Here is a 57,671-nt window from a genome sequence, read left to right as displayed (position 1 = left end):
CTGTTCACGGCGGCGCTGACGAGGGTCATTGCTTGCACGAGACGGTTTTTGCTGCGCATGCTGTGGTTTATGCGCTGCTTCTTTTGTTTCAGTCGCAGGTTTTTCCACTTTTTCTGCTTCAACGACAGCGGCTTTTTGGACTACTGGGGTTTCTACAGTTTTTTCAACTGCTGGGGCAGTATTTAGCGCTACGATTTCGCTTTGAGCTTGATCAACATTTACTACAAGTGCTGTTGGCATCACGTCTTGACGTGGTGCATTAACAACTTCAACTTTAGGTTGACGTTGATTGCGGTTTTCAGGTTGTTGCTCAGTTGCAACTTCCTGAGCAATCGCTTGCTCGTTCAATACGCTTTGATCGCGGTGGCGATTTGGGCGATTTGGACGTTGTTGGTTGTTGCGGTCACGACGTGGAACAGACTGCGGTTGTTCATTGTTTTGAACATCGTGCTGTACTTGTTCATTGTTATGTTGACGGCGTGAGTTACGACGGTTTTCACGTTGGTCTTGACGGTTGTCTTGGCGCGGTTCTTGACGTTCAGAACGTTGCTCTTGGCGTTCGTTTTGACGTGCTTCGTTATTGCGCTGCTCTTGACGATCTTGACGTGAAGGTTGTAACACTTCTTCATGAACTTGATGCGGTTGAGCTTCTTGTTCACGTGGTTCTTTATGCTTAGTACGCTTTTTGTTGTGACGTTTTTCTTCACGGTCAGCTTTTTCTGAATGGCTGTCACGTTCTTGTTTGTGCACAACAGAAGAAGGCGCAAGGTAAGCATTATTGTCTACGACAACAACAGGCGCTGCCGATGCAGGGGTAATTTGACCAAACTGGCCACGGCTTGCAGCACCGCTATTTACCATTTGTTCAATTGCAGCAGCGGCATTGTTTGCAGTACGCGACTGGTCAACGGTTGCAGCTTGTTTTTGCACAAATAAGTTTTCTAACCATGCACATGGACTAGATGATGCTGCAGGAGCGGCAACTTGTGCAGGTGCTTGTTGAGCAGCAACGGGTTGTTGCTTATTCTTTTTGTGGCCTTTTTCTTGTTGTTGTACAGGTGCTTGTTGCTGAGCAGCAGCGGCCTGTTCTTCACCTAAATGCCATTCAGATGCTTCGTAACCCAATTCTTTTTCGCTAGAACGTGTCGCTTCAGTGCGTTCATAGCTTGTAGGTGCAAAACCTTCAGGGTTATACGAAATTTCGTAATGTGGTGTTTCTAGGTGAGGGTGTGGAAGTACAGTCACACGAACATTTGAAGTTTGTTCAAGATATACAAGGCTGTGACGCTTTTCATTCAATAAGAATGCAGCAATTTCAACAGGCACTTCAACTTGAACTTCACCATGACGTTCGCGTAGCGCAATTTCTTCCACTTTACGCATAATTGAAAGTGATAAAGAACGTAGGTCACGTACCATACCTGTGCCATGACAGCGTGGGCACACATAACCAGTGGCTTCTTCAAGCGATGGACGTAAGCGTTGACGGCTCATTTCCATCAAACCAAAGCGTGACAGTTGACCGAATTGGATACGTGCACGGTCACTTTGTGTTGCTTCACGAAGTTTAGCTTCAACCATACGTTGGTTACGGTCTTTGGTCATGTCGATGAAGTCGATCACAACCAAACCACCGATATCACGTAAACGTAATTGGCGAGCGATTTCTTCAGCAGCTTCAAGGTTGGTATTGAGCGCTGTATCTTCTACGTCGCTACCACGTGTTGATTTTGCAGAGTTAATATCAATTGAAACCAATGCTTCAGTTTGGTCAATCACAATTGAACCACCAGAAGGAAGTTTCACTTCACGTTCATAGGCAGTTTGGATTTGACTTTCGATACCAAAATGAGCGAATAACGGTTCATTTAACGTATAGGTTTTTAATTTGTCGATTTGACGTGGCATCACCGCTTTAACAAAGTTATACGCTTCATTATACGCTTGCTCAGAGTCAATCAGAATTTCAGCAACATCATCACGTAAATAGTCACGAATTGCACGTGTAACCACACCGGCTTCTTGGTGAACCAACATTGGTGATGGACCTGAACTTGATGTGCTTTGGATTTGTGCCCAAAGGTCAAGCAAGTGTTGCAGGTCAAGTTGGAGTTCTTCTTGAGAGCGGCCGATCCCTGCAGTACGTACAATCACGCTCATGCCACGAGGGACATTTAAAGACGCCAACATTTCTTTCAATTCTTCACGAACTGAACCTGAAATTTGACGGCTAATACCGCCACCTTTCGGGTTGTTTGGCATTAAGACCAAATAACGGCCAGCAAGTGAGATAAATGTAGAAAGGGCAGCACCTTTATTACCACGTTCTTCTTTTTCCACTTGAACTAAAAGCTCAGTGCCTTCAGTGATCAATTCGCGGATGTTTGAAGTTTGGCGAGGATCTGCTTTGTAATAAGAGTTAGCAATTTCGCGCATCGACAAGAAGCCTTGACGACCTGCACCGTATTCAACAAATACAGCTTCTAAAGACGGCTCTACGCGAGTCACATGACCTTTATAGATATTCGATTTTTTTTGTTCACGGGTACGATTCTCTAAGTCAAAATCGTAAAGACGCTGACCAGTGACAAGTGCAACGCGAATTTCTTCGGCATGTGTTGCATTAATCAACATACGTTTCATGGGTGTAACACCTAATAGTGATACACAGAAGAACATCGCCTGACTCGTAGCGAGCATCAGATAGCATGGATCAAGTTGCACAGATCGAAAAACATCATCTGTGCATGTGTACCGACCTTCTTTGGGTGGGCAACGGTTTTTGATTCACGTATTGATGATGGCAATACGGCTTCAATCTTTTAAACGATTAAAGTCACCTGAACGCGTTTCACTGGCGGACAAACGGTGCATTGGATGTGAGTAACTTTCACTGTCACATTGCTCGAAGAGCATCCATTCATATCTGATAGAGCGTCTTGATACGGAATTATCATCGTACCTTTACAAACTGTGCAGATCCAATGCATCAAACGTTGTGGCCTGAACACGATTTCCAGGGAGCGACTGGTCTGATGTGTATCAGTTTACGTTTAAAAACCAACCTTAGTTGGCACATATTTTTTTGGGGCAAACTGTTTTATGTACCTACGGCACAATTAAACGCAACAGTTTGCAGTTTTGCCGATATAATAAGCCTTCGGCGTCGGCATAATTCTTTTGGGACCTTTCCGAGCTAAATGAGTAATTGCTTGAAAGTTCAATGACAGTAAATACTGAAATGAATCAACTTTTACTCAGTTACGGTGGTTTCCGTGCGCTGACTATATCAAACCTTGCATCATCTGCCTATGGGCTAAGCTTATGTTTCTTGCGAAAAGTATAGCTTAAATGATCATTTTTTAATCAATTTTAGTATTTTTTTAGGTCACAGTAACTGTATGAATTCTACGCAAGAATGGCAAAGCGTCACCTGGTTTGAAGTGGACGAGCATCAGGCGGGTCAACGTATTGATAATTTCCTGTTTAGTCGTCTGAAAGGTGTGCCTAAAAGTCGCATTTATCGTCTGATTCGTGAAAGCCAAGTCCGCGTCAATAAAAAACGCGTCAAAGCGGAAACCAAACTCAATATTGGTGACCAAGTTCGAGTTGCTCCAATTCGTTATGAGCAAAAAGATGAGTCTGCGGTTCCCGTATCGGACAAAGTGGCACAAAGTTTACTGAGCCGTGTGGTGTACGAAGATGAAGGCTTAATGGTGGTAAACAAACCTTCTGGTATTGCTGTTCACGGCGGTAGTGGTGTGGCGTATGGCTTGATCGAAGGCTTACGTGCCGCAACAGGGAAGAAATACCTTGAGCTGATTCACCGAATTGACCGCGACACTTCTGGTTTGGTGATGATTTCGAAAAAACGTAGTGTGTTAAAAAGCCTGCAAGACATGTTACGTGAGCACAAAATCCAAAAAACTTATGCTGCTGTGGTGAAAGGCGTGGTGAGTTTGGATAAGCAGCTCATTGATCAGCCTTTGCATCGTTACGAACTGGCAAATGGCGAGCGTCGTGTTCGTGTATCACCTAAAGAAGGTAAAGAGTCGAAGACGCTGTGGAACGTGAAAGAACGTTTTATGCATGCCACATTGGTGTATGCGTCTCCACTTTCGGGCCGTACCCATCAGATCCGTGTACATGGTTTAAGTATTGGTCATCCATTGGTGGGCGATGAAAAATATGGTCATGAAACTGAATACCGTGGTCCAAAGCCACGTCGTTTATGTCTGCATGCTATGCGTTTAGAAATTCCGGGTTACCAAACCATTGAAGCGCCATTGCCAGAAGATATGCAAAGCCTTGTGGCGCAGCTACGCGCGCAAAAAGCTGACAAAGTGGTGAAGTCTTCGGAAGATGACGAGTAAGTTTTAAATATTAGACTTCTCCCCCTGAGCAGGACTGCTTCGTAAGTTTTCTTTCGCCCTCTCCTTTAAGGAGAGGGTCGGGGTGAGGTAAATAAATTGATGCACTCCAGAATCTGAATTACCAAACACTGAATCAAATCTAGGAAAACGTATGAACTCAGCTGTAAAACTAGTCATTTTCGATTGGGATGGCACTTTATTTGATTCTGTGGGTCAAATTGTAGCGAGTTTAAAATTTGCAGCAGATCAATATTCACAGCCGCTGACCGATGCTGATGCGAAAAGTATTATTGGTTTAGGTCTGCCGGAAGTCGCACAGCGGTTATTTCCGACGGTTCCTGAATTGCACAGCGACATTTTGCAAAGTTATGCCGATCACTATGTGGCCCATTCCAAAGGGGATATGTGGTTTGATGGTGTCGCGGATATGTTGCAGGAATTACGCGATGTCGGTCTACAATTGGCTGTTGCAACAGGAAAAAGTCGTAAAGGTCTAGACCGTGTCTTGGCTCAAACGCAAAGTCATGAGTTGTTTCGTGCGACACGTGCAGCCAGTGAAACCAAATCTAAGCCAGATCCGTTGATGTTGGCAGAAATTTTGGCGGAAACAGGACTACGTGCCGATCAAGCCATTATGGTTGGTGATACGTCGTATGACTTGGAAATGGCACTGAATATTCAGATGCCACGTGTAGGCGTGAGCTATGGAGTGCATACTGTAGAAACACTCCAGTGTTTTCAACCCTTACATATTGCACATAGCGTAGGTGATTTGACTGAATTTCTACTAGAACACGTGAAATTACGTCTAGCTGTATAGTTTTAGATACAAACGAGTAAAAAGGGTGAAATTTGTTTTCACCTTTTTTGTTACCAAATGAATAGTAATTCAAGCTCTACTTGTTGAAATGAGTAAATTCAATTATTTAAAAAAGTAATAACACTAGATTTTTCTACAATAACAAGCAGTCTTCTAGCAAATTTACCTTAAAAAGTTGAGCGCAACTATTTGGCCTTTTACCACAAGCTGGAATAGATTTTTTGTTTGAATTTTTGGTTTTATCTTATTGTTATTTATTGATTTATTTTTAAATTTTCAATTTATTAAACTAAATCAGATGAAATTGAACACCTATGCGTAAAAGTTGGCATGACGCTAAAATAATCTTTTAATCTTATCTTTTAGTCGTATAAGCCAAGTTTTTTAGTAGAGATTCAGATTTAAGGGCGAAAAAAATAGTGAATTTTATTTAATTATTTTGACTTAAGTTTTTGAATATTAATAATAAATAATGATTAATTTATAGCTAATAGCTATAGTCATAAATAAAATAAGTATTGGTATTCACTTTCTAAAATCTCGATGCTAAATGCATCTAAACATAACGTGTAGTATGTCAAGTGAAATGCTTTAGGCGAATCCTGACATGACTTTCATCACTTTGATTTTGATGGTGATCGGGATGAAACACGTTGTGCATCCAATTTTTGCAGTTTAAGGAAACATTGATGTCGAATTCTGCTGTTGTTGAATCAGTTGCGCAAGCATTACGCGATGCGGAAGTAAATCAGGCTGCGATTGCACCGATCCGTCCACAACTTGGTGGTGAAAGTGCTGATGTAGATATTGCTTATGCCGTTCAAGAAGTGAATACCAAACGTGCGGTGGCAGAAGGTCGTCGCCTTGTAGGTCGTAAAATTGGCTTAACTTCAAAAGTTGTACAAGCGCAGTTAGGCGTTGATCAACCTGACTTCGGTATGTTGTTTGCTGACATGGCGTATGGCGATGGTGAAGAAATCCCTGCTGGTTTATTGATTCAGCCAAAAGTTGAAGCAGAAATTGCTTTGGTGATTAACCAAGATTTGACCAAAGAAAAACACACCTATGCAGACATTATTAGTGCAACAGAATATGCACTGCCTGCAATTGAAGTGGTCGATAGCCGTATTGAAAACTGGAAAATCTCGTTGATTGATACTGTGGCAGATAACGCATCTTCAGCAGGTTTTGTGCTGGGTTCTAAGCCTGTAAAACTTGCAGATCTTGACCTTGTAAATTGCAAAATGGTCATGACTCGTGGTGAAGAAGTGGTTTCACAAGGTGTGGGTAAAGCGTGTCTTTCTAACCCATTAAATGCAGCAGTGTGGTTGGCTGACGAAATGGTTCGTCGTGGTCGTCCATTGCTTGCAGGTGACATCGTATTGACCGGTGCCTTAGGCCCAATGGTTGTGGCAAATCCTGGTGATGAATTCAAAGTTGAAATTGAAGGCTTTGGTTCTGTGACTGCAGCATTTGCAGCGAAATAAGCTTGGGTTTTACGGAATTTTTAAGAGTACACATTCATGAAAAAGATTAAATGTGCATTGATCGGTCCAGGGAACATTGGTACTGACTTGCTTTACAAACTTCAACGCAGCGAATTTTTAGAACCAGTATGGATGGTTGGTATTGACCCGACGTCTGAAGGTTTGGCTCGCGCTGCTAAAATGGGTTTAAAAACCACTGCTGAAGGCGTAGATGGTTTACTTGCACACGTAATTGAAGACGACATTAAAATCGCATTTGATGCAACTTCTGCCTATGTTCATGCTGAAAACAGCCGCAAATTAAATGAACTTGGCGTGTTAATGATTGACTTAACACCTGCTGCAATCGGTCCATTCTGCGTACCACCAGTAAACTTAGAAGCGTTATTGGACGCAGGTGAAGTTCCGAACGTCAACATGGTGACATGTGGTGGTCAGGCAACGATTCCTATGGTTGCTGCGATTTCACGAGTTCAGCCTGTTGAATACGGCGAAATCATTGCAACAGTTTCAACAAAATCTGTGGGTCCAGGTACACGTAAAAACATTGATGAATTTACTCGTACGACTGCTGGCGCTATTGAAAAAGTGGGCGGTGCGAAACAAGGTAAAGCGATCATCATCATTAACCCTGCTGAGCCACCACTGATGATGCGTGATACTGTTCACTGTCTTGTTGAAGGTGAACCAGATCAAGCAGCAATCACTGAATCTGTACATGCGATGATTCTTGAAGTTCAAAAATATGTACCAGGTTACAAACTTGTAAATGGTCCTGTATTTGACGGTAACCGTGTTTCAATCTTCTTAGAAGTTGAAGGTTTAGGTGATTATCTTCCTAAATATGCAGGTAACCTCGACATTATGACTGCGGCAGCTGCACGTACTGCAGAAATGTTTGCAGAACGCGTATTAAACACTGCTGAAGCTTAAGGAATACCAAAATGTCTAAGATTATTATTAATGATATGACTTTACGTGATGGTATGCATCCTATGCGCCATCAAACTACACCTGAACAAATGGTTGCCATTGCAACTGCTTTGGATGATGCAGGTGTACCTTTAATCGAAGTTACGCATGGTGACGGCTTAGGCGGTAACTCTGTGAACTATGGTTTTGCAGCAGCAACCGATGAAGAATACCTAAAAGCGGTGATTCCAAACCTGAAACAGGCGAAAGTATCTGCACTTTTACTTCCTGGTATTGGTACGGTTGACCATTTGAAAATGGCACATGATGTTGGTGTAGCAACCATTCGTGTTGCAACGCACTCAACTGAAGCTGACGTTTCTGAACAGCACATTACGGCTGCACGTAAACTTGGCATGGACACTGTGGGCTTCTTGATGATGGCGCACATGGCAACTCCTGAAAAACTTTTGGAAGAAGCCAGCAAAATGGTGTCATACGGTGCAAACTGTATTTATGTGACTGACTCTGCTGGTTATATGTTGCCTCAAGACGTGACTGACCGCGTGGGTATTTTACGTGCCAACCTGGCTTCAGAGATCGAAATCGGTTTCCACGGTCACCATAACTTAGGTATGGGTGTTGCGAACTCTGTTTCAGCGGTTCAAGCTGGTGCAACGCGTGTCGATTTAGCTTCTGCAGGTTTAGGTGCAGGTGCAGGTAATACTCCACTTGAATTGTTTGTTGCGGTTGCCAACCGTATGCAAATGGAGACAGGTGTGGACTTGTTTAAAGTTCAAGATGTTGCGGAAGATTTAATCATTCCAATGATGACACATCAGATCCGTGCTGACCGTGATGCAGCAACTTTAGGTTATGCCGGTGTTTACTCATCATTCTTGTTATTCGCGAAACGTGCTGAAGCGAAATATGGCGTTTCTGCGCGTGAAATTCTTCTTGAGCTTGGTCGTCGTGGTACTGTTGGTGGTCAAGAAGATATGATCGAAGATTTGGCATTGACCATGTCTAAAGCAAAAGAAGCCAATGCTTAATTTGCTTTAAATCAAAAAGCGCCCGAAATGGGCGCTTTTTTTATGTCTGAAGTGGCTGTGTTGGTTTGAGATGGGCTTGAGATTACGTTGAGATTGATTTGAGGCATGAAAAGTGGATTGAAATAAGAAATGTCTTACGAACCAATGGCTGATTTCGAGCAGCCATAGTAGTAAAATTTAACTTTAAGTTATTGATGATTATATAAATTAAATATCATGTCATAGCTAAATTTTATAACTCAAATAAGGATAAATCTCAGTAAAAAACTTTGTTTAAACTTAAAAGCAATTAATACAGCGCATGTAATTGCAAAAAATAAAAAACTTTAAATTTTATATTAATAAAACATGGGGTTAATTTAATCAGTTGTTCTAAATGATAAAAAAGAGTTATTGTTTTAATCTCTAAGGAAAATAACCAGAAATAGCTTCCAAAGTTCAAGTCGTACAAAAGCCTGATAAACCTTAATACTGTAGTCGGATTTTTTTCCAAGGTATTGTTGAGCATGATGATGTCATAGCTTAATTTGATCACTGGGAATAAGCCATGCGTCGTCAAAATTTATGGATAGCAATTCTTGCTGCGACAGCAACATTAGGAACATCTGCAACTTATGCGGACTTTGTTGACGACAGCCAAGTACAATTGAAATTTAAAAACTTCTACTTAGACCGTCAAATTAAAGAAAATCCGGCGGGTAACTGGGGTTCATGGTCACAGGGTGTGACTTTGGATGCCAAGTCAGGGTATCAAGATATTGGTGCAGGTATTCAAGTGGGTGCGGACCTGCTGGTACAGCATGCCTTTAAACTCAATGGCCGTGATACCAATGCAGACTTTATTTTGCCGCACGATGGTAAAGAATCAAAAGATAACTTTGGTAAAGTGGGTGTGACCCTTAAAGCCAAAGTGTCAAAAACTGAATTGAAAGTGGGCGAGCTATTGCCGGTATCTCCAGTGCTAGTATTTGATCCATCACGTCAGTTGCTGACTACTTACAGCGGTGCATGGCTGGAGTCGAAAGACCTGAAAGATACCAAGTTGACCGTGGCTTATATTGACGGTATTAATAATCGTTATGATAACCAGTTCCGTGATTTAACTTTATTTTCACCAGGTAAAGAGCTGCCGAATGGAAAAATAGGTCATTTTGACAACGGTCCAGCATCTGACGGGATGTATATTGCGGGGATTGATCACCAATTTACGCCTGAAATTGGTGGTAGCTATTGGTATGCCGATGTTCAAGACATTTACACACAGCAATATGTCGGCGCGAACTATAAAACTAAGTTAGGTGACAAAGCCAAACTGGATAGCCATATCCGTTATTTTGACAACTCAGATTCGGGTGACAAACTGTATGGCGAAATTGATAACCAAGCGTTATCGGTTGGTGCGAAAGTGAATTACGGTTCGCATACCTTTGGTTTGGGTTATCAACAAATGTTTGGTGATAATGCATTCCCAACACTGGGTGGATGGGTGCCGCAGCCGTACTTAGTCAACTGGGGTATAGCAACATTTACTGCAAAAAATGAAAAATCATGGGGCTTTACTTATGGTTATGATTTCTCAGAAATGGGTGTGAAAGGCTTAAATACAACTGCTGTGTATTTCACAGGTTCAGATGCAGAAATTGCTGGTCTTAAAGATCAGAAGTCAGATGAATTGAACTTAATTGTGAACTACACCGTGCCTGAAGGTAAGTTGAAGGGCTTAGGCTTCCAGGCAATGTATATCGATGCCGATTTCGATTACAAATCTGACTTGCAAGAGTACCGTGTCGCGACAACTTATACTTATAAGTTCTAATTTCTCAGGATAAAAAAGAGGGAAGTGGATTCATTGCTTCCCTTTTTATTTGCTGGGTTATTTAAAAAAGAAATACCTCAAAGATTTTATGGATATATTTTTGAGTTATATATTTAAAAAACAATAACTTAAATTATAGTCTATTTGTTGTTTATGATCGTAAATATGTATCAGTTAGCAGTGGCTGAACAGGTAATATGAGACTGTAAAAACCACAAAATCCAAAAGAGTCCCCCTTGTGTTTAAATCCGCTATGGATTGAAACATAAGCTCTACGCAATACGAGGAGCATGTATGAGCACTGTTCAGATTCCTGACTATACAACTGATTCATTCTTTGGTTTAGAAGATAAATGGATTGAAACTGCTGAAGGCGAATTAACGCATTACCACGAAGTGGGTGAAGGCACACCAATTCTATTTTTACACGGTTCAGGTACAGGTGTATCTGCTGCTGCAAACTGGTGGTTAAACCTTCCACAAATTGGTGAACAAGCACGTTGTATCGCTATCGATACGATTGGTTATGGTCAAACTGTTGTTGCACCGAATACTGCTTATGGTATCCGTGCTTGGGTTGATCACGCTGTACGTACGTTAGATGCCCTAGGTATTGAAAAAACTTGGTTAGTGGGTAACTCACTCGGTGGCTGGTTAGCATTCCAAATGGCTTTGGACTATCCAGAACGTGTATTGGGTATCGTTTCTATGGGTACAGGCGGTGCTAAACAAACTGCAGCACTTAAAGCACATGCAAACCCTGTATTAACCGAAGAAGGCATCAAGAAAACCTTGTCTATGTTTGTTGTAAACAAAGACTTGATCACAGACGAATTGGTAAAAGTACGTTTTGCATCTGCTGCAAATGACTATGCATCAAATCGTTTGATGGATGTTGTTGGCGCACGTGACCGTGACCGTTTCGAATTCCCATTAGATTTTGAAAAAATGAAAGACATTACTGTGCCAGTATTGTTGATTCACGGTGTACAAGACGTGGTGATTCCTGTATCTCGTACGTGGGATATTTTGAATACCGTTCCTCATGCTGATGCGCATATTTTCAGCCAATGTGGCCACTGGTCTCAAGTTGAAAAAGCAGAAGAATTCAACACCGTGATTAAAGATTATTTAAAAGCGCGTGGTGTGTAATTTCTTGTCACTGACATGAAATTCAAAAAAAGGATGGTTTTGCCATCCTTTTTTTTTATAAATCTTTTGAAAGAAATACTTTAAATGAGTATTATTCTCATTATCAGGTCGACAGTGTACGGTCTAAATCAGTAAAAAGGCATAAAATAAGCTCATCTAAATGGTTGGGGAAGGGGAATTATTTATTAGACTTAAGTTGTAAATCGGCTATTCTTAGCAATTTTTATCAATGTCTAAACTAAAATTTATAAGTTATTTTCCATCAAGTCGATATGCATGATAGATAAAATGCGTCGATTAAAACATTTAAACGATTAAAAAAGCGACTTTTTAGCCATAAAAAAAGCACCATTATTTATTTCAAAAATAATGGTGCTATATCTATAAATTATGACTTGGCGAAAATTAACGCTGTTCGCGATTGATATCGAGATAAAAAACTTTGGTTAGCAGTTCAAGGAATTTATCTACAGCCACAGAACTCGCCGTTTTTCGGTAACTTACGTACAGGTCTAGATACGGTAATTCGACATCTAAAGGACGAATGACAGTATTGTTCATGGTCAATGGCGCGATGTATCCCGGTAGGATCGTGCAGCCTAAACCCATGCCGATGGAGTTAATGTTAAACAGGATATTGTCGGCTTTTTGCACGATATTAAATTGAACGCCATGGTTAGAAGCAAAGTCTAAAATGGCTTCATGCAATGTGCCTGATTGTTCGCGTGCAGGAATGATAAAATCAATACCATTCAATGCTTTAACTGGAATACGTTCGTACTTCGCTAAAGGGTGATCTTTGGGTAAAATAAAGATCAATGGTTCACGTAGTACAAACTGACTTTCAATTTCGTCGCTATGAAAGTTATTGCGAGTAAAAGTGATATCTAATTCACCTTTTTGTAGCAATTTCATCTGATCGCGATTATTTAAACTAAGTAATTCAATTTTGAGTTCTGGGTTTTGAACACGCAGATTTGGCAAGACGTATGGGAAGATTTTCATCTCTGCGACAGGCACAAAACCAATCCGTAGCATCTGTTGTTTGGCTTGTGAAACCTGACGTGCCATCGCTACGGCCTTGTCTGCTTGAGCTAGTGTCAAACGTGCTTGTTCTAGAAATACGGCACCTTCTTCTGTGAGCTCAACTTTGCGTTTAGTCCGGTGCAACAATTTTACGCCGACATCTTCTTCAAGATCTTTAATTTGTTGGCTTAAAGAAGGTTGAGCAGTATAAAGTTTTAACGCAGCTTTACTGAAATTGAGTTCTTCAGCAACAGTAATGAAGTAGCGTAAGTGTCGTAATTCCATATAATCAACCCGTGGAGTAATCCAAAAAATGTCTTACTTAGAAGTTCGTTCAGTATAATCTATAAACAACTATTGCGTGAGGATTATTTTGCCATTCACGAAATAAATGGTGTTCTCGGTAATTTAAAAAAAATACTATAAAAAAAATCTACCGTAATAATCCATAAAATCTCTTAATTAAAACAAAATAAATATTTCCCGAATATCGCTCTAAAATCCATCATCGTTGAAAAGTTGAGTCTATTACTTTGTGCCTTATGGTCACAGGAGAGCTTTTCATGAGTGGAAAAATTGATGTGCGCGAAATCGATGCTTTAGTCGATGCACAAAATGGACGTATCACGCCATCTATCTATACAGATCCAGACATCTACGAACTTGAATTAGAACGTGTGTTCGGTCGTACATGGTTATTCCTATGCCATGAGAGCCAAATTCCTAAAGCTGGCGATTTCTTCAATACCTATATGGGTGAAGATCCAATCATCGTGGCACGTCAAAAAGATGGCTCAATCAAAGCATTCTTAAACCAATGTCGTCACCGCTCTATGCGTGTGAGCTTCGCGGACTGTGGTAATACACGTGCGTTCACTTGCCCATACCACGGCTGGTCATACGGTATTGACGGTTCTCTAAAAGATATCCCGCTTGAAGATCGTGCTTACCCACATGGTGCATGTAAAGAGCAATGGGGTCTGGTAGAAGTTAACCGCGTTAAATCATACAAAGGCTTAGTATTCGGCTGCTGGGATGAAACAACTCCAGATCTAGAAGAATACATGGGCGATATCGCTTGGTACCTGGACGGCGTTGTAGACCGTCGTGAAGGTGGTACTGTGATCGTTGGTGGTGTACACAAATGGGAAATCGACTGTAACTGGAAATTTGCAGCTGAACAGTTCGCTTCTGACCAATACCACGCGTTGTTCTCTCATGCATCTGCGATTCAGGTGCTTGGTGCTAAACCAGATGATGAATCTTCTAAGAAATTAGGTGCTGCACAAACTGCCCGTCCAGTTTGGGAAACTGCGAAAGACGCGATCCAATACGGTTCACGTGGTCACGGTTCAGGCTTCTTCTTCACTGAGAAACCAGACGCAAACGTATGGGTGGATGGTGAAGTAGCAAACTACTTCCGTGAAACGTATGAAGAAGTGAAAGAACGCCTAGGGGAAACTCGTGCACTGCGTCTTGCTGGTCACAACACCATGTTCCCAACACTATCTTGGTTGAACGGTACTGCAACGCTTCGTGTATGGCACCCACGTGGTCCAAACAAGACTGAAGTATGGGCATTCTGTATCTGTGATGCGGACGCGCCAGAAGATGTACAAGCAGCATTTGAACGTTCTGCAACACGTGCCTTCGGTCCTGCTGGTTTCCTAGAGCAAGATGACTCTGAAAACTGGATCGAAATCCAAAAAGTATTACGTGGTTATAAAGCACGTCAAAACAAACTCATTATGGAAATGGGTAAAGGCAACGAGAAAGTACGTGAAGATGGTATCCCGGGTATCACTAACTATATTTTCTCTGAGACTGCAGCACGTGGTATGTACCGCCGTTGGGCAGATTTATTGATTCATGAAAAATGGGAAGACGTTGAAGCTGCGGCTGACGAATATGAGAAGGAGCTTATGAAATGAGTCAAATCAGTTTAGAACTTCATCACCAAATTAGTCAGTTCCTCTATCGTGAAGCAAAATTGCTTGACGACTGGAAATTCCGCGAATGGTTAGACGTATTGGCAGAAGATATTTCTTATACCTTGCGTACTACACCGAACGCTCAAACTCGTGACCGTCGCCGTTCGATCGAGCCACCTACAACTTGGGTATTTAACGATACCAAAGATTTGTTGGAACGCCGTGTTGCCCGTCTTGAGACAGGTATGGCATGGGCCGAAGAACCTCCTTCACGTACAACACACATGGTTTCAAATGTGATTGTTGAAGCGACTGAAGTTGAAGGCGAATACGACGTTTACGTAACGTACTTGTTGTACCGTACCCAGAAAGAGAAAGATGTAACAATCTACTGTGGTAAGCGTCACGACAAGATCCGCAAAGTCGACACTGAGCAAGGGTTCGAAATCTTCAACCGTAAGATTACCCTTGATCAGGTGACTTACAACTCACATAACCTGAGCGTGTTCTTCTAATGAATAAGATTTTTGTTTGCCAAGTTGACGAATTAGACGAAGGCGAAGCATTGAAAGTAGATTGCGGCGTTAACGGTATCGATGCGCTTGCAGTATTCAACAACAATGGCGAATTTTTCGCGATGAACGACCGTTGTTCACATGGTAATGCTTCAATGTCTGAAGGTTACCTTGAAGATGATGGCACTGTTGAATGTCCACTTCATTCGGCTCGATTCTGTTTGAAAACTGGTCAAGCATTATGCTTACCAGCAACAGATCCTATCAAAACATTCCCTGTGATTGTTGAAGATGGTGCTTTATACGTAGAGATGGCAGGAGAGTAATCATGGGTTGGCTACAAGGCGAAGTTGCACTTATTACCGGTGGTGGTTCAGGCTTAGGCTGGGCATTGGTTGAACGTTTCTTAGAAGAAGGTGCACAAGTTGCTGTTCTTCAACGTTCTCAATCGAAAGTTGATGCATTGAAAGAACATTTTGGTGACCGCGTGCTTGCGATCGCAGGAGATGTAGCCAGCTATGAGGATAATGTTCGTGCAGTACAAGCAACTGTAGAACATTATGGCAAACTTGACTGTTTCGTCGGAAACGCAGGTATCTGGGATCATTACGCAGATATCGTCAATACATCGGGTGAACAGCTGGAAAAAGCTTTTGATGAGATTATGGGTATTAACACCAAATCTCTCATCTTAGGTGCCAAAGCTGCACTTGATGCATTGATAGCTTCGGAAGGTTCTATCATATTTACTTTGTCTAACTCAGCACTGTATTCGGCAGGCGGAGGCCCTGTATACACAGCGTCTAAGCATGCTGGCGTTGGGATCATGAAAGAATTAGCCTACGAGCTTGCGCCTAAAGTACGAGTGAACGCTGTTGCTCCGTCGGGTATGAATGTAAACATCAAAGGTGCTGCTTCTTTAGGCCAAGAAAACCTCGGTCTACTCGATGCACGCGATCCTGAGAAGATTGCACGCGGCATGCCGCTCAATTTCTTACCCGAACCTGAAGATATGACTGGTTCATACGTGTTATTGGCTTCTCGTCAAAACAACCGCCCATTAACTGGTGTTTTAATTAATGCTGAATGTGGTCTGGGTATCCGTGGTTTACGACAACCACGTGCTGGCTTCTTTGACGAGATTTAATTCGCCAAATACGTAAAGGACTTACTCGGCAGCCGTCTTGGCTGCCTTCCGTTTAGGAGTCACCCATGGCCGTTAAACTTATTTGTGCATCGCACAGTCCCCTAATGGAATTCGCTTCTCCGCAAGAGAAATACAAAGAGGAAAAAGTTCGCGAAACTTTTGCCAAACTCGCTAAAGAAGTTGAAGACTATAATCCAACATTGATCATTACTTTTGGTCCAGACCATTTCAATGGTTTCTTCTATGACCTCATGCCATCTTTCTGCGTCGGTATTCGTGCCAAAGCAGCAGGTGATTGGGATTATGGTAAAGACAATGACCACATTAATGTGCCTGAAGAAACAGCAATCAGTCTGGTTCGTCGCGTATTGGATGAAGGTGTCGATGTTGCATACTCTTATCGTATGCAGGCAGACCACGGTGTGACTCAACCATTACATTTCCTTTGTGGTGGCAAGCTTGATCGTTATCCAACGATTCCAATTTTTATCAATGGTGCAGCTGCACCGATGCCAACAACCAAGCGTACAGTCGCTTTGGGTCGTGCAGTCGGTCAGTTCATTAAATCATTGAACTTAGAGAATGAACGTGTACTTGTTTTGGGTACAGGTGGTTTGTCTCATGATCCACCAACGCCGCAAATGGGTTCAGTTCCACCAGAAGTGGAAGAGTTCCTGATTGCAGGTCGTAATCCAACTGAAGAGGCACGTAATACACGTCAAGGCAAAATCATTGCTGTCGGTCAAAAACTCGCAGCGGGTGATACTTCTGTCGCAGTGCCTTTAAACCCAGAATGGGATCGTGCATTGCTTGATACTTTCGCCAAAGCTGACTTTGCTGCCATTGAAGCGATGACTGAAGCTGAAATTCGTGTTGAAGGCGGTCGTGGCGGTCAAGAAGTTCGTTCTTGGATGGCTGCTTTTGCTGCACTACATGAAGTGGGCGAATACGACATGACAACACATTGCTACGAAGATATTAGTGAGTGGATTGCGGGCTTCGGCATCGTATCTGCAGAATTGAAATAAGGAACAAACCCATGAGCCAAAATGGTATCGAAACCATCGTTATTGTTGGAGCTGGTCAAGCTGGTGCTAGCGCCATTTTAGAACTCCGTGCGAACAAGTATGAAGGCAAAATCATTTTGGTGGGTGATGAAACACATCTTCCTTATGAACGTCCGCCTTTGTCTAAAGACGTAATTCTAAAACCTGAAGAGACCAAAATCGAAATTCTGTCAGAAGAAAAATTGGCAGAACTCGGTGTTGAACATATTCGTGGCAATGGCGTTGTGAAAATCCATAGCGATGCGAAAACAGTTGAACTGAAAAATGGCGAAATTGTTGCATTTGACAAGTTGCTTCTAGCAACCGGTGGTGCAGCACGCCGTTTACCGAATTTCGATGCTTTGGGTAAACACGTTTATACCTTACGTAACCTTGAAGATTCACAAGCATTGGTGCCTGTATTACAAGCGGGTCGCCGTATTGTATTGATCGGCGGTGGTGTGATTGGTCTTGAGCTTGCTTCTTCAGCACGTTCTAAAGACTGTATCGTGACCGTGATTGAAATGGGTCCAATGGTCATGGGTCGTTCATCTCCACGTGTTTTAAGTGAATTCTTATTGGCACAGCAACGTCTTGCAGGTGTAGATGTTCGTCTTTCGACTTCTATTGCTAACTGTAAGCTTGATGGCGAAGAAGTGGTGATCACGCTTGAAGGCGGTGAAGAACTTCGTGCCGATGCAGTGATCTATGGTATTGGCATTGTGCCAAATGCTCAACTTGCGGTTGATGCAGGTTTAGACGTTGATTTTGCCATTAAAGTGAATGATAACTGCCAAACTTCGCATCCAGATATTTATGCAGCGGGTGACGTTGCGACTCAGCTTCGTGACTGTGGTAACCACCGCCGTGTGGAAACGTGGGAAAATGCGAACTTGCAAGCAGGTATCTTTGCTCGTCATGTAATGGGTGTTGAACATCCAACCCCAAATCCAGCGTGGTTCTGGACAGATCAGTTAAATATCAACTATCAATTTGTAGGTGATATGGCTGCAAGCGAATGGATTGCACGTGGCGAAGTTAATCCTGAATTAGCTGCAGAATCATCATTTGTTTTATTTGGTGTTACTGACGGTGTAATCGTGGGTGGTATCACTGTAAATGCTGCGAAAGAGATGCGTCATTTGAAAAAATTGATTAGCAAGAATGCGGCGTTTGAAGCGGATAAATATTTAGATTTAAGCCAAGATTTACGTAAACTTGTAAAGTAAGCTGAATGTCTAAGAGGAGCAGACTTACGGTAACGTAGGTCTGTTTTTTTATGTCTTTAGTTTTAGCATTGCACTTATAAAGCTATTTTGTAGTCCATGTATATAGTTTTAGCTTATATAGATCTATTCAACGGTTTTAATCCTCCAAGCCCACCTTTTTCAAAGGAGGGAGTAGTCTTTGTGAAGAATGGATTTCGTTTGGATGATTCCCCCTCTTTTTTTAAAGAGGGGTTAGGGGAGATTATTGATCGTTTGAAGAGAAGTCCTTATACCCCAAACGATCGGGTGGCATTCATACCGCCTCCAATTTAGTTGATAAAGGGGAGAACAATAATTGGTCTTAAACTTTATTAGTTAATGGTCTTACGAGTAGTTCCAGATCTGAATAGTGGGTTTCAGGTTAAGTCGTTAGAACAATCAAATTTGAGAATGAAATGAAATCTTCACTGCCGCTGACGGCAAGTATATATGCTCTTTTGGTACTGATTTGGGCGACGACGCCGCTCGCGATTGTGTGGAGTGTGCAGGAAATACATCCGATGTGGGTGTTGATTATCCGTTACTTCGGCGCATCTATTATTGCGCTGTTTCTGTTGAAATTGATGCGTGATCCTTTGCCGTTTGATGAAACCTCATTAAAAAGTTATGTGGCAGGGAGTTTGAATTTGATTGGCGCACAGTTGTTTATTTATCTCGCAGCCAATTATCTCACCTCTGGTTTAATGGCACTGATTTTTGGTTTTTCACCCTTAATTGCCGGTTTGATTGGGCATGTAATTTTAAAAACACATAAATTGGTCGCTTTGCAGTGGTTGGGCATGGCGGTTGCAGTGGGAGGTCTAACTTTTGTCTTTGCAGATTCTGCTGATAGCAAAGTCAATCCAATTGGCGTTGTACTGATGCTAATCAGCATGGTGTCGTATATTAGTTCGATTTTTTGGGTGAAACAGATTAACGCACCGTTAAAGCCGATGTCACAGGCAACCGGTTCCCTGATTGTTTCAGCTTTAGGATCGATGCTCATTATTCCTTTTATCTGGCAGCATTTTCCAACCGAATTGCCAAGCGGCCGTGCAATGATTGGATTTGTCTTTACCATGATCATGTCATCCATTGTAGCAATGCTGTGTTACTTCTGGCTGATCAAACGTTTGGCGGCATCAACGGTGTCACTCAGTAATGTGATGACACCTGTCATAGCATTGGTTTTGGGAGCGACGTTGAACAGTGAACATATTAGCTCCAATGCCTTTGTTGGAATCGTGGTCGTGATGTTTGGTATTGTGATGTACTTTTGGAAAGAGTGGCGCGAGAAATATTTTAATAAAGTACGTTGAACCGTGTACATCTACGGAATTATAAGGAAGCTGCGGCTTCCTTTTTTTTTCTATACCTTTGCGCTAAAGAGCGTGTTTCACATGGAACATGATGGCATTGTCGAAACAATCGACAGTTGGTGTAAAAACAACAAAATAACAAACAACAGCTACAGTCAGTTTGAGTACTATGGAATGAGCTATAAAATCAAATAGATCTGTTTGATAAAAATAAATTTAGGACAATTTTAAATGTCTGAATCTAACAAAATCGTGGTATATGCAGCGCTCTTCGGCAATTTAGCGATTGCACTGGTGAAGTTTGTCGCTGCCTATATCACGAATAGTTCGGCCATGTTGAGTGAAGCTATTCACTCTGTGGTTGATACTTTAAATGAAATCTTACTGCTCTACGGTATGAAAAAATCGCAGCAGCCAGCAAATGCACGCCATCCGTTTGGCTATGGGCGAGAGCTGTATTTTTGGGCTTTTATTGTGGCGTTGATGGTCTTTGCTTTGGGTGCGATCGTGTCGATTTATCAAGGGGTTAGTCATATTTATCATCCCGAAGAAATGCAAAATCCGATGATTAACTATATCGTATTAGGTATTGCGATTTTGTGTGAAGGGACGTCTTGGTTTGTGGCATTGAAAGCATTTCGTAAAATCAAAGGGAAACAGGGCTATTTTGAAGCATTTCGACGCAGTAAAGATCCGACGACATTTACCGTGTTATTTGAAGATTCAGCAGCGCTGATTGGTCTGTTTATTGCCCTGATCGGTATCTATTTATCACACGCGCTGAATATGCCAATGCTTGATGGTCTGGCATCAATTCTAATTGGGGTTGTACTCGCTATTTCAGCAATTTTACTTGCACGTGAGACTAAAGGATTGCTCATGGGAGAAACTGCTGATCCACAATTGAGGCATAATGTCTTGATGGTTGCAGAGCAAGATCCAGCAGTGCATTCTGCCAATGGGGTGTTAACAGAGCAGATGGGTGCACATCAAGTTTTGGCATCTTTGAGTCTTGAATTTAAAGATAATTTAACGTCAGATGATATAGAAGCTTGTGTCAACAGAATTGAAGCACAAATTAAACAGCTTCATCCTGAAATTGTGGCACTCTTTGTCAAGCCTCAATCTCGGAAGGTTTGGCTTGAGCGCATGAAAGGTCGTCTTGATCAATAGGTCTGCGAGGTTAAATACTTTGCAAGGTTTGTCAGCATAGTGAATGAATTTTAAATACACATGAATCAAAAAACTCAATCAGCACAGTTTCAAATCAGTACTAAAAGCTGTATGAAACATACGTGGACGAAGCCTGTATTTGATTATCTGGCAACTGACCATTTTAATGGGGAAAAATTCTTTAATACCCTTCGAAATCCCGATGCGTTTACGCGTAAAGATATGCTGAAATGGATCATGACGCGTAAAAGCGATACATGGAAAGTAGATCGTGAGCAAGAATACCAACAGTTTTTTGCTTCTTCGCGTAGCATTCCGCACAATCGGCCATTGGCTAAAATGGATGATTGGTTGGTTTGGTTTGTCGGACATGCGACGGTTTTGATTCAAATTGGGCCATATAATTTTTTGACCGATCCTGTATGGGCGGAGTATGCAGGCCCACGTCAAGGGACTGGACCACGACGTGCTTGTCCTGCAGGAATTGCCTTAGAAGAATTACCTACAATTCATGGGGTTTTACTGAGCCATAATCATTATGATCATATGGATTTAGCAACCTTGAATTGGTTACATGAACAATTTGCTATGCCGATTTATACTGGTTTAGGCAATGCTTATTATTTACCCACACATTTCAATGTCATTGAACTTGATTGGTGGCAATCGGAAATGTTTGAAGATTTGCGTATCGTTTATACGCCTGCACAGCATGGTTCAGGTCGTGGTTGGCGAGATCAAAATCATGCCTTATGGGGAGGTTTTTCCATCGTGCATAGTACAGGACATTTCTTCTTTGCTGGAGATACGGGCTATGCCGCACATTTCAAACAAATCCATACACGCTTAGGTGCACCCCGAGTAGCGTTATTACCGATTGGAGCTTATGAGCCACGTCGTTTAATGAAATATTTGCACATGAATCCCGAAGAAGCTTTTCAGGCGCATAAAGATTTACAGTCAAAATGTTCATTGGCAATGCATTATCGGACTTTTCAGTTGACTGATGAAGCTAGAGACCAACCTGAACATGACTTACATCATGCAATGCGAAAAACATCAAAGTTAATGAATCCATTTTTAACCATGCATGAAGGCAAAAAATTGATTGTTTAAGGATTAATAGACGGTAGTTGGAATATTTAATGCCAAGAAAAAACCACCTTAAAAGGTGGTTTTTTTATTCAAAGATAAAACTTAAAGCAAGCCTGGATTACCTTGAGCTGGATCAGTTGCACGAGCAGCTTGCGCATCCGCTACAGTTAAGCCTAATGCTTTTGCAACACCTTCACCATAAGCTGGATCACATGCGTAACAGTTACGGATATGACGATATTTGATGAAGTCGAGTGCATCGCCCATTGCGCCAGCAGTGTTATTAAACAATGCTTGTTTTTGTTCATCATTCATTAAGTTGAATAATGCACGTGGTTGACTGAAATAGTCGCTGTCATCTTCACGATAATCCCACAAGTCAGCATCACCAGTAATTTTCAATGGTGGTTCTTTGTATTGTGGTTGCTCTTGCCATTGGCTGAAGCTGTTTGGTTCATAATGCGGTGTTGCACCATAGTTACCATCCATACGGCCTTGACCATCACGACGGTTGGAATGAACAGGGCAACGTGGTGCATTTACAGGAATTTGGTAATGGTTTACACCCACGCGATAACGTGCAGCATCAGCATAGTTGAATAAACGCGCTTGCAGCATACGGTCAGGTGAGAAGCTAATGCCCGGCACCAAGTTACTTGGTGCAAAAGCGGCTTGTTCAACATCTTGGAAATAGTTTTCAGGATTACGGTTGAGTTCGAATTCACCCACTTCAATCAACGGATAGTCGCCTTTAGGCCATACTTTGGTTAAATCAAATGGGTGATAAGGTACTTTTTCTGCATCAAGTTCAGGCATAATTTGAACGTACATTTTCCATTTTGGAAAATCGCCGCGTTCAATTGCATTGAACAGATCGGTTTGTGAGCTTTCACGGTCTTTGGCAATAATCGCTTCAGCTTCAGCATCGGTTAAGTTTTTAATGCCTTGTTGAGTGCGCATGTGGAATTTAACCCAGAAGCGTTCATTATTGGCATTAATAAAACTGAAAGTATGGCTACCAAAACCATGCATATGACGGTAACCATCTGGAATACCGCGGTCAGACATCACAATCGTAACTTGGTGTAGAGCTTCAGGTAGTAAAGTCCAAAAATCCCAGTTATTAGTTGCACTACGCTTATTGGTTTTTGGATCACGTTTCACTGCTTTATTTAAGTCAGGGAATTTACGTGCATCACGTAGGAAGAAGACAGGGGTGTTATTACCAACTAAATCCCAGTTACCTTCTTCAGTATAGAATTTAAGGGCAAAACCACGAATATCGCGTTCTGCATCTGCAGCACCACGCTCACCCGCTACGGTAGAGAAACGAGCAAAAAGTTCAGTTTTTTTACCAACTTCTGAGAAAATTTTAGCGCGGGTATATTGGGTAATATCGTTAGTCACGGTAAACGTACCGAAAGCACCAGAACCTTTGGCATGCATACGACGCTCTGGAATTACTTCACGAACGAAATTACCGAGTTTTTCATTAAGCCATAGGTCTTGGGCAAGCAAAGGACCACGTGCACCTGCCGTCATACTGTTCTGATTATCTACAACAGGAGCACCAGCATCAGTTGTTAGGTGGGTGACAGGACATTTTTTAACGTCGTCGCTCATTGAGTATCTCCATTATTATAATCATGTATTAAAGTTGGGAGTTATAACCTTTCAATTGATAACACGCTCAACAGCACATGACATTAACCGTTTTGTTAATTCATTTTAAAGTGACAATGTGACAACAGTTTTTCTCTCATTCTAAAATTTTTCAAGCAGCAATCAATCGAAGAGAAGTCATAAAACTGTAGCCGTTAAAAGCTTAAAAATCTTTATATACTTATTGACTCTAAAGCTTTCTGTGGCTTTTGACAAATGGAAAAATAGTTTTGAATAAATGGTTAATTCGATGAATCAAGTTATTGAATTTATATTATTTATTTATATATTTTGTTTTAATATTTTATCGATGAATTAAACTCAAATATATAGCTATGACAGGTAGAACAGGACGAACTAATTAAATCCATATTTTTATTATGGATTTTGGCCTTAATATAGGTTTTTTAGCTGATTCTAGTTAATGAAAGACATTTTTATGTTGTTAATATTGCAGAGCTTTTCAACATTAAAGACATTATTTAATACTTAAAATAAGCTAAAAATACAGCTGAAGAAATATTGGCAAGTGGTCTAAGTTGTTTTAGAAAATTGTAAATAAATTTTTATGGGGTGATGCCAGTTGGTACAGCTATCTTTATTGTTGTCAGGTCAGGTGTTGTCACTCCAGCTTGAATCGATTCCTACATCATATCAACATACTAGGCAACCTTACGTGATCGCATATCGTAGTTGAGGGGGTTAATGGCGAACCCATTTTGACCTCGGGATATATTTTACGCCCAAAAGGATAAGCACTTAAACAAGACTGGACCGTATTGGCATGAGCACATGGCACGACTGTGTGGCTGATACAAGTGCTCCTTCAAGTGATTATACAATGGGCCTGTATATAGTTTGCAACTAGTCATAGATGGTGCAATCGACAGTTGTTTGAGGCATGGCTATGTAGTGGTTGCAACAGATTATAAGGACTGGGTAAGCCAAAACTGCACCCTCATATGAATGTAGTCAGTTAAGTTTATAATTTGGTGCATTCTGTGCGTGCATTGCATTCTTGGAAGCCGAGGCAATTTAGTAAAGACTGGATGCTGATGGGGCGTAGTCAAGGTGGTGCAGCTGTGATTGCGGTTGCAGCTCAGGAGCAAAAAGATGCGCTTGAATTAAATTTTAAAGCTGCAATACCCTTGGCACCGGGTGGTTATCAATATGAATGTATTGCTGAATACATAGAACCAATCCAAATCCAGATACCAACGTAGCGGCATTTTTCCCCAGCGTGTTGTAGGGAGCAGCCGCAGCAGATCGATCAATGTAGATCAACAGGTTAGTCCAGATATACAGTCTTTACTAAATCAGGCCCGTAAACGTTGTTTATCAGAACTAAAAAAATAGTTAAAACAAGCACCTCAGCCAATCTTTTAAAAAATTCAGACTTAAGGCCATCCCTAAGCTATTTAAAACGGTAGTCGATTGAATATATGACCCTAACCGTAACACTGATGTTTGTTTAAGGCGCCGCAGACCATTTGTAGATCACCTTGGTACTCAAAGTTATTACCAGAAAGTGCGCAAATAAAAATTGCCAGCAGTCTATCAGGCGATCCCAAATGGCTATCCTCGGAGTGCATTAGGCCATAGTCCAAAATATAAGGCTGAATTTTTAAAGAGCTTACAACTGGCCAGCATTGCAAAGGCGTATAAATGAGATAAGTAAGCTGGCAATAAAAGCTTAACTTCTAAAGCACTTTTATTGAAGGATGAACCAAGTGATGAATGATTTTCTTCTACCGTAAAAATGAATTTCCTAAATATCTAAAATAACTGGTTTAAGAGCCGTTTTTTTTGTAAATAACATGACTTTATTTTATTCACCAATGCATTTGAAACGTCATTAGACTTGTCCGCGAAGTCTAATCGCGCAACATATGAATTATATCTCGTTTTAATTCATCCCATTCAGTAAAGTTTGGTACGATCAACAAGCTTTGCGACACAAAGCCATAACACACTCTTTGTATATTTAAAGCCATTGGCTTGAGCTTTTCCTCGTTATTTATAAAAGGCTTAAGCATGTGTTGCCACATTTGCACCATCATGACATAACTTTTACGGTAACTTTCAATATCTGAAATCCGCCGTTCCAATAAAAACACCTGTGACCATAAAAACTGCTGCACTTGAATTTGCTCAATTTGAAAGTGGATGATTTGCTGTAAATACTCTTGAAAATCCAAATCTGTGGATAACTTCATCAGCGATTGTGCATAAGTTTTCATCTGTTCGGCATTGTGTTTCACATGCAAATGAATGGTTAGCGCAATCAAATCTTCCTTCTTGGAAAAATATTCATAAAATGTCCCTAAGCCAACGCCTGCAAGGTCGGTAATTTCACGAATGGTAATTTTGTCGGCAGGGCGCTCATGCAAAAGCCGAACAAAACTTTCCTGTAAGGCTTCTTGGGTGAGCTTTGCACGTGATTGACGCGGCTTACGCCGTATTTGAATGGCTGAATTCTTCATATTGTTAAGCGCTGAAAACCGAACGTCTATGCTTTAAATTTTCTCTATACTGAAATGAAAAGCAAACAAGAACAAGTGGAAAATATAGACGATGAATACATTAGAACAGCCATGGATGACGCATCAAATCAGTAACCAATTTGATGAACTAGAAAACTACAATCTATTTTCAAGCGATACGGTTTTACATGAAATCTTAAAACGCTGCAGCAGCCATGATCAGCCGACTTTATGCGAAATGGGCAAAGTGGCAGGTTCGAGTGAATATTTTCAGCATGGGGCTTTAGCCAACAAGCACACACCAATTTTACATGCCTTCGATGCGCGAGGTCGTCGTACTGACTTTATCGAGTTTCATCCTTCATGGCATAAATGGATGGGGCTCAATCGTCAGTTTGATACCCATGCACATCCATTTAATCAGCCTAACTCCAAGACTAAATGGGTGGAATGGGCAGCACGTTTTTATTTAGCAGGTCAGGTCGAGTGCGGCAATTTATGTCCAAATTCAATGACGCTCGGCAGTATTCCACTCATTCAGCGCGAACCTGAACTGTGGGCCAAAATTGGCGAGAAACTACTATCGACTGAATATGATGAACGCGATGTACCGATTGCGCAGAAAAAGTCGATTTGGCTCGGTATGGGCATGACCGAAAAGCAGGGCGGTTCAGATGTACGTGCTAATGAAACTATAGCTGTGCCTGTGGCAGAAACAGGACGAGGTAAAGCTTATTTACTCACGGGGCATAAATGGTTTTTCTCTGCACCGATGTGTGATGCGCATTTGGTGGTGGCAAAAACCGAACAAGATGGCTTGGCTTGTTTCTTTGTGCCACGTTGGTTGGAAGATGGCACGAAGAATAATATTCAGGTGCAACGCCTAAAAGAAAAAGTCGGTAACCGCAGTAATTCAAGCTCGGAAGTCGAATTCAAAAATGCGTGGGGCATTATGATTGGTGAGGCAGGGCGTGGCATTCCAACCATTATTGAAATGGCGAACTATACTCGTCTGACCTGTTCGGTCGGTTCAAGTGCCATGTTGCGTCAAGCTTTGGTGCAATGTATTGCTTATACCCGTCAGCGTCAGGCTTTTGGTAAACATCTGATTGATCAACCCCTAATGCGAGCAGTCTTGGCAGATTTAGCTTTGGAAAGTGAAGCAGCGACGCAGCTCAGTTTCCATTTGGCGCAGTGCTATGAATCGGATGATACTTTGTCTGTGGCATGGAAACGCATCATGACCCCAGCAGCCAAGTTTTGGATTTGTAAGCGTGCGGTGGAACTGACAGGTGAGATGATGGAAGTCTTTGGTGGTAATGGCTATGTCGATAACGGCATCATGGCGCGCATCTTTAAAGAAGCACCTGTGAATACTATTTGGGAAGGTTCAGGCAATGTCATGTGCTTGGATGTGCTGCGTGCGATTGGACGTGATCCTGAGTCCATCGAAGTATTATTTAAAGATCTCGCTTCAACTGCAAGCACAGATGAAACCCTACAAGCTGAATTACAAGACCTGTTTAGAATGTTCCATCAATCGCCTGAAGATTTACAATTTATGGGGCGCAATTTGGTCAGTCGTTTAACGGTGCTTGCACAAGCGGTGTTACTGAAACGCTATGCGCCTGATTATGTAGCAAATGGCTTTATTCAAAGCCGTTATAGTGCTAAACACGGGCAAGTGGTGGGGATGTTGGATGCCAAAATGGTCGATGTAGAGCGTTTGCTGGAAAGGGCTTTCGCAAGTTAAATGCAACGTATTTTCCTCTCCCTTTGGGAGAGGGGGAAAAATGTGGCAAAGCAAAGTTTTTATGGATTTGGGACTAACTACGCTGTATCAAAAAGCCATAGGAAAGTGCTTGAAAAAATCTAAAAATAGACCAATATATGCACTACAGCACGAAGGTGCTGTATAGGCGAAAAGGTGAATGCAAATGGCAAAGAAAAAAGTCCTGCCTGAAGTTGAAGTTCGCAACTTTGTGGCAAAACACATGAATGATTTTAACAAAAGCCAAACTTTTGTAGATCGAAAGAAAAATGCGAAACGTGGCTATGACAAGCACAAAAAGGGGAGATACTCAAATGACTATCTCCCTTTTTATTGGTCTGTATTTTTACAATTTAACTGACTATTCGCGTCGCTGATTTCACCATATCACCTAGACCATGAGTCTTAAAGTAATACTCCATTAAGCTTTTCACCATCAGTGGATTATTCATGCTTAAGGCACGATCTAAGAGCTCTTTTGCATCTGGCATCGGCACATGGCAGATGGCTTTACGAACTTTCAGGATATTACTCGAACTCATCGATAGGGTATTAAAGCCCATTGCCATCAATAAAATAGCGGTGAGTGGATCACCAGCCATTTCCCCACAAATACTAATCGGCTTGTCGTATTTATGACATTCTTGCACCAAGCGAGTCAACGCACGAAGTACGGCTGGGTGTGAGTGTGAATAGACATTGGCAACACGTGGGTTATTACGGTCAACCGCAAGTAAATATTGGGTTAAATCGTTTGATCCCACTGAGAAGAAGTCCACCAATTCAGCAAATTCATCAATCTGTAACAGCACACTCGGCACTTCGACCATGATGCCGATTTTGGGCTTGGTAATCTTCACCTGTTCTTCTTCTTGCACCGCTTGCCAGTCACGATCGAGTAAATACAATGCTTCTTCGACTTCGCTGACACTGGTCACCATCGGCAGCAAAATATGCAAGTTGTTCAAGCCAATACTGGCTTTGAGCATGGCACGAATTTGGGCTGAAAAAATCTCAGGATGATCGAGGGTAAAGCGAATCCCACGCCAACCCAGTGCAGAGTTTTCTTCTTCAATTGAGAAATAAGGAAGATCTTTATCTGCACCAATATCGAGGGTACGCATCACTACGGGTTTATTGGCAAAATGACTGAGCTGTTGACGATAAATCGCGCGCTGTTCTTCTTCACCTGGGAAGCGATCACGCAGCATAAATGGGATTTCAGAACGGTATAGACCGACACCTTTGGCGCCACGTTGTACACCGCGAACTACATCGATCATCAAGCCTGTATTTACAAACAATCGAACCGCGACGCCATCAGGGGTGATGGCATCTTTGGTTTCGTATTGCTTCAGATCTTTAGCAATTTGCTCTTCTTCTTTTTGAATCTCTTTATAACGTGTGCGTAAGCGACGAGGTGGATTGATGAATACACGACCTTGATGTGCATCGACAATCATTTCGACATCATCAAGGGTGTTAATCGGAAGTTCAGTCACACCAACCACAGTTGGAATGCCGAGAGCACGCGCCACAATCACCATGTGTGAGTTCATGGCACCTTCAGTGGTCACAATCGCTGCGATTTTATCGACTGGGAGTTCAACCAAGGCAGCTGTAGAAATTTCCTCACCAATTAAAATGCTTTCATCGGTGATTTCACGGTGACTGGCATCTGCTTCTTGCAAAAAGGCCAAGATACGACGCCCCAGATCTTTTAAGTCTGAAACACGCTCACGGAGATAGTCATCTTCCATCTGTGCAAAGAGCGCAATGTGTTTATCAATGACAATGCGAACAGCACCTTGTGCCCAGTTACCGTCGCGAATTTCACTTTTGATTTCCGCGGGGAGGGCATTGGCATCGAGCATCCGTAAGAACACGCTAAATAACGCCCGTTCTTCAGCCATGAGGGCATCTTGCATTTTTTCATCAAGCGACTGAATTTCTTGGCGAACTGCGTCTATGGCATTGTCGAGTAATTCGAGCTCCTCACTAATGTCATCGGCTTCACGATCAGGGACTGAAGCCAAGTCAGCAGGTGGATATAAGATGACTGCACGACCTAGAGCAATGCCGCCTGAACCTGAAATGCCTTGGAAGGTTTTATAGGCTGGGAGGTTGTTCGGTTTACGAAAGACTTCGATATTCCCGACGGCATGTGCATGGGCAATCACCCCTGAAAGTTGAGCGCATAGGGTTACGAGGAAGGATTCGGCAGCTTCGCTAAAGTCTTGAGGTTCCTTGTTTTGAACCACCAAGACACCCATAACTTTACGGCGATACATTACCGGAACCCCGAGGAAGGAATTGTAAATTTCTTCTCCCGTTTCTGGCAGATACATAAAGCGTTCATGCTTCGGTGCGTTATCAAGGTTGACGATTTCTTCACGTTGTCCAACTAAGCCAACCAAACCTTCACTGGTATGCAAAGAGACATGCCCAACGGCTTCAGGGTTTAAACCCTTAGAAGCCATCAGTAAATAACGATGGTTTCGTTCATCAAGCAAGTAGATTGAGCAGACATCCACATGCATGGCTTCTGCCACTTGATTGACCATTATGTCTAAAGATTCATGCAAACTGGCTGACGCATTAATCTCTTGGACTATGCGTCTTAATGTATCCAGCTGCATGTTCGACATCGTGTCTGCTCCAAAATTTATTCTGCTTTATTTATAACAACACTCATCCTAAAAATCTGCATCCATTCAGCAAATTTTTACGGCTTTTGTGGAAGCTGACTGCAAAGTTCCACCATGGCTTTACGATATACATCGCGTTTAAAATTCACCACTTGTCCTAGTGGGTACCAATAGCTGACCCATTGCCATTGATCAAACTCAGGTGGATCTGACAAATCAAGCTGAATATGCTGTGCTGAAGCTGTCAGTTTCAATAAAAACCACTTTTGCTTTTGACCAATACAAACGGGGGCTGAATCGGTACGTATATACCGATGTGGCAAACGATAGCGCAACCACCCTTGGGTTTGTGCTATCACCTGGACGTGTTCGGGCAGTAAGCCAACTTCTTCTCTCAGCTCACGGTAAAGTGCCTGTTCGGGGGTTTCTCCATGTTGGATACCTCCTTGTGGAAATTGCCAGGCATTGTGACCAATGCGCTTTGCCCATAAAACTTGTCCAATGTCGTTTGCCAAAATGATCCCGACGTTGGGTCGGAAACCTTCTGAATCGATCATTTGGCTACCTAAATATTGTGTAATTTATGACTTTGCTCACGGGGACGTTTATTTCTGTGTCCATCTCGAAAAAGCAAAGTGTAAAAATGTTAAAATTGTTATGATCTTAACGAATTTCTATCGACTAGCGGAGATAGATTTACAATTTTTTTCTTAAATTTCAGCTTTTACGAGTATTTTCATGAAATTGGCACTGTTTGACCTTGATCACACCTTATTAAATACCGACTCAGACCATTCTTGGGGGGAGTTTTTGGTCAATGAAGGCTTGGTTGATCCAATTCGTCATCGTGCCATGAATGACAAATTTTATGATGATTATAAAAAAGGCCAGCTTGACCCGATTGCCTATAACGAATTTGTATTTGAGTTTTTAACCCAACATGACAATGCCTACTTAACTGAGTTACATCAGTTGTTTATGAAAAAAGTTATTCGTGCGCAAATGCGTCCAGAGGGCTATGCTGCCATTCAGCGCCATCAAGATGCAGGGCATCAATTGGTCGGGATCACCGCAACGTCTGATTTTATTACCGCACCGATTTTTCGTGAATTCGGCATTACTGAAATCATTGCGACCAATGCCGAAGTTGTGAATGGGAAATATACAGGTAAAGTAATTAATACTCCGTGCTATCAAAAGGGCAAATTAGTCCGTTTGAATCAATGGTTAGAAGGTCGTGATGTGACAGAGTCCTGGGCCTATTCAGATTCAATCAATGATCGATTCTTATTGGAATATGCGGATCATGCAATTGCAGTCAATCCAGATGATCGTTTAGAGGTCCTAGCAAAAGAACAAGGTTGGGACATTCAAGACTGGTCAATTCAAGCCTAAAGATGAACAGGAAAAAAGCATCTTGAGATGCTTTTTTATTTGATGTTCTTTTGATTAACCCTCGACTCACTTATTTGAACTATCGCTCCGTATGCAGACAGAAGCTTCTTTTAAACATTTAATTCAAATCTTTATTGGGCCACGTGCTCAATCTTATTTAAAGTTCATTGAACAACAAGTTGGACAGAACAATGGTCTGAGTTGGGCAGGGCTAATTTTTGGACCCTATTGGTTACTCTATCGAAAGATGTACCGCTATTTCTTCTTATTCTTTGCGGTTGGTTTTTTGATTAGCATGTTGGCACTCATCATCGGTGTGCCTGAACAAGTCTTGATGGGGCTGTCATTGATTCCTAACCTCATACTCGCTGGGATCGGAAAGCGGCTTTATAGCGATTTTGCTGTGCAAAAGACCAAAGCCTATATGCAGCAGCCGAAATATAGTGAACAGGTGTTTGCTGAAGAAGGGGGAGTGAACTGGGGGCTACCTTTATTGTTGGTATTTATTCAATCTGTCGTGATGATTATGCTCAGTTTGCCTTTTATTCAATTTTCACCGCTATAGAATTCTGTAATTGAGTGCGTGTTCATTCCATGTTATATCCTTAAAACAGAATAATTTTGTATCCATAAACAATAAGTTTTAACAGGGAGAATGACAATGAGTGTACGTCCACGCATGACTCATCTATTTGAACAACTGGGTTTAGATTCGAGTGAAGACGCGATTGCTTTATTTATCGTGACGCATCAACTCAGTGCCCAAACTAAAATTACCGAAGCAGATTATTGGACAGATGCTCAGCGCCAGTTCTTGGCCGAAAAAATTAAGTCAGATGGTGAGTGGGCGATTATTGTCGATCAATTGAATGAATCATTACATGAAGATTCATTGACGAAATAAAACCGACAGGTCTTCCTTGGTTTTTTTAATGGGATCGGCTGAAATAGGTGATCCCATTTTTACTGAAAAACTGATGTTACGTACGTAAAAGTTATTTCGTGTTTTTAAAATGATTTTTAAATCTATTCAACGAAGTCTTACATCTAGGAATTGAATAAATTGATTGGCCTTCGGCAAAAGTACCCAAAACCATTGTCATCCGCAAAACTCGTTCACTACCGTCTAATTATTCAAAGTATCGCAAAAACATTTTTGATGAGAAGTAGTCCTATCTCAAACACTTGCGGATGACCTTGCCGCGTATCGTTCTTATATTTGAATCAAATTGCACTTCTGATGTTACTGTATAACATCAGTGAAAAGAGGTTGAACTTTCATAATAAGTAAGAGCATCTATTGCTGACCTTGAGCAAAGCTACAAATATTGATGGCAGATTTGAAGGTCACTGCATTGTCTATGATGACTATTCAACAAGGACTGTTCAACACTTGGCTAATCAAATCATTCGCTTTTTCTAGATGCTTAAACAGATGAATATAAAAAGCCACCATAGCGGTGGTTTTTTTAACGATTAAATATTGTAGGCAAAAAAAATCGATTAGATGTGTTTCATCAATTCAACCAGCTTTTGTGCAGCAAGTGACTGAGTACGGCCTGGGTGCCATACCATGCCCAATTGACGATTCATGTTTGAAGGTAAATTCAATTGTTTTAAATCTTGGTTCAATAAGGTTTTAGGAAGAACTGACCAACCGAGACCAATGGAAACCAACATGCGAATCGACTCAAGTGAGTTATTGCTCATGGTGACTTTTGGCTTGAGTCCATACTTTTCAAACTCAGCCAAGGTAATTTGACTGGTATAGGTTTGCGCCGCAGGTAAAAGACTTGGGTATTGGATCAAATCTTCTAAGGTCAAATGTTCAACTTGCGCCAAAGGATGGAACGGTGCAACCACGAATACCAATGGATCATTCCATGTCGTGATGTATTTTAAACGGCTGTCCCCTTGTGGCGGTAAAGTCAAAAATGCCAACTCTAAGTCGCCAGCTAAAACTTGCTCATGGGCTTGTTCAGAATCAACAAAGTGTACATCTAAGGTCACTTCTGGAAATTGCTGTACGTATTGACGCAAATGCGCCGGTAAATGGTGTAAGCCGATATGATGGCTGGTACCAATTTTCAGTTTACCTTGAACCTGACCTTGCTCATGGCTGAGCGTATGGTGAATATCGCCCAATTCATTCAGCCAGCTTTTTACTTTTGGCAAGAGAGAGTTTGCTGCATGCGTCGCTTGAACACCACGACCCGCTGATTCAAAAAGTTTGACACCGAAGTATTCTTCTAAACTGTGAATACGCTTGGTTACAGCAGGTTGCGTAATGAAGAGCTGATCTGCTGCCAAAGAGATCGAACCAGTTTCCATAACTTTTACAAAGGCTTCAAAGGCTGCGAGATTCATCTTCATTCCTATAAAGAATTTTTATGCTTAGTCTCATTGTTATAATATTTTAAGAATAAATCAAAGGGAAAGTTGTATCTTTTGATTTAAAACTAGGCGTTCAAGTCATACTACGCATTAAATCTGAGGGGATTTTCCGAGTTCTATAGCGTTATTCGAGTGCTTGATTGTTGCATGATTCGAGATGGAGCTGTGACGTTTTCAGCTCAAATGCGCTGTTACAAAGTTGTTTTTTAAACCGAAACCACAGTTATGCATAATATAAAAAATACAGGGCTGAAAAGTATTTCAACCGTTTGAATTAAAGAGGAGCGAGGGCGTTTCTTTTAACTCAGCATTGAACTAAAAACAAAAATGAACTCAAGTTTTGATGGCTTGGGGAACATACTTTTCAGTGAATAATTAAAGTAACAGGTACAGTCAGGGCGGCATCGATTAGCGATAGCGTACCTCACAGGGAGAAGGCGATGGATATTAAGCACATTAAAAATTTATTGGATATTTTTGAAGGGACAGTCGAAAAGCGCTGTGCAATATATGAAATCGCAGATGACGAAGACGACGAAAACCGTGCAGCAGCGGAGTGTAATGCGGCAAAAAACAAACTGATTCTTGCGATAGAACAATTGGTTGAGGCGCATGATCAGCTGGTCTTACAGCAAAAAACCAAGCTTTGATGATCTGTCTACAATTGAATCTATAGGATGAAATGAATAGAAAGTTAAAGTGGATGGAGTAAAAGAACGTTTAAAGGTCATAAAAAAACCACCGTGATGGTGGTTTTTTTACAAGGAGCAGGGTTGGATTAAGCGGGGATATTTTCCTCTACAGCTTTATCTTTCTTTTCCCAGACTTTTTCGTGGAAGAAAAAGGCAACCGCTTGAACAGTTGGTTCAAGTAAACTTAAGGTAATGGCCATTGCAATACTGCCTGTCACGTAATAACCAACCAACATCGCAACCGTGATATGCATGATGTAATAGCTCAAGGTTTTTTTGAACATGCGCTGATTATTTTCGACGAACTTGTTAATGTGGGCCATGAAAATGCTCCTTGTTAAATTGATAAATCTTGGCAATGAGTTAATAATAATGATTCTTATTTGCAATGTAAAAGAGAATATTCAATTTATGATCATTGAATTTTTAAATTACTGTTTAAAAATGGCAGAAAGTGAACAAAAAGTCGGAGAAAATTCTAAAGTTTCATCTGCTGAAAGTATTGAAGTGAGCGTGTTTTAAACGCATTAATGGTCTTTAAAATGCAACGGAAATCAGCAGTTAAATATCATTCCTATAAGTTTTTAAACTAATAAAAATGATAAATTAGATTTATGTGAATACGTGGTTATAATCGATTTAACGAAAGAATTTACCCAGTCCAGTGGAGCAAATCGACATGGCAGGCGAAACCCAAATAGCGGAAACCCAAACAAAAAAAACCTTGTATGACAAATTGTGGGATGACCATCTAGTAAAACAACGAGATGATGGCTCTTCATTATTGTATATCGACCGTCATTTATTGCATGAAGTGACTTCTCCACAAGCCTTTGAAGGGCTACAGCTTGCGGGCCGTAAACCATGGCGTTTAAGCGCTAACGTTGCAACGCCAGACCATAACGTACCTACTTCTACTAAGGAGCGTGCTGAAGGTATTGCGGGTATTGAAGATGATACCTCACGTATCCAAGTGCAAACTTTAGATGACAACTGTAAAACTTTTAATGTTGCCCAGTTTGACATCAATGATGTGCGTCAAGGTATTGCACATGTAGTTGGGCCTGAACAAGGTTTAACGTTGCCGGGTATGACCGTGGTGTGTGGTGACTCACATACTGCAACGCATGGTGCATTTGGTTGCCTGGCTCATGGTATCGGCACATCTGAAGTTGAACATGTGTTGGCGACTCAATGCTTAGTTCAAAAGAAAATGAAGAACATGTTGGTGCGTGTTGACGGTCACTTGGGTAAAGGCGTAACTCCTAAAGACGTGGTTTTAGCGATTATCGGTAAAATTGGTACTGCAGGCGGTACAGGTCACGCAATTGAATTTGGTGGTCAAGTGTTCCGCGATATGTCGATTGAAGGTCGTATGACCGTATGCAACATGGCAATCGAAGGCGGTGCGCGTGTTGGTATGGTCGCTGTCGATGACAAAACCATTGCCTATGTAAAAGACCGTCCATATGCACCGAAGGGCGAACAGTGGGATGCTGCAGTAGAATATTGGAAGACTTTAGTGTCTGATGAAGGCGCGCATTTTGATACTGTTGTGGTGTTGCAAGGTGAAGAGATTGAGCCACAAGTGTCTTGGGGGACTTCTCCTGAGATGGTGATTCCTGTATCTCAAGCAGTGCCAACTTTAGAACAAGCCAAAGATGATGTACAGCGTAATGACTGGACACGTGCATACAACTACATGGGCTTAGAAGCGGGTCAGGCATTGGCTGATATTCAATTAGACCGTGTATTTATTGGTTCATGTACCAACTCACGCATCGAAGATATTCGTGCAGCGGCTGAAGTGGTCAAAGGCAAAAAAGTGGCGGCATCGATTAAGCAAGCCATGGTGGTACCGGGTTCAGGTTTAGTCAAAGCACAAGCAGAAGCAGAAGGCTTAGATAAAATCTTAATTGAAGCAGGCTTTGAATGGCGTGAGCCGGGTTGCTCAATGTGTTTGGCAATGAATGCCGACAAATTGCAACCAGGTGAGCACTGTGCATCGACGTCTAACCGTAACTTTGAAGGTCGTCAAGGCAATGGTGGTCGCACGCATTTGGTGAGTCCAGCAATGGCAGCAGCTGCGGCAATCGCTGGTCACTTCGTTGACGTTCGTACCTTCTAATCAGGGCTAATAGGAGCAAATCGCATGAAAAAATATACCGTTGAACAAGGTATCGTTGCACCATTAGACCGTGCCAATGTGGATACAGATTTAATTATTCCAAAACAGTTTTTGAAATCTATTAAGCGTACTGGCTTTGGTGTCAACTTATTTGATGAGTTGCGCTATTTGGATGAAGGCTATTTAGGTCAAGACATTTCCAAACGTCCAATCAACCCAGATTTTGAATTGAACAAACCGCGTTATCAAGGTGCGTCGATTTTGATCTCTCGTGCAAACTTTGGTTGTGGTTCGAGCCGTGAGCATGCGCCTTGGGCATTAGAAGAATATGGTTTCCGTACTGTCATTGCACCAAGCTATGCGGACATTTTCTTTAATAACAGCTTTAAAAATGGCATGTTGCCAGTGATCTTGTCTGAAGAGATCGTCGATCAGTTGTTTAAAGAATGTGCTGCATCTGAAGGCTATCAATTAACCATTGATTTGGCTGCGCAAGAAGTGCGTACACCGAGTGGTGAAGCATTTACATTTGAAGTCGATCCATTCCGTAAACACTGCTTATTGAATGGCTTGGATGATATCGGTTTAACTTTACAAGCAGCCGATGATATCCGTGCTTATGAAGAAAAAACCAAAGCATCTCGCCCTTGGGTATTTGCAGAAATTAAAGCTTAAGTCAGTGTCACTGTAGAACTTCTTAGTAGTCAGTCGGCTTAAGTCTTGTTAATATCAGGCGAAACAAAATTTATACGTTAGCCAGAATTTATCAGGTTGGGTTCGAAAAATGAAAAAGTTCTTCGGTCAGCTGGTTGTAACGGGAGCGCTGTTTGCAACGCTCTCTGCCTGTCAAAGCTTTGACACGGCACGCATTAAAAATGTGAAGGAAACTGAAAGTACAAAAAATAATGCTTTGATTTACTGTGCAGGTACAGCGCACTGTGAATTTGAGCGTTTTGATCAAATACAGGTGGTTGATCCAAATAATCAACATGTACAACGTGCTGCGATTAAAGCAGGTATTGTACGGTTAAATGGTCGTTCATTGTCTGAGCCTAATCCTTTGTATTTGTCTGTACCCACAGGTCAGCATGAAGTCGTGATTCGCTATTATCCAATTTCTCAGGAAAAAGCAGAGCGCTTGCATGTCATTCACAACTTTAGGTCCAAACACGAGTACACCTTTAAAATGTACCGTGAGCGTTCAAAAAACAGAGGCAGTTTACTAGATAAATCTGCGCCTGATCCGCTCTGTGTAGACTTAAAGCAAGGTGCAAAAACGATTCGACGTTTCTGCCGACCGTACAATGTCCTCACAGGACTTGGTGAGTTTGTAGAAAAGAAACTTTAAATCTGACTGGTAATCAAGCCAGCGTATAAATGGAAAGACTCATGTCAAAACATATTTTGATTTTACCAGGTGATGGTATTGGTCCTGAAATCGTGAAAGCGGCTGAACAAGTGCTGACACGTGTAAACGAGAAATTCAACTTAGGTTTGACTTGGGAACAAGGTCTTTTAGGTGGTGCAGCGATCGATGCGCACGGTTCACCTTATCCAGATGTAACAGCAGCACAAGCGAAGACTGCTGATGCGATTTTATTGGGTGCAGTGGGTGGTCCTAAGTGGGATACCATTGAGCGTTCAATTCGTCCAGAACGTGGCCTATTAAAAATTCGTTCAGACTTAAATTTATTTGCCAATTTACGTCCAGCAATTCTTTATCCGCAGCTTGCAGATGCGTCGAGCTTAAAACCTGAAATCGTAGCAGGTTTGGATATTTTGATCGTACGTGAGTTAACTGGCGGGATCTATTTCGGTCAACCACGTGGTATTCGTGAACTCGAAAACGGCGAAAAACAAGGTTTCAATACTGACGTATATGCTGAATCTGAAATCAAGCGTATTGCCAAAGTTGCTTTTGAAATGGCGAACTTACGCGGTGGTAAAGTGTGTTCAGTGGATAAAGCCAACGTGCTAGAAGTGACTGAGCTTTGGAAACAAACCGTAACTGCGTTAAAAGAAGAGCAGTATCCTGAAATTAACTTGTCTCATATGTACGTTGACAATGCTGCAATGCAATTGGTCCGTGCGCCAAAACAGTTTGATGTGATCGTGACTGGTAACTTGTTCGGCGATATCTTGTCTGATGAAGCGGCGATGTTAACCGGTTCTATCGGCATGTTGCCATCGGCTTCTTTAGATGAAAATGGTAAAGGTATGTATGAACCTTGCCACGGTTCAGCACCAGACATCGCAGGTCAAAACATTGCGAACCCATTAGCAACAATTCTGTCTGTTGCTATGATGCTGCGCTATACCTTCCGTGAAGAAGCGGCGGCAAAAGCAATTGAAGATGCTGTAGGTAATGTCTTAGATCAAGGCTTACGTACAGGTGACATCATGTCAGAAGGCAGTACTCAAGTCGGTACTGTAGAAATGGGTCAAGCTGTAGTTTCTGCATTGAACTAATGGCGAATCAAAAAACGCAGCGTTTATGCTGCGTTTTTTTGTGCCTAGAAATTATCAATCCTAGAATTGATGCGCTAACAGGTGCGACCAGTTAATCGGACATCAGTTGCAATATTATGCTTTAAGCGAAATTGAATAAGGCAGTTTAACTCAACCTCATAGCGTGTATTTCCACTGGGAATCGGCACAGCAGCGCCGCTGCCCATGCCCATTGCGGGATTTTCAGCCATCGGTAAAGGAATACTGATCGGGCGTGCGACACGATAACGGAGGTAGTCAGAACTGACCTCTACGGGAGAGGTTCTTTGATAGCCGAGTTTGCTGAGATTAAGTTCTGCTTGAATCGTTTGGCTCGATTGACCAATAAATGAGGTTAAATAGCGTTCACGTTCAACGGAGGATATCGTTGATGTCGTGCTACAGCCAGCCAAGCATACAATGCTTAGAACGCATCCCATGCTCAATATTGGGCGAATAAAACGCTGATCTTTGTAAACCTGATGTTCTAAAATAAATTTCATGGGTCAGTTTCTCACGAAATAAATTCAGTTTAGTCAGATCGGTCTGTATAACACTGTAGTCATTTGATACACGGTCAGCTGAGCAAGATTAGCCTCTAGGATTCTCATACAGGATCAACAAGCTCTGCCAACATAGTCAATGGATTCAACTATTTGATTGCGTAATTTGAACTCGATTTTACATTCCATATCGACAGTGACACCACCTTTAGACGGCGTTGGGATAGGGGCGCCCATGGCTATACTGGTGCCGATATTCGGTGTACCTATCGGAATTGGCATTGAGCGTAAAATGGTATAACTGAGTTTTTCATTGCTTTGTACAGGTGCTCCCATCACTTTGTAGCCCAATTGACTCAAGTTGAGCTCTTTACGAACTTGATCAGCTGGCTGTCCAATATAGTGTTGTAGGGATTGATTGAGTTGCTTTTGGCCTGTCGTGGCGCAAGCAACACAAAAGATAGCACCGACTAATCCTAGATGTTTCATATGATTTTATGTCCTTATATTTTGAATTTTATAATCGAATTTTTATGTTTTTAGACTGTAAAGGAAAGCAAATTTGCAGTCAATTTTTATCATTGCATTGAAATAAATACAAAAAAAGCCACTGATAAAGTGGCTTTTTCGCTTCGCTAAAACTTAGCGCGCACGGTAAGTGATACGACCCTTAGTCAAATCATAAGGTGTCATTTCTACTTTAACACTGTCGCCAGTCAAAATACGGATATAGTGTTTACGCATTTTGCCAGAGATGTGAGCAATCACTTCATGACCGTTTTCTAAACGTACACGGAACATAGTATTAGGAAGCGTCTCGGTGACAACGCCTTCGAACTCGATGAGTTCCTCTTTATTGGCCATAGCCTACCTGAATGAATAAATTAGCAAGGCGCAAATTATAGTCAATTTTTTTTCAGAATACAAGCCGTAAAAGGCTTTGAACTGATCGACTGTCAGTAAAATAAGCGAACAATTCAGTTAAATATTTTCAACAAAAAATGTGCAGTAACTGTTGTCAGTTTGGTCAATCGCAGTTAATCTAAAATCAATCTTTTTAGGTATAAATGAAGTACATACAAGGAAGGTTCTGGAGTGGGTCAGCTAACTGATGCATCTGTTGTGTTGCGTTTAGGGTATCAAGCGATTCGTCGTGCCGGATTGCCAACAGAAGAAATTTTAACAAAAGCGGGTGTGGCATTAAATCAGGTTGAAACCAATGACCGTACCCCATTGAATGCACAATTTGCATTCTGGGTGGCTGTAGAAGAAGTCAGTAAGGATCCTGATATTGGTTTGCATCTAGGAGAGCATTTGCCTTTATATCGAGGGCAGGTGATTGAACACTTATTCATTTCATCTGAGAATTTTGGTGAAGGTTTAAAGCGGGCTTTGGCATATCAACGCCTAATTAGCGATGCCTTTCATGCGCAATTGGTGATTGAAGATGACCGCTGCTATTTGACCAATGGTCATCAGCCTTGGGCAGAAAATATCGTGAATCGTCATTTTTCTGAATGCGCGATGTCCGGTGTTTTGCGTTTCTTTAAGTTTATTACTGAAGGGCGTTTTCAGCCGATTTATATCGACTTTAACTTTAGTCAGGGCGCGCCAGATGATGAGTATTTCCGTGTTTATGAATGCCCTGTGAGCTTAGGGCAAAAAGAAACCCGATTATATTTTGATCCAGCTATTTTAGAGTATCAATTGTGGCAGGCAGAACCTGAGTTATTACAATTGCATGAGCAGTTAGCGATTGAAAAACTTCAGGAGTTGGCGCGTTATGATTTGGTTGGTGAAGTTCGCCGTGCTATTGGTTCAACGCTTGAAAGCGGTGAAACCACACTCGAAACGGTCGCTGCGCAGCTCAACATTACTCCGCGTCGTTTACGGACTCAGTTGTCAGAAGCCAATACCAGTTTTCAGCAAATTTTGTCAGACTATCGCTGTCGTTTGGCTAAAAAATTATTGGCCAATACCAATGAAAGTGTGGAGCGCATTGTGTACTTAACGGGTTTTTCTGAACCAAGTACGTTCTATCGCGCATTTAAACGCTGGACTAATGAAACGCCCGTGGAATATCGTAAGCGGAAGCAGCGTTAAGGTTGATCTTCGATAAAATCCTTCCCTAAACAGAATCCCCCTTTTTCAAAGAGGGATTTTCATCTTTAGAATCTGGCAATGGCGGAAATGAAACACCCTCTCTGTGAAAGTGAGGTTGGGAGGGATTGTTTATTCAGGCATATTTAGCCAATGTGGTCCTAACGGAACTTGAGGAAGTTCAAACTGAGCTGGATAGTCTGCATGGATAAAATATAGTCCATCGGGTGGTGCGGTGACACCTGCTGCTTTACGATCTTCAGCAGCAAAAATATCGTCAATATGGTCAACGTCATACATACCTTGCCCAATTTCCAACAAACAGCCCATGATGTTACGCACCATGTGATGTAAAAAACCATCGGCCTGAATATCTAGGACTAAGTAACATCCGTGTTGGATCAGACGGCAATGGCTGACATGACGAACGGGCTGATTGGACTGACACGCTGCGGCACGGAAGCTTTCGAAATTATGAGTGCCTTCAAATTTGGCCGCAGCACGTTGCATTTTCAGCACATCTAGCTTGGCATAAACATGGGTCACTTGCTTATGTAATAAAGCTGGACGTTGTGGATTGTTATAGACCACATAGCGATAACGACGTGCTTGCGCTTTAAAGCGGGCATGGAAGTCCTGATCCATTTCCTTAATCCATTGGATGGAGATATCACGGGGTAATTGGCTATTGCTGCCCATTAACCATCCGCGAATGGGGCGAATCGCCTGAGTATCGAAATGTGCCACCATATTGGTTGCATGGACGCCGGCATCTGTTCGGCCAGCGCCGTGCAACATGATTGGCTCATTGGCCACTTTGCTGAGGACGGTTTCAATGGTTTCTTGCACGCTTGGTACGCCCGGTTGCTGAGTTTGCCAGCCCTTGTATTGCATGCCACAAAACTCAATCCCAATCGCAAAACGTTGCATAGTTACCTCAAATGACTTAATCGTTCCAATGCGCAGTCCAGTCTGCGGCACTACCGTATTGTAAATACATTTTCAAACATTTGGCATAAAGATCTGCATGACCCAAACAATTGCTCAGTAATATTCCACTATCTTTGACCCAGTCACTCACAGCATAGCGCTGATCTATACCGCCATGAACAACCTGTGTACTTAAGATAATTTTGCAATTTTTTTGTTGTATGGCTTTCAATACATTGAGTAATTCAGCATCAACGGCAATGTTGCCTGTGCCAAAACCTTGCAGAATTAAAACATCTGGCGTGTGTGTAAGCAGGGCGGCTAAATTTTGACTGTGTAGATCAGTTGCTATCGGTTGCCACATCCAATTCATGCAATTGAAATGAGCCGCTTTGTCTAAATCATTGGCTTGAACAATATAAGGCGAAGTCAGCATTGAAAGTGGCTGTGTGGCTGGCAGCCCATCAAAGGCTTTCAGATCGGTTGTATGTACTTTTAGTGCGGATTGAGCATGCATCAGTTGATGATTAAAGGCCAAATAAACCCCAACACTCGATTGGTGTACCGATTCCAATGCAAAATTTAAATTGTCGATGGCATCGGTAAATTCACGGGTGTTGTCACCAGCCACATTAAACAGCGGATATTGGCTGCCTGTAAGCACGATATGAGCAGACTGTGCCATAAAGTGTGCAAGTACTGCGCTGGCATAGCTAAGCGTGTCTGTGCCATGAATAATCACGAAATGCTGAAATTGTTGTAATTGTAAACTTTGAATTTGTTGGATCAGTGCCAGCCAGTCGGGCGCCGTACAGGCACTACTGTCACGAATGACAGGTGCGACTAAACATTCAATGTTTAGGTGCAGTGGCAGCACATGCTGTAATTTAGGTAAAAACACATTCGCTGGCATGGGGCTTAAAGGTTCACCGATACAACCGAAAGTACCACCCATATAAATAAGAGCAATTTTTTTCATCATAAAAAAAGCAGCCTTGAAAGACTGCTTTAGTTTAAATCGCTTTTGTTTAAGATGCGATTTGATTCAGTAACTGATCTGCTTGTTGACGCTGAGCTGAAGAAAACTCAGCCTCTTTTTCAGTTAAAATTTCACGTGCAGCGTCATAAGCACCTAGTTTGATGTATTGCGCTGCCAATTCAAGATTCAATTCAATTTCATTGACTTCAACCAGTTCAGGGAAAGATTGAACCAATGGATCGTTTTGGTCTGTAGCAGATGGGGTTGACGGTGTGCCTAAACCGCTAATGTCAAAACTCACACCACTTGAAGCAGGTGCGGCAGGTTTTTCTTCAGGTGTAGACTCTAAGTTAAACTCTGTTGCAGGAGCAACAACCGCTTCTTCTGTTTTTGCTGTTTCAAAAGCACCTAAGTCAAAGTTTAAGGTTGGAGCTTCAACTTTGTTTTCTTCTACAACCGATGTTTCTGTTGTAAATGAAAAATCTAAAGGCTCGATTTTTTCTTCTACAGTTTCTGTTTTGGTTTCAGCCGCAGCTTCAGTGCTTGGGGCAAAGTCCATTACAAAATCAATCGGTTTGATTTCTTCAACGGCAGGAGATGGCTGAGCAATCTCTTCAGTTTTCGGTGTTGCTTCAAGTGCAGGTTCTGGTGAAATTGAAAGCGTGTCAAATTCAAGCGTCTGTATTTTTTCAGCAGGCGCACTTTCAACTGGGGTTGAGATGTCTGCTTTTGCTGGCGTTTCAGTGGTGAAATTAAAATCTAGAGGTTTAATTTCTGCTGCTTTGGGTTCAACAGGTGCAGCAGTTGAACTTTGCATTAAAGCATCAAAATCAGAGGTATTTTGAGCTTTTGATGGAGCCTCTTCAGTGATCGGTGATACAAAGTTAATGGCATCATCTTTTACATTTTGAGAATTTTCAAACTCTACTTTTTTTGCTTCAGCTTGTTCTAAAATTTCATCGAGTTCAAGTGAACGAATATGGCTCAGCAATTGGCTGATGGCAAATTCGTCTTTTTGTAAAATGTGAATATCTAAGAGATATAGATACAACTCATGTTGTGAGTTATCACGTTTTAATGATTGATTGATTTGCGCTTCAGCAGAAAAGAAATTACGTTCCGCAATTAATTTTTCAATTTTGCCACGAGCATCGGTCGTTAATGGTGTCATTGATTTTTTTTCAATGACACTGCTTTCAACTACTTGAGTTTTCTTCGGAGTCGCTTTGGCCGAAACACCCGTTTTCTTGGTTTTAGTGGATGTTGGTTTGGCTTTATCTGATTCTTGACCTTTTTGGCGTTTGTTTAAAAAAACCAATACGATCACTAAGATCACTAATGGAATCACATAAATCAGCATGTTTTAACCCCTTGGAGATAGAGCGATATAAAGTTGCACTCATCTCTATAAAATCTTGATTGGTAACGTTTTAGTTTATTGGCTTCTTTTATCTGCTTGTTGAGCTTTCAACTGTTGTTGCAGTTGAGCAAGACGAGCATTTAATAATTGAATTCTGTGATCCTTTTGATTTAGCGCCAATTCTAATTGAGTTACGTTTCTCTGTAATTTAACGGTTTTTTCACGAGATGTCATAACTTTTAATGACAACTCTTTCGAAGTTTTATTCTTTTCTGCCGCACTGTTGGCAGAAGATTGTGCCGAATCTTGCGCTTTCTCTGCCACCAGACTCATTTCAGCTTGATTCAAGCGGTATTTGGTTTTGCCTGACTGCTTCGAAGGCACTTTGGCAAGTTCTGCCGCAGAGACTTTTACAGGCTGTTTTGCTTGCTGCATACCATGCAGATTTAAGGCCGCACCACGGCGCAGACGGTTTACGTCGCCCTGAATGAATGCATGTTCGTTGCTGTTTTTAATCTGTTGCATGACTTCAGAAACAGGGCGGTTTTGTTCTGTCGCGATACGTGAGGCAATCCCCCAAAGGCTTTCATTCGAGCGAACCACATATTTTGCCGCTGGTGTTGCTGTCGATGAAGCCGCGGTACTTGTAGGCTTTGGTGTAGATGCCTTTTGAGCTGGAATTGTTGGATTTTCACGTTTTTGTGCTGCCTGCTCCGCAGCAAATTTTTGTGCCAATGGGTCTTGAGACCTTGCAGTTGATGCGGTTTCAGCTTGTGTAGCTTGCATTTCTGAACTGACAGAGCCGGTCGAATTGGTTTTTGTAACTTGCGAAATTGATGTTTCAGAACTAAATGAAGTACTTGTGCTATTTTGCTCCGCAGGTGCAACGCTATAATTTTGCACATGCGTGACTGGTTCAATCGCAACAGGCGTTGACGTTGCTAATTTTGGAGGTGCTTTGGTACTGAGTAATAAGGGTTGTTCTGCAGCTACAGGTGCTTGTGCGGTGTAGAGTGTGCTAACAGGTAAATTTAAGGCAATTTCTTTTTCATTTACAATAACGACAGGTGTTAAAGCACGCTCATTGGCGGTTTGATTCGCATTCGATGTGGTTGGATTGCGTTTTAATGGGGTACGAATTTGTTGCAGGCGTGAAGCATTACCTTCTTTAATATTAACAATAAAATTAAGCTCAGCATCGGTCACTGGACGCGAAGAGGTAATGGTAATTACCCCATTGCCCGCACCATCACGACGCGTAAAGAAGTTTAAATGCCCCGGTGGTTGATGCCCTGTACCCATACTCAACAAATCTTCTGCCGTGGCTAAACTTGCACTGAGCGGCACAGATGTATTTGAGTGGCGAAAATGAATCTCAGCGTACAGCAATTCCCCGGGTGCTGACTGGACTTGTACAGGATCAATGCTGATCGCTTGAATGTTTTGAGATGCAATAACGGCTAAAATGGCGATCTTTAATTTGTTATATACGGTCATCTTAATCTTTAGCTCGAATATATGTCGCATGGCGAAAATTATAGATTAGCGAGTTGTCAAAGAATTGTAAAATATTTACACGACAGTTACATAAAAAAGCCGATCAATTGTGATCGGCTTCCTGTTCAGAGACTTAAAAATGCTTAAGCATTTTTATAATCAATGAGAATTCTTAGCATACGACGTAAAGGTTCAGCAGCACCCCAAAGCAATTGGTCACCTACAGTGAATGCACCTAGGTATTCTTTACCCATGTTGAGCTTACGGAGACGACCAACTGGAACAGACAAGGTGCCTGTTACAGCAACAGGAGTCAAATCAGTCATTGACGCTTCACGGGTATTTGGAACCACTTTAGACCAATCGTTGGCACTTGCGATAATATCTTCGATTTCATCCAGTGGAACATCTTTACGAAGTTTTAAAGTCAATGCTTGTGAGTGACAACGCATTGCACCGATACGGACACAGTGACCATCAATAGGCACGATTTGCTGGTTGCCTAAGATCTTGTTGGTTTCAACTTGACCTTTCCATTCTTCTTTCGACTGACCGCTTTCAAGCTGTTTGTCGATATAAGGAATGAGAGAACCAGCTAAAGGCACACCGAAGTTCGCAGATGGGAAACCTTCACCGCGTTGTAGGGCTGCAATTTTAGAGTCGATATCTAAAATTGGAGAACGTGGGTCATCTAGCAAATCTTTGGTATTGTTGTACAAGTAACCCATACCTGAAATCAGTTCACGCATGTTTTGCGCGCCTGCACCAGATGCCGCTTGATAAGTCATTGAGGTTGCCCATTCCACTAAATTATTTTGGAATAGACCGCCTAGACCCATTAACATTAATGAAACGGTACAGTTACCGCCCACGAATGTTTTTGTGCCTTTGACTAAGCCGTCTTTGATTACGTTCATGTTTACTGGGTCAAGTACGATGATCGCTTCATCATCCATACGTAAAGTTGATGCAGCATCGATCCAGTAACCATTCCAGTGTTCAGCTTTAAGCTTAGGGAAAACTTCAGTCGTATAATCGCCACCTTGGCAGGTGATAATGACATCCATTTGCTTCAGACTATCAATGTCCGTTGCATCCATAAGTGCTGGGGCAGTCTTACCACCAAACGCAGGGGCTTCACCACCTGCATTACTGGTAGAAAAGTAAAACGGTTCGAAATGAGCGAAATCGTTTTCTTCAACCATACGTTGCATAAGGACGGAACCAACCATCCCGCGCCAACCGACCAGACCTACTTTCATGTCACTTTGCCTCGGTGCGTTAAAAAAATAAAAAGGGGGTTCGAGTGTACCAAAAGGGCGCATAACTGCAAGCGCTACATAATGAAAACACCAATAATATTGTGCAATATATCTTGTTTATGTTACATGCAAAACTGATATAAATTTATGAATCAATAAAAAATAAAGAATATAAGGGAGGCGTAATGATTTGGATTGAAATACTGGCTGGCTTCGTCATTTGGTTGACATTTTGGTCACTCATACCACGAGATGAATGGTGGTTTCGTGGTGCAGATTTTCCGCGTCTGCAAATCTTGGCTTTGGGCATATTTGCCTTCATAGGCTTAATTTTATGGAATGCTGAATGGGACTTGGCGCGTGAAATCATTTTAATTGGGTTGATTGCTGCCTTGGCATATCAATTAAAAATGGTTTTGCCTTATACCTTTATTTGGAAAAAACAAGTCAAAAAAGTTCGATCAGACCAGTTAGATAAACAGAAACAAATTTCAATCATTGTCTCAAATGTACTTACGCCGAATACTCAATATCACTTATTATTGGCACAAATACAAAAGCATCAACCTGACTTAGTACTCACGCTAGAAACCGATCAAACTTGGCAAAATGAATTGGCAGTGATTGAAGCTGATTATCCTTATCGCGTACCCGTACCTTTGGATAATTTGTATGGGATGCATTTGTATAGCAAGTTAGAACTTAGTGAAACTGAAGTCAAATTTATTCTCAGTGATGAAATTCCTTCGATCCATACCCGAGTCACCTTAGCATCAGGAAATCAGGTTCAACTGTATTGTTTACATCCCAAACCGCCAAGTCCAACAGAAGCCAAAGATTCAACTTTACGCGATGCAGAATTGCTGATTGTGGGCGATCAGATTAAAGATTTAGATGAAAGTTGCATCGTTATGGGGGACCTGAATGATGTGGCATGGTCACGTACTACACGACTCTTTCAACGAATCAGTGGGCTTTTAGACCCGCGTATTGGACGTCATTTCGTAAATACCTTTCATGCCAATTATCCACTGCTGCGTTGGTCGCTCGACCATATTTTTCATAGTACAGATTTTGCATTGGTACATATGGAACGCTTGCCCAATATCGGTTCAGACCATTTTCCAGTCTATGTGGTGCTGCAAACAGGCAGGGTATTTGAGCAAATCCAAGAAGAATTAGGGCAAACAGATGAAGATGAACAAGAAGCTCAAGAGGCAATTCAGGAGGGTATAGAAAAAGCTGAGAAAGAGGAGAAGATTGTGACCGATGAAATCGCCCGTGATTATAAGGATGGTACGAAGATACCTTGATTTTGTTTGATTTAAGAGAAAAGTGTAAGAAATAGCTTACACAGCTTTCGGCTTCTGACGAATGGTCAGGTCAAGTGTATTGACTTATTCTTTGATCATCGGCACATGGAACTGGGAACGGAACATCCCACTAAGGAAGACGAAGCCGATGGAAGCATCACGGAACAGATGCAGGAAAGGAAAGCCAATAAAAAATAAAAAGAATACTTGTGAAAGCACAACCTCATAGACCCGAGTTTTGCAGGATGCAGAACTCGGGTTTTGCTTTTGTGATATACATATTTTTGCTTTTCTTATGATCAATTTCTTTATACAGTGTGCCAAGAAAAAAGAGATGAATTTCCAATAAATATAAGTACGAGGCATTCTATGCTGTCCGAATGGCACCAGAAAATATTGCAGATTACACACTTATCGACAGATGCACTTTCCATTTATCTTGGCTTAATCCTGTTCTTTTTTGTGGCCTTTTGCCACCACCGCCAATTGAAATCACATTATGCGATTTGGACCGTTGTGGTCGTCGCAGTGGGATTTGAATTGTTTAATGCACGGCATGACATTTTAGATAGAGGTTATTGGCGTATAGGGCAAAGTTTGAAATATATTCTGAATATCATGTTGTTGCCGCTAATCCTTTGGTTGATGTCCCGATACCGTGTATGGAAGGGCTAAGTGGAAGCTCGAAATTGAAGGGCGAAATGGAAGGATTAAATCGCCAGTTAAAAAATCCTAATAGAAAAAAAGATATTGTGAAATGCACAATATCTTTTCTAGATGATGATTGAGTTGCCGAATTAAAAATATTTCCCGAGCTTCATCCTGAGCAGCAAGGATCAATGACATGTGGTCAATCAAGCGGAATGCTGAGAGGCTACTTGCGTATACAACTCCAAAGTCTGATCACACATCTCTTTTAAACTAAACATACTGATAGGTTGCACCTGCTGTGGTTGGTCTAAATGCAACTTTAAGGTGTCGAGTAATTGTGTTTCATCATCGACAGTGACTAAACCTTGCGGATAGACATTGGATAAAATTTCAGCTACACCACCACGGTTCCAACCAATCACAGGTGTACCTACAGACAGTGCTTCGAGTACAGTCCGTCCAAAGGTTTCCGCTTGGCTCGACAAAGATAAAACCAAATCGCTAAAAGCTAACCATTCACGGATATCTGAACGATGACCGACAAAAGTAATCCGATCACTCAGCCCTTTAGCCGCAATACTGTCTTGCATTTCTTGTAAATAAGCCGCTTTTTTCGGATCTGCACCACCGACCACCACCGCATGTACGTCGGGATACTGTGTTTGTAGCTGTTCCATTAAATGGATCAGGGTTTCATGACCTTTCAAACGGGTGATACGGCCTGGTAAGCAAATCAGACGCTTATTTTCTAGTTCAGGGAAATCTTTTAGGGTTTGATTGAGCCACTGTGCTGAGGGTTGATAACCATGCGGAAAAGCAGCGGGGTCAATGCCACGATAAATACGCACAATGTCCTTGGTAGGACAGTTTTTGTAGTTGTCCGTGATGTATTTGACAACACTATCCGAGACCGCAATGACTTTTTCAGCCTGCGTCATGATTTGACTGTAGCGATTAATCGAATAAAAACCATGTACAGTTGAAATCAGGTGAGGTCGTTTGTTTGCAGGAATCCCTTTGAGGGCAAAATGCGTGAGCCACGCGGGGACACGTGAGCGCACATGCACGATATCTGGTTGATGTTGCTCAATCAGTTTACGTAGAGGACGAATTTGCCATAAGCTTGATAAGGCTTTTTTATGGATTGCGAGTGTGAGATGAGTTGAGCCTTCGGCTTCCAATTGAGTCACCATACGGCCACCATTTGAAACCACTAAGGACTCATGACCGGCGGTCACTAAAGCACGAGCTATTTCTAAGGTTCCTCGCTCGACACCACCACTGTTCAATTCAGGTAAAAGCTGCATTACTTTCATAGCATTTCTCTTTTTTATGTGCTGAGTTGAACTCAATAGATTTTGTCATAGCCTTGTGGGCGGGTTTTAAAGCGGCGATGGAACCACATGTATTGTGTCGGTGCGATTCGTAGCTGATTTTCAATAATTTTATTGGTTCGAACAGCATCCGAAACTTCATCTTCACTCGGAAAATTATCCAAAGCAGGTTCAATCAGCACATGATATTGAGGGTTGCTGATGTCGCCATCGCGATAAAAATACAATGGAATCGCTACGGCTTTAGCAATTTTTAATAAGCGACGATGTGCAGTAACAGTGGCTGCGGGAGTACCAAAAAACGGTGCCATAACCCCTTGTTTTAAACCAAAGTCTTGATCGGGACTGTACCAAATGGCATGGCCATTTTTCAGATTGCGAATCAAGCCACGCATATCGTCATGGTCGATTTGGTTGGCATAGATGGTGGCACGGCAACGCACAATCAACATATCCAACAGCGGATTATTTTGCGGACGATAAACCACATCCGGCTCAAAGAACTGTGCGCATAAATAGCCACCAGCATCGAGCAGGGTAGAATGTGTGCCGAGGAGTAAAATACCTTTGCCTTCAGCTTGTGCATTTTGAATATGTTCTAAGCCTTCAATTTGCACCCGATTTTTGAACCACTGCGGACTGTACCATGCATTTAAAGTTTCAAAAATGCCAATCATTTGGTCGATAAAAACCTGTCGTGCATTGGCCTCAACCTGTTCTGCTGTCCATTCAGGAAAGCAAACTTCCAAGTTGCGAATCGTGGTTTTACGACGTGATTTGAGATTTTTAAATGCGACAGAACCGAGGAATTGTCCAAGGCGATACTGAACTGCCCAAGGAAGAATCGCCAAAATCATAAGAAATACAATCCCTATCCATATTCCCCAATACTGAGGAAGTAAGAAAGACCATTGGAATTTTCCGGGTTGATATGTTGGCTTTTGACTCATAGGGCTAAATCAAAGATTAAAAAATAGGGTTCAGTTTAGCATGAAGCTGAATTGAAAGAGAAAGTTCAAACTCATGCTGCGCTAGACTTAACCTTTGACTAAACCGCCATCGACAATCAAATTCTGCCCGGTGACTGCACGTGAGTAAGGGGACAAGAACATCATGATGGCCGCCGCAAATTCTTCAGGTGTGGTCACTGTGCGTAAAGGTGTCGATGCTGCGATTAAATCAAACACGGCATAGGGCGTCGCTTTACTGGCATCGGTTCTTTGTAATAAGCCACCTGAAAGCATATTCACATTAATCCCAAACTCACCCAGCTCATGCGCCGCTGTGCGGGTGAAGGCCAACAGAGCTGCCTTTGCTGCAGTGTAGTCGTGGTAAGGCACGACAGGGTTTTGTACCAGGTTGGTACCAATATTGACAATGCGACCAAAACCCTGTGCTTTCATCTTGGGAAGCGCCGCTTGCGTGGTGTTGAGTGCAGCGACGACTGCGCCATCAAACTGTTGCTGTAAGTGCTGTGCAGTCAGTTCTTCAATTTTAGGACGGGCATCGCCATTAAATTGAAAATGGATGAGGGCATTATTTACGACAGAGGTGATCGCGGTACCAAAATGTGCTTCTGCTGCGGCAAAAAGCTGTTCTACTTGAGCTTTATCTGTGACATCTGCTTGATAGGCAAACACTTGCTGAGGAAATGCGGTCGCCAACTGTTCTGCCGCAGTTTGACTGGATAGATAGTTCACGACCACGCGTGCGCCTTCAGCAATTAAAGTTTGGCTAATCGCCAAACCGAGGCCACGTGCGCCTCCTGTAACCAAGACAATTTGATCTGAAATTTGCATGCTCGTGACTCAATCTAATGTTGAGCGTCACCATAGCAAGCTTTTCACATTAGTGGAATCGTCTTTACAGACGCTGTATGCTCCAATTTGAAACTGAGTCATCCGATCTAATAATTCAGTCGAGTCATATGACATAAAAAAAGCCGTATCGAAATACGGCTTTTTCTTTGCGGAATATTTGTAGGCTTAGCCTTTTGCGAGCGTTTCTAGCTCATCTAAACGTTCCATTTTTTCTAGCATTTCGTCATCAATTTCAGCTAGACGCTGTGATGCTTTGGTCGCAGCATCGGCGTCAGTCATAAACCAAGAACCGTCGGCTAATTTTTCAGACAATTCAGCTTGCTCTTGTTCCAATGCTTCAATTTCAGTCGGCAGTTGTTCTAGGGCACGTTGGTCTTTGTAACTGAGCTTGACTTTTTTAGGTACGGCAGCGGCAGCCGCGGCTTCGGCTTTAGCCATGGCTTTTTTCACATCGCTTTTTTGATCCACGACAGTTTGGTCAGGACGCTGTTCCAAATAGTCTTGGTAACCACCGATGTATTCATCGATTTGACCTTTACCATCAAATACCCAAGTCGACGTCACCACATTGTCCATAAAGGCACGGTCATGCGAAATCAGTAACAGTGTGCCTTTGTAAGCGCTGAGCATTTCTTCCAACAGTTCAAGAGTTACCATATCCAAGTCGTTGGTCGGTTCGTCCATCACGATAAGGTTCGATGGTTTTAGTAGAAGCTTAGCCAACAGAATACGGTTACGCTCACCCCCAGACAGTGCTTTAACAGGTGTACGTGCACGTTCTGGAGAGAATAAGAAGTCTTGTAAATAACTGTAGATGTGACGACGGCTACCGTTTACATCGACATGGTCTGAGCCTTCAGAGACGTTATCTTTCACTGATTTTTCAAGATCAAGTGCATTTCGAAGCTGATCAAAGTAAGCAACTTCAAGCTGTGTACCTGTTTTTACTGTACCAGTATGTTCTTGCTCACCCAAAATAGCTTTGATAAGAGTGGTTTTACCCACACCGTTGTCACCGACTAAGCCGATACGGTCACCACGTAATACCAGTGCCGAGAAGTCTTTGATGATTGGTGCGCTGTTGCCAAATTGCACAGCTAAGTTTTCAATTTCAAAGACCACTTTACCTGAGCGCTGCGCATCTTGCGTTGCCATGCTCACTTTGCCTTGTTGTGAACGACGTGCTTTAGACTCTTCACGCAACGCTTTTAAGGCACGAACACGACCTTCGTTACGGGTACGACGCGCTTTAATGCCCTGACGAATCCACACTTCTTCTTCAGCGAGTTTCTTATCAAATAGCGCATTTTGCTTTTCTTCCGCTTCCATTTGCTGAGCTTTGAGTTCGAGGTAACGTGAATAGTTGCCTTCATAGCTACGCAAAATGCCGCGGTCAAGTTCCACAATACGAGTCGCAATATTGTCGACAAATGAACGGTCATGCGAAATAAACAACAGGGTTAAGTTGTTTTGATCGAGTAAGAATTTTTCGAGCCATTCAATACTTTCAACGTCCAAATGGTTGGTTGGTTCGTCGAGTAGCAATACATCGGGCTGCGTTAAGAGAGCACGTGCCAATAGAACACGACGCTTACGACCACCAGACAAATCTGCAAGGTCAGCTTCTGGGTCTAGGCCCATTTTACTGAGGATAGCATTCACCTTGGTTTCAAGTGACCAGCCATCCATTTGATCCATCTGATGTTGTAGGTTACCCATGCGCTCACAGGCGTCCATATCGCCGAGTACGCAGGCTTCGCTGGCTTCATGATAAGCACGTAATACAGTTGCAGCTTCACCTGCACCATCGGCAACAATATCAGCAACTTTGCCCGAATCCATGGGTACATCTTGAGCAAGCATTGAAATCGTAATGCCATTTTGCAATGAAACTTCACCGCCATCTGGCAATAAAGTTCCCTCAATCAGTTTAAGTAAAGTAGACTTACCTTCACCATTACGACCGATTAGACACACTCGCTCGCCACGTTCTAAACTGAAGTTCGCGCCGTCGAGTAGGGAAGGTCCGCCAAATGCAAGCTGGACGTCCCTTAAAGTAATATAGGCCATAATGTTTCCTGAAATCTTATATGAGGAGTGTAAATTGACTACACAACAAAATCTTGATGAACAGGCGTCATTTTCCGCACCCATTGAAGATTTGCAAGTCCGAATTGCATTTTTAGATGATTTAGTTGACCAACTGAATGATCAAGTTGCGCGTCAAAACGCCGAAATCGCTGATTTAAAGAAACAAATGCAGATGTTGTATCGTCGTATTGAATCGGCAGATTTATCTGAAGGTATTGCGGCATTTGACCCGATGACCAACCGCCCACCGCATTATTAATGTCGATTTTGAATGACAGGCAGATGACGAATCAGCGCCAAAGCTGTGGATTGGTGTAAATTTATTTGACCTTTTGCAGCGTGACAGGTCTAATGCACCGCATCTGCTGATCGAAACCCATTATTTCATCTCATGAGTCAAAAAGTTGTCCTGCTAGATTTGGAAAATAACTCGCCCACAGCAAATCTATTGCGCAATATCATTGAACATTACAGTACTTTGTATGTGTTTAGCTGCAATGGAAAATTTGAATATGCACTTGAAGATTTAACTGAAATTGCAGGGTGGATCGCGAGTGGTCAATTGGTGGTTTTGGATATTCCAGAAACGCCGCAAAAAGAATTTGAATATGCGGTGATTGTGGGGCAACTGATGGCCTTGATGGATCCAGATGCGCATATTGAAGTCATTTCAGCGATGCCTGATATTGCATTACTGATGGAACAATTGGATGGCTCTGGACTCAGCGCACATCTCATTCAAATTCAGTCAGAACAAGAAGTTTCACATAAAGTGAAGTATAAGATTCCTGACCTAGAAACCATTCGGAATAAACCTGATTTATTACTGATTAAACACTATTGTGATGGTCTGGAAAAACTCAGTGGCAAACCCAACAGTTTGGATAAACTGAAAAACTCATTGATGAATATTTTGCAAGTCTCTAGCGAAAAAGCTCAGCATTTGGTCGGTATGTTGATCAATCTAAAAATCGTCAAACGCTTTGATGAGCAGATTTCGATTCGAAAAAAAGTACTCAAACAATGGGTGCAGCTAGATTTAAATACGACTGCTGAAACAGCATTGCCGATAAAAACAGACCTGAATGCATTTAGTGCTTCACTCGAAGAACAAACCTCAAATACTGATGATACGGCGTCGATGATTCAGGCTGCACAGCAAGGCTTATTTAAAAATTTTAATAAAATTGACCCTGTGCAAATGGAAGTGATCCGAAAATTGCATGAATTAAAGTCAGATAAACCAAAAGATATCTACGCCTTACGTGATTTATTGGAGCAAATGTTCCCACAATCTGATGTTCGACTATTACTTAAAGAGTTGATCGAAAAAGGATATATCTATTGGAATGGTCACGAAGTGCTATATAGCCATGAGATGTTCCTGAATTAATATAAAATAATTAAATGGGTGAGCTATGAAAAAAATATTATTACTTGATATTGAAAATTTGCATAAAACTGAAAATGAGTTGCTAACTTATTTAAAGCAATACTCATCTATTTATTTAGTTTACGCCAAGTCTCCAATAAGTTTTAGCTTGGATGGTTTAGTTAAGCTCTCTCCATTTATTATGAATGGCAAACTAAAAGTATTAAAAATGCCAAAGATTGGGAAGGATGCAGCTGATTTTGGACTAACATTTATTGCAGGCCAACTTTCTACACAAGTTTCGGCTAAGGAATTTAGTTTTGATGTTATGTCTAATGATCATTCCATGGGGTATGTTGTTGATTTATTAAAAATAGCTAAATTTGAAGCTAAAATTATTCATGAAAAGCCGCTAGTTTCTGCTCATGTAATTAACGAAGTGAAAGCTGAGCAAAATGTGGGTGAGCTAATTTTTCAATATTGTGAATATTTAACAAAAAATGCAGCTAGACCTGCAAAGTTAGAAAGTTTATTAAACTCACTTAAAGCTATACTTAAAGTGAGTGATAATGTTGCCAAGGTTTTAGTTGAGTTATTAAAAAAACACAAAATTATCCGCTTGGATAATAGTAAAATATTTTATCAAGATCCAAGTTTGCAGAAGTTTTTGAAATTAAATAAACAAACT

Annotated in this window: 54 protein-coding genes (1 of these 54 running past the window's edge); 34 read left to right on the top strand and 20 right to left on the bottom strand. The window is 41.8% G+C overall.

All coding sequences use genetic code 11. The annotated features are described in order from the left end of the window. Positions 1-2,643: the 5' portion of an Rne/Rng family ribonuclease gene (locus FTU34_RS05690; protein WP_180035030.1), read on the bottom strand. 762 nt of this gene lie to the left of the window's left edge; the window shows 2,643 of its 3,405 coding nt (coding positions 1-2,643); it begins with the start codon at positions 2,641-2,643; the stop codon falls past the left edge of the window. 758 nt (positions 2,644-3,401) lie between these two features. Here FTU34_RS05690 and FTU34_RS05685 point away from each other — a divergent pair. The 7 genes from FTU34_RS05685 (at position 3,402) to FTU34_RS05655 (ending at position 11,612) form a co-directional block, all read left to right on the top strand. Then, a complete protein-coding gene (locus tag FTU34_RS05685; RefSeq protein WP_078189751.1) occupies positions 3,402-4,373 on the top strand; it encodes an RluA family pseudouridine synthase in 972 nt (323 codons plus the stop codon). 151 nt (positions 4,374-4,524) lie between these two features. After that, on the top strand, positions 4,525-5,193 hold the full coding sequence (locus FTU34_RS05680; RefSeq protein WP_180034976.1) for an HAD-IA family hydrolase: 669 nt from the start codon (positions 4,525-4,527) through the stop codon (positions 5,191-5,193). A gap of 689 nt (positions 5,194-5,882) precedes the next feature. After that, positions 5,883-6,680: a 2-keto-4-pentenoate hydratase gene (mhpD, locus tag FTU34_RS05675; protein ID WP_078189749.1), complete on the top strand. Its 798-nt coding sequence runs from the start codon at positions 5,883-5,885 to the stop codon at positions 6,678-6,680. A 36-nt stretch (positions 6,681-6,716) separates the two neighbouring features. Then, positions 6,717-7,613 (top strand): acetaldehyde dehydrogenase (acetylating), encoded by an 897-nt coding sequence (locus tag FTU34_RS05670; RefSeq protein WP_078192779.1) that lies wholly within the window; start codon positions 6,717-6,719, stop codon positions 7,611-7,613. An 11-nt stretch (positions 7,614-7,624) separates the two neighbouring features. Further along, positions 7,625-8,644 carry a 4-hydroxy-2-oxovalerate aldolase gene (dmpG, locus tag FTU34_RS05665; RefSeq protein ID WP_111884105.1) on the top strand — a complete coding sequence of 340 codons (1,020 nt, stop codon included), beginning with the start codon at positions 7,625-7,627 and terminating at the stop codon, positions 8,642-8,644. A gap of 547 nt (positions 8,645-9,191) precedes the next feature. Further along, positions 9,192-10,460, top strand: a complete 1,269-nt coding sequence (locus FTU34_RS05660) for an OprD family outer membrane porin (RefSeq protein WP_180034975.1) — start codon at positions 9,192-9,194, stop codon at positions 10,458-10,460. 294 nt (positions 10,461-10,754) lie between these two features. Next, entirely contained in the window at positions 10,755-11,612 is an 858-nt protein-coding gene (locus tag FTU34_RS05655; protein ID WP_078192776.1) for an alpha/beta fold hydrolase, read from the top strand. Positions 11,613-12,017: 405 nt separating this feature from the next. Here the strand turns inward: FTU34_RS05655 and hcaR are convergent, their stop codons facing one another. Continuing rightward, positions 12,018-12,923 carry a DNA-binding transcriptional regulator HcaR gene (hcaR, locus tag FTU34_RS05650; protein WP_078192775.1) on the bottom strand — a complete coding sequence of 302 codons (906 nt, stop codon included), beginning with the start codon at positions 12,921-12,923 and terminating at the stop codon, positions 12,018-12,020. A gap of 278 nt (positions 12,924-13,201) precedes the next feature. Here hcaR and hcaE point away from each other — a divergent pair, with 278 nt between their 5' ends. The 9 genes from hcaE (at position 13,202) to FTU34_RS05605 (ending at position 22,132) form a co-directional block, all read left to right on the top strand. Continuing rightward, on the top strand, positions 13,202-14,569 hold the full coding sequence (gene hcaE, locus FTU34_RS05645) for a 3-phenylpropionate/cinnamic acid dioxygenase subunit alpha (protein WP_078192774.1): 1,368 nt from the start codon (positions 13,202-13,204) through the stop codon (positions 14,567-14,569). Beyond that, entirely contained in the window at positions 14,566-15,084 is a 519-nt protein-coding gene (gene hcaF / locus FTU34_RS05640; RefSeq protein WP_078192773.1) for a 3-phenylpropionate/cinnamic acid dioxygenase subunit beta, read from the top strand. The genes hcaE and hcaF overlap by 4 nt, the downstream gene beginning before the upstream one ends. Beyond that, positions 15,084-15,410: a 3-phenylpropionate/cinnamic acid dioxygenase ferredoxin subunit gene (gene hcaC, locus FTU34_RS05635; RefSeq protein WP_067763933.1), complete on the top strand. Its 327-nt coding sequence runs from the start codon at positions 15,084-15,086 to the stop codon at positions 15,408-15,410. The genes hcaF and hcaC overlap by 1 nt, the downstream gene beginning before the upstream one ends. A gap of 2 nt (positions 15,411-15,412) precedes the next feature. Next, positions 15,413-16,231, top strand: a complete 819-nt coding sequence (gene hcaB, locus FTU34_RS05630; RefSeq protein ID WP_078192772.1) for a 3-phenylpropionate-dihydrodiol/cinnamic acid-dihydrodiol dehydrogenase — start codon at positions 15,413-15,415, stop codon at positions 16,229-16,231. A gap of 65 nt (positions 16,232-16,296) precedes the next feature. Further along, entirely contained in the window at positions 16,297-17,259 is a 963-nt protein-coding gene (locus FTU34_RS05625) for a 3-carboxyethylcatechol 2,3-dioxygenase (protein ID WP_180007135.1), read from the top strand. An 11-nt stretch (positions 17,260-17,270) separates the two neighbouring features. Continuing rightward, on the top strand, positions 17,271-18,506 hold the full coding sequence (gene hcaD / locus FTU34_RS05620; protein ID WP_180034974.1) for a 3-phenylpropionate/cinnamic acid dioxygenase ferredoxin--NAD(+) reductase subunit: 1,236 nt from the start codon (positions 17,271-17,273) through the stop codon (positions 18,504-18,506). A 434-nt stretch (positions 18,507-18,940) separates the two neighbouring features. After that, positions 18,941-19,843: a DMT family transporter gene (locus FTU34_RS05615; protein ID WP_180034973.1), complete on the top strand. Its 903-nt coding sequence runs from the start codon at positions 18,941-18,943 to the stop codon at positions 19,841-19,843. Positions 19,844-20,074: 231 nt separating this feature from the next. Then, positions 20,075-21,016: a cation diffusion facilitator family transporter gene (locus tag FTU34_RS05610; protein ID WP_180034972.1), complete on the top strand. Its 942-nt coding sequence runs from the start codon at positions 20,075-20,077 to the stop codon at positions 21,014-21,016. 60 nt (positions 21,017-21,076) lie between these two features. Next, the gene (locus tag FTU34_RS05605; protein ID WP_078192767.1) at positions 21,077-22,132 is read left to right on the top strand and encodes an MBL fold metallo-hydrolase; all 1,056 of its coding nucleotides are present in this window, start codon (positions 21,077-21,079) and stop codon (positions 22,130-22,132) included. Positions 22,133-22,213: 81 nt separating this feature from the next. Here FTU34_RS05605 and FTU34_RS05600 read toward each other — a convergent pair whose 3' ends face one another. Further along, the gene (locus FTU34_RS05600; RefSeq protein ID WP_111884100.1) at positions 22,214-23,734 is read right to left on the bottom strand and encodes a catalase; all 1,521 of its coding nucleotides are present in this window, start codon (positions 23,732-23,734) and stop codon (positions 22,214-22,216) included. A gap of 1,040 nt (positions 23,735-24,774) precedes the next feature. Here FTU34_RS05600 and FTU34_RS05595 point away from each other — a divergent pair. Then, a complete protein-coding gene (locus FTU34_RS05595; RefSeq protein WP_180034971.1) occupies positions 24,775-24,996 on the top strand; it encodes a hypothetical protein in 222 nt (73 codons plus the stop codon). 651 nt (positions 24,997-25,647) lie between these two features. On the opposite strand, the gene FTU34_RS05590 is transcribed toward FTU34_RS05595, so the two are convergent. Then, positions 25,648-26,256 (bottom strand): TetR/AcrR family transcriptional regulator, encoded by a 609-nt coding sequence (locus FTU34_RS05590; protein ID WP_180034970.1) that lies wholly within the window; start codon positions 26,254-26,256, stop codon positions 25,648-25,650. Between the two features lie 91 nt (positions 26,257-26,347). Between FTU34_RS05590 and FTU34_RS05585 the strand changes: the two genes are divergently transcribed. Beyond that, positions 26,348-28,009 carry an acyl-CoA dehydrogenase family protein gene (locus FTU34_RS05585; protein WP_180034969.1) on the top strand — a complete coding sequence of 554 codons (1,662 nt, stop codon included), beginning with the start codon at positions 26,348-26,350 and terminating at the stop codon, positions 28,007-28,009. Between the two features lie 184 nt (positions 28,010-28,193). Further along, positions 28,194-28,388 (top strand): hypothetical protein, encoded by a 195-nt coding sequence (locus tag FTU34_RS05580; protein ID WP_180034968.1) that lies wholly within the window; start codon positions 28,194-28,196, stop codon positions 28,386-28,388. Here the strand turns inward: FTU34_RS05580 and ptsP are convergent. Continuing rightward, complete coding sequence (gene ptsP, locus FTU34_RS05575) at positions 28,381-30,675, bottom strand: phosphoenolpyruvate--protein phosphotransferase (protein WP_180024480.1); 2,295 nt, start codon at positions 30,673-30,675, stop codon at positions 28,381-28,383. The genes FTU34_RS05580 and ptsP overlap by 8 nt on opposite strands. Positions 30,676-30,752: 77 nt before the next feature. Next, the gene (locus FTU34_RS05570; RefSeq protein WP_078192761.1) at positions 30,753-31,232 is read right to left on the bottom strand and encodes an RNA pyrophosphohydrolase; all 480 of its coding nucleotides are present in this window, start codon (positions 31,230-31,232) and stop codon (positions 30,753-30,755) included. A 181-nt stretch (positions 31,233-31,413) separates the two neighbouring features. On the opposite strand from FTU34_RS05570, the gene FTU34_RS05565 reads away from it, so the two are divergent. The 3 genes from FTU34_RS05565 to FTU34_RS05555 all read left to right on the top strand — a co-directional run bounded on the left by FTU34_RS05565 (position 31,414) and on the right by FTU34_RS05555 (position 32,974). Then, entirely contained in the window at positions 31,414-32,070 is a 657-nt protein-coding gene (locus FTU34_RS05565) for an HAD family phosphatase (RefSeq protein WP_180034967.1), read from the top strand. A gap of 91 nt (positions 32,071-32,161) precedes the next feature. Next, positions 32,162-32,635 (top strand): DUF2628 domain-containing protein, encoded by a 474-nt coding sequence (locus FTU34_RS05560; protein ID WP_180034966.1) that lies wholly within the window; start codon positions 32,162-32,164, stop codon positions 32,633-32,635. A 96-nt stretch (positions 32,636-32,731) separates the two neighbouring features. Then, a complete protein-coding gene (locus tag FTU34_RS05555; RefSeq protein ID WP_078189726.1) occupies positions 32,732-32,974 on the top strand; it encodes a DUF2789 family protein in 243 nt (80 codons plus the stop codon). Positions 32,975-33,573: 599 nt separating this feature from the next. On the opposite strand, the gene FTU34_RS05550 is transcribed toward FTU34_RS05555, so the two are convergent. Next, positions 33,574-34,437 (bottom strand): LysR family transcriptional regulator, encoded by an 864-nt coding sequence (locus tag FTU34_RS05550; protein WP_078189725.1) that lies wholly within the window; start codon positions 34,435-34,437, stop codon positions 33,574-33,576. A gap of 467 nt (positions 34,438-34,904) precedes the next feature. On the opposite strand from FTU34_RS05550, the gene FTU34_RS05545 reads away from it, so the two are divergent. Next, positions 34,905-35,114: a hypothetical protein gene (locus FTU34_RS05545; RefSeq protein WP_180034965.1), complete on the top strand. Its 210-nt coding sequence runs from the start codon at positions 34,905-34,907 to the stop codon at positions 35,112-35,114. Between the two features lie 128 nt (positions 35,115-35,242). On the opposite strand, the gene FTU34_RS05540 is transcribed toward FTU34_RS05545, so the two are convergent. Further along, the gene (locus FTU34_RS05540; protein WP_111884090.1) at positions 35,243-35,479 is read right to left on the bottom strand and encodes a DUF2061 domain-containing protein; all 237 of its coding nucleotides are present in this window, start codon (positions 35,477-35,479) and stop codon (positions 35,243-35,245) included. A gap of 4 nt (positions 35,480-35,483) precedes the next feature. Here FTU34_RS05540 and FTU34_RS05535 point away from each other — a divergent pair, with 4 nt between their 5' ends. From FTU34_RS05535 to leuB, 5 genes are all read left to right on the top strand, one after another. Next, positions 35,484-35,678, top strand: coding sequence for a hypothetical protein (locus tag FTU34_RS05535; protein ID WP_180112628.1), 195 nt, complete (start codon positions 35,484-35,486; stop codon positions 35,676-35,678). 157 nt (positions 35,679-35,835) lie between these two features. Continuing rightward, on the top strand, positions 35,836-37,284 hold the full coding sequence (leuC, locus tag FTU34_RS05530) for a 3-isopropylmalate dehydratase large subunit (RefSeq protein WP_180034963.1): 1,449 nt from the start codon (positions 35,836-35,838) through the stop codon (positions 37,282-37,284). 24 nt (positions 37,285-37,308) lie between these two features. Then, the gene (gene leuD / locus FTU34_RS05525) at positions 37,309-37,959 is read left to right on the top strand and encodes a 3-isopropylmalate dehydratase small subunit (RefSeq protein WP_180034962.1); all 651 of its coding nucleotides are present in this window, start codon (positions 37,309-37,311) and stop codon (positions 37,957-37,959) included. A gap of 109 nt (positions 37,960-38,068) precedes the next feature. Beyond that, positions 38,069-38,632 carry a hypothetical protein gene (locus FTU34_RS05520; RefSeq protein WP_180034961.1) on the top strand — a complete coding sequence of 188 codons (564 nt, stop codon included), beginning with the start codon at positions 38,069-38,071 and terminating at the stop codon, positions 38,630-38,632. A gap of 41 nt (positions 38,633-38,673) precedes the next feature. Then, positions 38,674-39,753: a 3-isopropylmalate dehydrogenase gene (leuB, locus tag FTU34_RS05515; RefSeq protein WP_180034960.1), complete on the top strand. Its 1,080-nt coding sequence runs from the start codon at positions 38,674-38,676 to the stop codon at positions 39,751-39,753. A 74-nt stretch (positions 39,754-39,827) separates the two neighbouring features. Here the strand turns inward: leuB and FTU34_RS05510 are convergent, their stop codons facing one another. From FTU34_RS05510 to infA, 3 genes are all read right to left on the bottom strand, one after another. Further along, positions 39,828-40,274, bottom strand: coding sequence for a hypothetical protein (locus FTU34_RS05510; protein ID WP_306669814.1), 447 nt, complete (start codon positions 40,272-40,274; stop codon positions 39,828-39,830). Between the two features lie 114 nt (positions 40,275-40,388). Next, on the bottom strand, positions 40,389-40,763 hold the full coding sequence (locus FTU34_RS05505; protein ID WP_078189718.1) for a hypothetical protein: 375 nt from the start codon (positions 40,761-40,763) through the stop codon (positions 40,389-40,391). Between the two features lie 153 nt (positions 40,764-40,916). After that, positions 40,917-41,138: a translation initiation factor IF-1 gene (infA, locus tag FTU34_RS05500; RefSeq protein ID WP_001284370.1), complete on the bottom strand. Its 222-nt coding sequence runs from the start codon at positions 41,136-41,138 to the stop codon at positions 40,917-40,919. 231 nt (positions 41,139-41,369) lie between these two features. On the opposite strand from infA, the gene FTU34_RS05495 reads away from it, so the two are divergent. Further along, on the top strand, positions 41,370-42,377 hold the full coding sequence (locus FTU34_RS05495; RefSeq protein ID WP_180034959.1) for an AraC family transcriptional regulator: 1,008 nt from the start codon (positions 41,370-41,372) through the stop codon (positions 42,375-42,377). Between the two features lie 129 nt (positions 42,378-42,506). Here the strand turns inward: FTU34_RS05495 and truA are convergent, their stop codons facing one another. From truA to asd, 5 genes are all read right to left on the bottom strand, one after another. After that, positions 42,507-43,304: a tRNA pseudouridine(38-40) synthase TruA gene (gene truA / locus FTU34_RS05490; protein ID WP_078189716.1), complete on the bottom strand. Its 798-nt coding sequence runs from the start codon at positions 43,302-43,304 to the stop codon at positions 42,507-42,509. A gap of 16 nt (positions 43,305-43,320) precedes the next feature. Then, entirely contained in the window at positions 43,321-44,283 is a 963-nt protein-coding gene (locus tag FTU34_RS05485; RefSeq protein ID WP_180035029.1) for an asparaginase domain-containing protein, read from the bottom strand. Positions 44,284-44,332: 49 nt separating this feature from the next. Continuing rightward, positions 44,333-45,643: a fimbrial protein FimV gene (locus tag FTU34_RS05480; RefSeq protein WP_180034958.1), complete on the bottom strand. Its 1,311-nt coding sequence runs from the start codon at positions 45,641-45,643 to the stop codon at positions 44,333-44,335. Positions 45,644-45,718: 75 nt separating this feature from the next. Then, positions 45,719-47,140, bottom strand: coding sequence for a hypothetical protein (locus tag FTU34_RS05475; protein ID WP_180034957.1), 1,422 nt, complete (start codon positions 47,138-47,140; stop codon positions 45,719-45,721). 143 nt (positions 47,141-47,283) lie between these two features. Next, positions 47,284-48,402, bottom strand: a complete 1,119-nt coding sequence (asd, locus tag FTU34_RS05470) for an aspartate-semialdehyde dehydrogenase (RefSeq protein WP_180034956.1) — start codon at positions 48,400-48,402, stop codon at positions 47,284-47,286. A gap of 185 nt (positions 48,403-48,587) precedes the next feature. Here asd and FTU34_RS05465 point away from each other — a divergent pair, with 185 nt between their 5' ends. Both FTU34_RS05465 and FTU34_RS05460 read left to right on the top strand, forming a co-directional pair. Then, positions 48,588-49,715 (top strand): endonuclease/exonuclease/phosphatase family protein, encoded by a 1,128-nt coding sequence (locus FTU34_RS05465; RefSeq protein ID WP_180034955.1) that lies wholly within the window; start codon positions 48,588-48,590, stop codon positions 49,713-49,715. A 369-nt stretch (positions 49,716-50,084) separates the two neighbouring features. Further along, complete coding sequence (locus FTU34_RS05460; RefSeq protein WP_180034954.1) at positions 50,085-50,390, top strand: hypothetical protein; 306 nt, start codon at positions 50,085-50,087, stop codon at positions 50,388-50,390. A 179-nt stretch (positions 50,391-50,569) separates the two neighbouring features. On the opposite strand, the gene FTU34_RS05455 is transcribed toward FTU34_RS05460, so the two are convergent. From FTU34_RS05455 to FTU34_RS05440, 4 genes are all read right to left on the bottom strand, one after another. Continuing rightward, a complete protein-coding gene (locus FTU34_RS05455; protein WP_180034953.1) occupies positions 50,570-51,682 on the bottom strand; it encodes a glycosyltransferase family 4 protein in 1,113 nt (370 codons plus the stop codon). Between the two features lie 32 nt (positions 51,683-51,714). Next, on the bottom strand, positions 51,715-52,650 hold the full coding sequence (gene lpxL / locus FTU34_RS05450; RefSeq protein WP_180034952.1) for an LpxL/LpxP family Kdo(2)-lipid IV(A) lauroyl/palmitoleoyl acyltransferase: 936 nt from the start codon (positions 52,648-52,650) through the stop codon (positions 51,715-51,717). An 87-nt stretch (positions 52,651-52,737) separates the two neighbouring features. Next, entirely contained in the window at positions 52,738-53,499 is a 762-nt protein-coding gene (locus FTU34_RS05445; RefSeq protein ID WP_180034951.1) for a 3-oxoacyl-ACP reductase, read from the bottom strand. Positions 53,500-53,685: 186 nt separating this feature from the next. Then, positions 53,686-55,590, bottom strand: a complete 1,905-nt coding sequence (locus FTU34_RS05440; RefSeq protein WP_168377902.1) for an ATP-binding cassette domain-containing protein — start codon at positions 55,588-55,590, stop codon at positions 53,686-53,688. 34 nt (positions 55,591-55,624) lie between these two features. Here FTU34_RS05440 and FTU34_RS05435 point away from each other — a divergent pair, with 34 nt between their 5' ends. The 3 genes from FTU34_RS05435 to FTU34_RS05425 all read left to right on the top strand — a co-directional run. Further along, the gene (locus tag FTU34_RS05435) at positions 55,625-55,870 is read left to right on the top strand and encodes a SlyX family protein (RefSeq protein ID WP_078189840.1); all 246 of its coding nucleotides are present in this window, start codon (positions 55,625-55,627) and stop codon (positions 55,868-55,870) included. Positions 55,871-56,002: 132 nt separating this feature from the next. Further along, on the top strand, positions 56,003-57,004 hold the full coding sequence (locus FTU34_RS05430) for a hypothetical protein (protein ID WP_180034950.1): 1,002 nt from the start codon (positions 56,003-56,005) through the stop codon (positions 57,002-57,004). 25 nt (positions 57,005-57,029) lie between these two features. After that, positions 57,030-57,671 (top strand): PIN domain-containing protein (locus FTU34_RS05425; RefSeq protein WP_257226231.1); only part of this gene is annotated, 642 nt, incomplete at its 3' end.

It is taken from the genome of Acinetobacter sp. YH12094 (assembly GCF_013419295.1).
GTDB lineage: Bacteria > Pseudomonadota > Gammaproteobacteria > Pseudomonadales > Moraxellaceae > Acinetobacter > Acinetobacter amyesii.
Note: the sequence above shows the minus strand (reverse complement) of the source record. Positions and strands in the feature narration are given on the sequence as shown.

Bases quoted from the DNA above. Each gene is read 5' to 3' on its own strand.
- FTU34_RS05685 (WP_078189751.1), top strand. From the start codon at position 3,402: ATGAATTCTACGCAAGAATGGCAAAGCGTCACCTGGTTTGAAGTGGAC.
- FTU34_RS05680 (WP_180034976.1), top strand. From the start codon at position 4,525: ATGAACTCAGCTGTAAAACTAGTCATTTTCGATTGGGATGGCACTTTA.
- mhpD (WP_078189749.1), top strand. From the start codon at position 5,883: ATGTCGAATTCTGCTGTTGTTGAATCAGTTGCGCAAGCATTACGCGAT.
- FTU34_RS05670 (WP_078192779.1), top strand. From the start codon at position 6,717: ATGAAAAAGATTAAATGTGCATTGATCGGTCCAGGGAACATTGGTACT.
- dmpG (WP_111884105.1), top strand. From the start codon at position 7,625: ATGTCTAAGATTATTATTAATGATATGACTTTACGTGATGGTATGCAT.
- FTU34_RS05660 (WP_180034975.1), top strand. From the start codon at position 9,192: ATGCGTCGTCAAAATTTATGGATAGCAATTCTTGCTGCGACAGCAACA.
- FTU34_RS05655 (WP_078192776.1), top strand. From the start codon at position 10,755: ATGAGCACTGTTCAGATTCCTGACTATACAACTGATTCATTCTTTGGT.
- hcaR (WP_078192775.1), bottom strand. From the start codon at position 12,923: ATGGAATTACGACACTTACGCTACTTCATTACTGTTGCTGAAGAACTC.
- hcaE (WP_078192774.1), top strand. From the start codon at position 13,202: ATGAGTGGAAAAATTGATGTGCGCGAAATCGATGCTTTAGTCGATGCA.
- hcaF (WP_078192773.1), top strand. From the start codon at position 14,566: ATGAGTCAAATCAGTTTAGAACTTCATCACCAAATTAGTCAGTTCCTC.
- hcaC (WP_067763933.1), top strand. From the start codon at position 15,084: ATGAATAAGATTTTTGTTTGCCAAGTTGACGAATTAGACGAAGGCGAA.
- hcaB (WP_078192772.1), top strand. From the start codon at position 15,413: ATGGGTTGGCTACAAGGCGAAGTTGCACTTATTACCGGTGGTGGTTCA.
- FTU34_RS05625 (WP_180007135.1), top strand. From the start codon at position 16,297: ATGGCCGTTAAACTTATTTGTGCATCGCACAGTCCCCTAATGGAATTC.
- hcaD (WP_180034974.1), top strand. From the start codon at position 17,271: ATGAGCCAAAATGGTATCGAAACCATCGTTATTGTTGGAGCTGGTCAA.
- FTU34_RS05615 (WP_180034973.1), top strand. From the start codon at position 18,941: ATGAAATCTTCACTGCCGCTGACGGCAAGTATATATGCTCTTTTGGTA.
- FTU34_RS05610 (WP_180034972.1), top strand. From the start codon at position 20,075: ATGTCTGAATCTAACAAAATCGTGGTATATGCAGCGCTCTTCGGCAAT.
- FTU34_RS05605 (WP_078192767.1), top strand. From the start codon at position 21,077: ATGAATCAAAAAACTCAATCAGCACAGTTTCAAATCAGTACTAAAAGC.
- FTU34_RS05600 (WP_111884100.1), bottom strand. From the start codon at position 23,734: ATGAGCGACGACGTTAAAAAATGTCCTGTCACCCACCTAACAACTGAT.
- FTU34_RS05590 (WP_180034970.1), bottom strand. From the start codon at position 26,256: ATGAAGAATTCAGCCATTCAAATACGGCGTAAGCCGCGTCAATCACGT.
- FTU34_RS05585 (WP_180034969.1), top strand. From the start codon at position 26,348: ATGAATACATTAGAACAGCCATGGATGACGCATCAAATCAGTAACCAA.
- FTU34_RS05580 (WP_180034968.1), top strand. From the start codon at position 28,194: ATGGCAAAGAAAAAAGTCCTGCCTGAAGTTGAAGTTCGCAACTTTGTG.
- ptsP (WP_180024480.1), bottom strand. From the start codon at position 30,675: ATGTCGAACATGCAGCTGGATACATTAAGACGCATAGTCCAAGAGATT.
- FTU34_RS05570 (WP_078192761.1), bottom strand. From the start codon at position 31,232: ATGATCGATTCAGAAGGTTTCCGACCCAACGTCGGGATCATTTTGGCA.
- FTU34_RS05565 (WP_180034967.1), top strand. From the start codon at position 31,414: ATGAAATTGGCACTGTTTGACCTTGATCACACCTTATTAAATACCGAC.
- FTU34_RS05560 (WP_180034966.1), top strand. From the start codon at position 32,162: ATGCAGACAGAAGCTTCTTTTAAACATTTAATTCAAATCTTTATTGGG.
- FTU34_RS05555 (WP_078189726.1), top strand. From the start codon at position 32,732: ATGAGTGTACGTCCACGCATGACTCATCTATTTGAACAACTGGGTTTA.
- FTU34_RS05550 (WP_078189725.1), bottom strand. From the start codon at position 34,437: ATGAATCTCGCAGCCTTTGAAGCCTTTGTAAAAGTTATGGAAACTGGT.
- FTU34_RS05545 (WP_180034965.1), top strand. From the start codon at position 34,905: ATGGATATTAAGCACATTAAAAATTTATTGGATATTTTTGAAGGGACA.
- FTU34_RS05540 (WP_111884090.1), bottom strand. From the start codon at position 35,479: ATGGCCCACATTAACAAGTTCGTCGAAAATAATCAGCGCATGTTCAAA.
- FTU34_RS05535 (WP_180112628.1), top strand. From the start codon at position 35,484: ATGCTCCTTGTTAAATTGATAAATCTTGGCAATGAGTTAATAATAATG.
- leuC (WP_180034963.1), top strand. From the start codon at position 35,836: ATGGCAGGCGAAACCCAAATAGCGGAAACCCAAACAAAAAAAACCTTG.
- leuD (WP_180034962.1), top strand. From the start codon at position 37,309: ATGAAAAAATATACCGTTGAACAAGGTATCGTTGCACCATTAGACCGT.
- FTU34_RS05520 (WP_180034961.1), top strand. From the start codon at position 38,069: ATGAAAAAGTTCTTCGGTCAGCTGGTTGTAACGGGAGCGCTGTTTGCA.
- leuB (WP_180034960.1), top strand. From the start codon at position 38,674: ATGTCAAAACATATTTTGATTTTACCAGGTGATGGTATTGGTCCTGAA.
- FTU34_RS05510 (WP_306669814.1), bottom strand. From the start codon at position 40,274: ATGAAATTTATTTTAGAACATCAGGTTTACAAAGATCAGCGTTTTATT.
- FTU34_RS05505 (WP_078189718.1), bottom strand. From the start codon at position 40,763: ATGAAACATCTAGGATTAGTCGGTGCTATCTTTTGTGTTGCTTGCGCC.
- infA (WP_001284370.1), bottom strand. From the start codon at position 41,138: ATGGCCAATAAAGAGGAACTCATCGAGTTCGAAGGCGTTGTCACCGAG.
- truA (WP_078189716.1), bottom strand. From the start codon at position 43,304: ATGCAACGTTTTGCGATTGGGATTGAGTTTTGTGGCATGCAATACAAG.
- FTU34_RS05485 (WP_180035029.1), bottom strand. From the start codon at position 44,283: ATGAAAAAAATTGCTCTTATTTATATGGGTGGTACTTTCGGTTGTATC.
- FTU34_RS05480 (WP_180034958.1), bottom strand. From the start codon at position 45,643: ATGCTGATTTATGTGATTCCATTAGTGATCTTAGTGATCGTATTGGTT.
- FTU34_RS05475 (WP_180034957.1), bottom strand. From the start codon at position 47,140: ATGACCGTATATAACAAATTAAAGATCGCCATTTTAGCCGTTATTGCA.
- asd (WP_180034956.1), bottom strand. From the start codon at position 48,402: ATGAAAGTAGGTCTGGTCGGTTGGCGCGGGATGGTTGGTTCCGTCCTT.
- FTU34_RS05465 (WP_180034955.1), top strand. From the start codon at position 48,588: ATGATTTGGATTGAAATACTGGCTGGCTTCGTCATTTGGTTGACATTT.
- FTU34_RS05460 (WP_180034954.1), top strand. From the start codon at position 50,085: ATGCTGTCCGAATGGCACCAGAAAATATTGCAGATTACACACTTATCG.
- FTU34_RS05455 (WP_180034953.1), bottom strand. From the start codon at position 51,682: ATGAAAGTAATGCAGCTTTTACCTGAATTGAACAGTGGTGGTGTCGAG.
- lpxL (WP_180034952.1), bottom strand. From the start codon at position 52,650: ATGAGTCAAAAGCCAACATATCAACCCGGAAAATTCCAATGGTCTTTC.
- FTU34_RS05445 (WP_180034951.1), bottom strand. From the start codon at position 53,499: ATGCAAATTTCAGATCAAATTGTCTTGGTTACAGGAGGCGCACGTGGC.
- FTU34_RS05440 (WP_168377902.1), bottom strand. From the start codon at position 55,590: ATGGCCTATATTACTTTAAGGGACGTCCAGCTTGCATTTGGCGGACCT.
- FTU34_RS05430 (WP_180034950.1), top strand. From the start codon at position 56,003: ATGAGTCAAAAAGTTGTCCTGCTAGATTTGGAAAATAACTCGCCCACA.